At 71.0% G+C, this 56,610-nt stretch carries 50 protein-coding genes and 3 pseudogenes (2 of these 53 cut by a window edge); 14 read left to right on the forward strand and 39 right to left on the reverse strand.

Annotation, left to right across the window (positions count from 1 at the left end):
- On the reverse strand, window positions 1-104 hold the 5' end (the start) of the coding sequence (locus ACZ9QC_RS11000) for an anthrone oxygenase family protein (RefSeq protein WP_472919998.1). 343 nt of this gene lie to the left of the window's left edge; 104 of the gene's 447 nt are visible here — the first part of the coding sequence; it begins with the start codon at window positions 102-104; the stop codon falls past the left edge of the window.
- Window positions 105-194: 90 nt separating this feature from the next.
- Between ACZ9QC_RS11000 and ACZ9QC_RS11005 the strand changes: the two genes are divergently transcribed.
- A complete protein-coding gene (locus ACZ9QC_RS11005) occupies window positions 195-779 on the forward strand; it encodes a TetR/AcrR family transcriptional regulator (RefSeq protein ID WP_472919999.1) in 585 nt (194 codons plus the stop codon).
- Between the two features lie 74 nt (window positions 780-853).
- Here ACZ9QC_RS11005 and ACZ9QC_RS11010 read toward each other — a convergent pair whose 3' ends face one another.
- Complete coding sequence (locus ACZ9QC_RS11010; RefSeq protein WP_472920000.1) at window positions 854-2,716, reverse strand: PucR family transcriptional regulator; 1,863 nt, start codon at window positions 2,714-2,716, stop codon at window positions 854-856.
- A 241-nt stretch (window positions 2,717-2,957) separates the two neighbouring features.
- Window positions 2,958-5,105: an ATP-binding protein gene (locus tag ACZ9QC_RS11015; RefSeq protein WP_472920001.1), complete on the reverse strand. Its 2,148-nt coding sequence runs from the start codon at window positions 5,103-5,105 to the stop codon at window positions 2,958-2,960.
- A gap of 271 nt (window positions 5,106-5,376) precedes the next feature.
- Here ACZ9QC_RS11015 and gabT point away from each other — a divergent pair, with 271 nt between their 5' ends.
- Window positions 5,377-6,711, forward strand: a complete 1,335-nt coding sequence (gene gabT, locus ACZ9QC_RS11020) for a 4-aminobutyrate--2-oxoglutarate transaminase (protein ID WP_472920002.1) — start codon at window positions 5,377-5,379, stop codon at window positions 6,709-6,711.
- A 389-nt stretch (window positions 6,712-7,100) separates the two neighbouring features.
- Window positions 7,101-7,787, forward strand: a complete 687-nt coding sequence (locus tag ACZ9QC_RS11025; RefSeq protein WP_472920003.1) for a phosphatase PAP2 family protein — start codon at window positions 7,101-7,103, stop codon at window positions 7,785-7,787.
- Window positions 7,788-7,939: 152 nt separating this feature from the next.
- Here the strand turns inward: ACZ9QC_RS11025 and ACZ9QC_RS11030 are convergent, their stop codons facing one another.
- From ACZ9QC_RS11030 to ACZ9QC_RS11060, 7 genes are all read right to left on the reverse strand, one after another.
- Window positions 7,940-8,392, reverse strand: a complete 453-nt coding sequence (locus tag ACZ9QC_RS11030) for a hypothetical protein (RefSeq protein ID WP_472920004.1) — start codon at window positions 8,390-8,392, stop codon at window positions 7,940-7,942.
- Window positions 8,393-8,593: 201 nt separating this feature from the next.
- Window positions 8,594-10,012 (reverse strand): NAD(P)/FAD-dependent oxidoreductase, encoded by a 1,419-nt coding sequence (locus ACZ9QC_RS11035; protein WP_472920005.1) that lies wholly within the window; start codon window positions 10,010-10,012, stop codon window positions 8,594-8,596.
- A gap of 38 nt (window positions 10,013-10,050) precedes the next feature.
- On the reverse strand, window positions 10,051-10,851 hold the full coding sequence (locus ACZ9QC_RS11040) for an ABC transporter permease (RefSeq protein WP_184899932.1): 801 nt from the start codon (window positions 10,849-10,851) through the stop codon (window positions 10,051-10,053).
- A complete protein-coding gene (locus ACZ9QC_RS11045; protein WP_472920006.1) occupies window positions 10,852-11,793 on the reverse strand; it encodes an ABC transporter permease in 942 nt (313 codons plus the stop codon). It abuts the gene before it with no gap.
- Window positions 11,793-12,965, reverse strand: a complete 1,173-nt coding sequence (locus ACZ9QC_RS11050) for an ABC transporter ATP-binding protein (RefSeq protein WP_472920007.1) — start codon at window positions 12,963-12,965, stop codon at window positions 11,793-11,795. Before ACZ9QC_RS11050 ends, ACZ9QC_RS11045 begins: the two co-directional genes overlap by 1 nt.
- A gap of 8 nt (window positions 12,966-12,973) precedes the next feature.
- Window positions 12,974-14,218 carry a polyamine ABC transporter substrate-binding protein gene (locus tag ACZ9QC_RS11055; RefSeq protein ID WP_472920008.1) on the reverse strand — a complete coding sequence of 415 codons (1,245 nt, stop codon included), beginning with the start codon at window positions 14,216-14,218 and terminating at the stop codon, window positions 12,974-12,976.
- Window positions 14,219-14,301: 83 nt separating this feature from the next.
- Window positions 14,302-15,837: a gamma-aminobutyraldehyde dehydrogenase gene (locus ACZ9QC_RS11060; RefSeq protein WP_472920009.1), complete on the reverse strand. Its 1,536-nt coding sequence runs from the start codon at window positions 15,835-15,837 to the stop codon at window positions 14,302-14,304.
- A gap of 212 nt (window positions 15,838-16,049) precedes the next feature.
- Between ACZ9QC_RS11060 and ACZ9QC_RS11065 the strand changes: the two genes are divergently transcribed.
- Window positions 16,050-16,643: an NADAR family protein gene (locus ACZ9QC_RS11065; protein WP_472920010.1), complete on the forward strand. Its 594-nt coding sequence runs from the start codon at window positions 16,050-16,052 to the stop codon at window positions 16,641-16,643.
- Between the two features lie 95 nt (window positions 16,644-16,738).
- Here ACZ9QC_RS11065 and ACZ9QC_RS11070 read toward each other — a convergent pair whose 3' ends face one another.
- Window positions 16,739-17,857 carry a DUF4190 domain-containing protein gene (locus ACZ9QC_RS11070; protein WP_472920011.1) on the reverse strand — a complete coding sequence of 373 codons (1,119 nt, stop codon included), beginning with the start codon at window positions 17,855-17,857 and terminating at the stop codon, window positions 16,739-16,741.
- A gap of 234 nt (window positions 17,858-18,091) precedes the next feature.
- Here ACZ9QC_RS11070 and ACZ9QC_RS11075 point away from each other — a divergent pair.
- Both ACZ9QC_RS11075 and ACZ9QC_RS11080 read left to right on the forward strand, forming a co-directional pair.
- A pseudogene (locus ACZ9QC_RS11075) lies at window positions 18,092-19,311 on the forward strand (adenosine deaminase).
- 25 nt (window positions 19,312-19,336) lie between these two features.
- Window positions 19,337-20,044: a glycerophosphodiester phosphodiesterase gene (locus tag ACZ9QC_RS11080; RefSeq protein ID WP_472920012.1), complete on the forward strand. Its 708-nt coding sequence runs from the start codon at window positions 19,337-19,339 to the stop codon at window positions 20,042-20,044.
- On the opposite strand, the gene ACZ9QC_RS11085 is transcribed toward ACZ9QC_RS11080, so the two are convergent.
- The 6 genes from ACZ9QC_RS11085 to ACZ9QC_RS11110 all read right to left on the reverse strand — a co-directional run bounded on the left by ACZ9QC_RS11085 (window position 20,026) and on the right by ACZ9QC_RS11110 (window position 27,088).
- Entirely contained in the window at window positions 20,026-21,729 is a 1,704-nt protein-coding gene (locus tag ACZ9QC_RS11085; RefSeq protein ID WP_472920013.1) for a sigma-70 family RNA polymerase sigma factor, read from the reverse strand. The genes ACZ9QC_RS11080 and ACZ9QC_RS11085 overlap by 19 nt on opposite strands.
- 157 nt (window positions 21,730-21,886) lie before the next feature.
- The gene (locus ACZ9QC_RS11090; protein ID WP_472920014.1) at window positions 21,887-22,432 is read right to left on the reverse strand and encodes a hypothetical protein; all 546 of its coding nucleotides are present in this window, start codon (window positions 22,430-22,432) and stop codon (window positions 21,887-21,889) included.
- A gap of 104 nt (window positions 22,433-22,536) precedes the next feature.
- The gene (locus tag ACZ9QC_RS11095; protein WP_472920015.1) at window positions 22,537-23,196 is read right to left on the reverse strand and encodes a YceI family protein; all 660 of its coding nucleotides are present in this window, start codon (window positions 23,194-23,196) and stop codon (window positions 22,537-22,539) included.
- 244 nt (window positions 23,197-23,440) lie between these two features.
- Window positions 23,441-24,241 carry an MBL fold metallo-hydrolase gene (locus ACZ9QC_RS11100; protein ID WP_472920016.1) on the reverse strand — a complete coding sequence of 267 codons (801 nt, stop codon included), beginning with the start codon at window positions 24,239-24,241 and terminating at the stop codon, window positions 23,441-23,443.
- 141 nt (window positions 24,242-24,382) lie between these two features.
- On the reverse strand, window positions 24,383-25,540 hold the full coding sequence (locus tag ACZ9QC_RS11105) for an ABC transporter substrate-binding protein (protein WP_472920017.1): 1,158 nt from the start codon (window positions 25,538-25,540) through the stop codon (window positions 24,383-24,385).
- A gap of 111 nt (window positions 25,541-25,651) precedes the next feature.
- Window positions 25,652-27,088: a gamma-aminobutyraldehyde dehydrogenase gene (locus ACZ9QC_RS11110; RefSeq protein ID WP_472920018.1), complete on the reverse strand. Its 1,437-nt coding sequence runs from the start codon at window positions 27,086-27,088 to the stop codon at window positions 25,652-25,654.
- Window positions 27,089-27,262: 174 nt separating this feature from the next.
- Here ACZ9QC_RS11110 and ACZ9QC_RS11115 point away from each other — a divergent pair, with 174 nt between their 5' ends.
- From ACZ9QC_RS11115 to ACZ9QC_RS11145, 7 genes and pseudogenes are all read left to right on the forward strand, one after another.
- Window positions 27,263-27,778 carry an Lrp/AsnC family transcriptional regulator gene (locus ACZ9QC_RS11115; RefSeq protein ID WP_215449220.1) on the forward strand — a complete coding sequence of 172 codons (516 nt, stop codon included), beginning with the start codon at window positions 27,263-27,265 and terminating at the stop codon, window positions 27,776-27,778.
- A 19-nt stretch (window positions 27,779-27,797) separates the two neighbouring features.
- Window positions 27,798-29,162 carry an aspartate aminotransferase family protein gene (locus ACZ9QC_RS11120; RefSeq protein ID WP_472920019.1) on the forward strand — a complete coding sequence of 455 codons (1,365 nt, stop codon included), beginning with the start codon at window positions 27,798-27,800 and terminating at the stop codon, window positions 29,160-29,162.
- A gap of 262 nt (window positions 29,163-29,424) precedes the next feature.
- A pseudogene (locus tag ACZ9QC_RS11125) lies at window positions 29,425-30,138 on the forward strand (ABC transporter ATP-binding protein); the annotation flags it as partial.
- A gap of 635 nt (window positions 30,139-30,773) precedes the next feature.
- Window positions 30,774-32,063: a hypothetical protein gene (locus tag ACZ9QC_RS11130; protein ID WP_472920020.1), complete on the forward strand. Its 1,290-nt coding sequence runs from the start codon at window positions 30,774-30,776 to the stop codon at window positions 32,061-32,063.
- 108 nt (window positions 32,064-32,171) lie between these two features.
- Complete coding sequence (locus ACZ9QC_RS11135; RefSeq protein ID WP_472920021.1) at window positions 32,172-32,579, forward strand: VOC family protein; 408 nt, start codon at window positions 32,172-32,174, stop codon at window positions 32,577-32,579.
- Window positions 32,580-32,721: 142 nt separating this feature from the next.
- Window positions 32,722-33,867 carry an LOG family protein gene (locus tag ACZ9QC_RS11140; RefSeq protein WP_472920022.1) on the forward strand — a complete coding sequence of 382 codons (1,146 nt, stop codon included), beginning with the start codon at window positions 32,722-32,724 and terminating at the stop codon, window positions 33,865-33,867.
- Between the two features lie 105 nt (window positions 33,868-33,972).
- Entirely contained in the window at window positions 33,973-34,743 is a 771-nt protein-coding gene (locus ACZ9QC_RS11145; RefSeq protein WP_472920023.1) for an LAETG motif-containing sortase-dependent surface protein, read from the forward strand.
- 72 nt (window positions 34,744-34,815) lie between these two features.
- Here the strand turns inward: ACZ9QC_RS11145 and ACZ9QC_RS11150 are convergent, their stop codons facing one another.
- The 11 genes from ACZ9QC_RS11150 to rpsB all read right to left on the reverse strand — a co-directional run bounded on the left by ACZ9QC_RS11150 (window position 34,816) and on the right by rpsB (window position 45,947).
- A complete protein-coding gene (locus tag ACZ9QC_RS11150; RefSeq protein WP_472920024.1) occupies window positions 34,816-35,676 on the reverse strand; it encodes a maleylpyruvate isomerase family mycothiol-dependent enzyme in 861 nt (286 codons plus the stop codon).
- Between the two features lie 11 nt (window positions 35,677-35,687).
- The gene (locus ACZ9QC_RS11155) at window positions 35,688-36,722 is read right to left on the reverse strand and encodes an ABC transporter ATP-binding protein (RefSeq protein ID WP_472921656.1); all 1,035 of its coding nucleotides are present in this window, start codon (window positions 36,720-36,722) and stop codon (window positions 35,688-35,690) included.
- 2 nt (window positions 36,723-36,724) lie between these two features.
- Entirely contained in the window at window positions 36,725-38,323 is a 1,599-nt protein-coding gene (locus ACZ9QC_RS11160) for an ABC transporter permease (RefSeq protein WP_472920025.1), read from the reverse strand.
- 188 nt (window positions 38,324-38,511) lie between these two features.
- The gene (locus ACZ9QC_RS11165; RefSeq protein ID WP_184899896.1) at window positions 38,512-39,591 is read right to left on the reverse strand and encodes a thiamine ABC transporter substrate-binding protein; all 1,080 of its coding nucleotides are present in this window, start codon (window positions 39,589-39,591) and stop codon (window positions 38,512-38,514) included.
- Window positions 39,592-39,814: 223 nt separating this feature from the next.
- Complete coding sequence (gene rlmN, locus ACZ9QC_RS11170) at window positions 39,815-40,921, reverse strand: dual-specificity RNA methyltransferase RlmN (RefSeq protein ID WP_472920026.1); 1,107 nt, start codon at window positions 40,919-40,921, stop codon at window positions 39,815-39,817.
- A 51-nt stretch (window positions 40,922-40,972) separates the two neighbouring features.
- Complete coding sequence (locus ACZ9QC_RS11175) at window positions 40,973-41,149, reverse strand: hypothetical protein (protein ID WP_472920027.1); 177 nt, start codon at window positions 41,147-41,149, stop codon at window positions 40,973-40,975.
- A 108-nt stretch (window positions 41,150-41,257) separates the two neighbouring features.
- Window positions 41,258-42,376: a phosphatidate cytidylyltransferase gene (locus ACZ9QC_RS11180; protein ID WP_472920028.1), complete on the reverse strand. Its 1,119-nt coding sequence runs from the start codon at window positions 42,374-42,376 to the stop codon at window positions 41,258-41,260.
- Entirely contained in the window at window positions 42,376-42,933 is a 558-nt protein-coding gene (gene frr, locus ACZ9QC_RS11185) for a ribosome recycling factor (RefSeq protein WP_045561444.1), read from the reverse strand. Before frr ends, ACZ9QC_RS11180 begins: the two co-directional genes overlap by 1 nt.
- A 155-nt stretch (window positions 42,934-43,088) precedes the next feature.
- Window positions 43,089-43,847, reverse strand: a complete 759-nt coding sequence (gene pyrH, locus ACZ9QC_RS11190) for a UMP kinase (protein WP_045561445.1) — start codon at window positions 43,845-43,847, stop codon at window positions 43,089-43,091.
- Window positions 43,848-44,042: 195 nt separating this feature from the next.
- Complete coding sequence (gene tsf / locus ACZ9QC_RS11195) at window positions 44,043-44,879, reverse strand: translation elongation factor Ts (protein ID WP_472920029.1); 837 nt, start codon at window positions 44,877-44,879, stop codon at window positions 44,043-44,045.
- A gap of 159 nt (window positions 44,880-45,038) precedes the next feature.
- Window positions 45,039-45,947 carry a 30S ribosomal protein S2 gene (rpsB, locus tag ACZ9QC_RS11200; RefSeq protein WP_472920030.1) on the reverse strand — a complete coding sequence of 303 codons (909 nt, stop codon included), beginning with the start codon at window positions 45,945-45,947 and terminating at the stop codon, window positions 45,039-45,041.
- A gap of 319 nt (window positions 45,948-46,266) precedes the next feature.
- Here rpsB and ACZ9QC_RS11205 point away from each other — a divergent pair, with 319 nt between their 5' ends.
- Window positions 46,267-46,884: a M23 family metallopeptidase gene (locus tag ACZ9QC_RS11205; RefSeq protein ID WP_472921657.1), complete on the forward strand. Its 618-nt coding sequence runs from the start codon at window positions 46,267-46,269 to the stop codon at window positions 46,882-46,884.
- A 56-nt stretch (window positions 46,885-46,940) separates the two neighbouring features.
- Here ACZ9QC_RS11205 and ACZ9QC_RS11210 read toward each other — a convergent pair whose 3' ends face one another.
- The 11 genes and pseudogenes from ACZ9QC_RS11210 to lepB (ACZ9QC_RS11260) all read right to left on the reverse strand — a co-directional run.
- The gene (locus ACZ9QC_RS11210) at window positions 46,941-47,498 is read right to left on the reverse strand and encodes a TetR/AcrR family transcriptional regulator (RefSeq protein WP_472921658.1); all 558 of its coding nucleotides are present in this window, start codon (window positions 47,496-47,498) and stop codon (window positions 46,941-46,943) included.
- A 237-nt stretch (window positions 47,499-47,735) separates the two neighbouring features.
- On the reverse strand, window positions 47,736-48,572 hold the full coding sequence (gene whiG, locus ACZ9QC_RS11215) for an RNA polymerase sigma factor WhiG (RefSeq protein ID WP_472920031.1): 837 nt from the start codon (window positions 48,570-48,572) through the stop codon (window positions 47,736-47,738).
- A 272-nt stretch (window positions 48,573-48,844) separates the two neighbouring features.
- Entirely contained in the window at window positions 48,845-49,990 is a 1,146-nt protein-coding gene (gene dprA / locus ACZ9QC_RS11220) for a DNA-processing protein DprA (protein ID WP_472921659.1), read from the reverse strand.
- A 52-nt stretch (window positions 49,991-50,042) separates the two neighbouring features.
- A complete protein-coding gene (locus ACZ9QC_RS11225; RefSeq protein WP_472920032.1) occupies window positions 50,043-51,665 on the reverse strand; it encodes a YifB family Mg chelatase-like AAA ATPase in 1,623 nt (540 codons plus the stop codon).
- Window positions 51,665-52,120: a YraN family protein gene (locus ACZ9QC_RS11230; RefSeq protein WP_472920033.1), complete on the reverse strand. Its 456-nt coding sequence runs from the start codon at window positions 52,118-52,120 to the stop codon at window positions 51,665-51,667. Before ACZ9QC_RS11230 ends, ACZ9QC_RS11225 begins: the two co-directional genes overlap by 1 nt.
- Before the next feature lie 128 nt (window positions 52,121-52,248).
- Window positions 52,249-52,557, reverse strand: a complete 309-nt coding sequence (locus ACZ9QC_RS11235) for a DUF2469 domain-containing protein (RefSeq protein ID WP_005311352.1) — start codon at window positions 52,555-52,557, stop codon at window positions 52,249-52,251.
- A gap of 56 nt (window positions 52,558-52,613) precedes the next feature.
- Window positions 52,614-53,153 (reverse strand): NUDIX hydrolase, encoded by a 540-nt coding sequence (locus ACZ9QC_RS11240; RefSeq protein ID WP_472920034.1) that lies wholly within the window; start codon window positions 53,151-53,153, stop codon window positions 52,614-52,616.
- Complete coding sequence (gene lepB, locus ACZ9QC_RS11245) at window positions 53,143-53,889, reverse strand: signal peptidase I (protein WP_472920035.1); 747 nt, start codon at window positions 53,887-53,889, stop codon at window positions 53,143-53,145. Before lepB (ACZ9QC_RS11245) ends, ACZ9QC_RS11240 begins: the two co-directional genes overlap by 11 nt.
- An 80-nt stretch (window positions 53,890-53,969) precedes the next feature.
- Window positions 53,970-54,974 carry a signal peptidase I gene (gene lepB / locus ACZ9QC_RS11250; protein ID WP_472920036.1) on the reverse strand — a complete coding sequence of 335 codons (1,005 nt, stop codon included), beginning with the start codon at window positions 54,972-54,974 and terminating at the stop codon, window positions 53,970-53,972.
- Window positions 54,862-55,962 (reverse strand): annotated as a pseudogene (gene lepB / locus ACZ9QC_RS11255) (signal peptidase I); the annotation flags it as partial. The gene lepB (ACZ9QC_RS11250) and the pseudogene lepB (ACZ9QC_RS11255), both read right to left, overlap by 113 nt.
- Window positions 55,955-56,610, reverse strand: the 3' portion of a protein-coding gene (lepB, locus tag ACZ9QC_RS11260) for a signal peptidase I (protein WP_472920037.1). 73 nt of this gene lie beyond the right edge of the window; the window shows 656 of its 729 coding nt (coding positions 74-729); its start codon lies off the right edge, out of view; the stop codon is at window positions 55,955-55,957. The gene lepB (ACZ9QC_RS11260) and the pseudogene lepB (ACZ9QC_RS11255), both read right to left, overlap by 8 nt.

Consider the following 56,610-nt stretch of genomic DNA (forward strand, 5'->3'; position numbering starts at 1 on the left):
GGTAGTCCGTCGAGGATCGGGTTGATGACGAAGGCGACGGAGAACTCCACCCCCACCATCAGGCCGATGACCACCGTGGTGAACACCTCAAGTGCGTCGAGCATGATGACCCTCCGGGAATCTAGCGCCGCTAGCTGATGAGGCAACGCTAGACCTTCCATCGCTCGATTGTCTAGCGATGCTAGGATCGAGGCATGTCGGTTCAGGAACGCAAGGAGCGCGAACGGGCGGTCCGCGAGCGCCTCATCGTGGCCACGGCCCGCGAACTCGCCGAGGATCAGGGCTGGGACGCGGTCACCACCCGTCGGCTCGCGGAGCGCATCGAGTACAGCCAGCCCGTCCTCTACAGCCATTTCCGCGGCAAGCGCGAGATCATCGGAGCCGTCGCCCTGGAGGGGGCCACCGAGATGGCGGCGGCGCTACGAGCCGCGGCCTCGGCGTCGGCCGCAGGGGGCGCCCGCTCCCGGGTCACCGCCCTGGCCCGCGCCTACCTCGACTTCGCCGAACGCCACCCGGCGGTCTACGACGCCATGTTCCGGCTCGACGGCGGCCTGGCGTTCGCCCACGAGGACACTCCCGGACCACTGAAGGACGCCTTCGCCGCCCTGCTGGAGAACCTCGACGAGGTCGCCGGGGACGGCGTCCACCCGGGACTGTTCACCGAGGTGTTCTGGGCGGCCCTGCACGGACTCGCCAGCCTCACCCGCGCGCGACGACTCCCGCCCGAGGACACCGGACGCAGGGTGGAGCTGCTGGTGGACCGGCTCGCCATCGTCTGAGGGGCCCCGGCGGGCCCGCAGCCGCACGGGCAGGGAAGGGGATGGGTAGGCGGGTACGGGTACGGAAGTGCGCCCTACTCCCCGGCCGCCGCCGTGGCCTTCAGCGCCAGCCACAGCTCCATCCGCACGTCCGGGTCGTCCAGGGACCGGCCGAGGATCTCCTCCACCCGGCGCATCCGGTACCGCAGCGTGTGCCGGTGCACTCCCAGGTCCGCGGCAGCCGCGTCCCACTGGCCATGGCGCGACAACCAGGCCCGCAGGGAGGCGACCAGGTCCCCCCGCCCCGTCGCGTCGTGCTCACGCAGCGGGCGGAGCAGGCTGTCGGCGAAGGCCCGCACGGCGTCGTCCCCGAGCAGCGGCAGCACGGACCCCGCCGCCAGCTCCTCGTGCTCGACCAGACAACGCCCCCGGCGCCGGGCCACGGACAGCGCCTGCTCGGCCTGTTTGTACGCCGCCGCGGCGGCGATCGGCCCGGCCGGCGCGGACAGCCCGACCACGAGTTCCTCCTCCTCCGCGCCCCCACCGACTGCGGCGGAGCCGGGCGCGCCGACGGACACCGGGTCCCGCCCCGCCGCCCGAGCCGTCTCCAACGCCACCGCGAACTCCCCGCACGCGGCCACCGCCGCGCCCCCGTCGACGGCGAGCACGACGAGCCGCTCCCCGTCGGGCACCACCAGCACCGCCTCCCCGGCGCGCGCCGCGGCCCCCTCCACCACCTCGACGAGTTGCCCGAGCAGTTCCCCACCCGAGTCGCCACCGACCGCGCCCGCCGGGGCCCGTACGACTTCGGCGGTCACGCCCCCGGCCGCACCCCCTGACCCGACGCCCCCCTGCGCGCCCCCGAGCCCGGACCGAGCCCCGTCCCCGACCCCGCGCGCCCCTACGGAGGCACGCGCGCCCCCGGCCGAACTCACCGACCCGGCCCCGACCGCCTCCTCCACGGCGCCCACCGTCCCCACCGCACCGACCGCCCCCTCCATCCGCGCCCGCGCGGCCGAAGCCGACGCCGCCTCCGCGAGGATCAGCCGGAACGGGGCGTCCAGGAGGCCCCCGTACAGATCCCCGGCGACGGCGCGCGCGTGGTCGCACTCCCCCGCCAGCAGCATGCGCAGCACCGCCGCGCCGATCCGCTGCTCGGCGGCGTGCAACGAGCCGGACCGTTCCGTGGTGAGGGTGAGGAGGGCGATCGCGGAGTGCACGGCGTACCGCTCGGCCGTACCGAGAGCCGCCGCCGTGCCGACGGCGAGGGCGGCGCGGGCCCGGCGGCCGGTGCCGAGGGAGTGCAGTTCGACGCGGTCCTCGCCGCCGACGACCGCGCTGGCCGGAGCGGGCCGGTCCCGCAGCCGTTCGACGTCGGCGACGAGCCGCCCGGCCCGCCGCTCCGCCCACTCGGGCGCCACCGCGACGACCGCGCCGGAGGCGTCGTACAGGGCCGCCCACCCGTCGACCTGCCCGGCGAGCGCGCCCAGCAGCCCCTCGGGTCCGGCGGCCAGGGCCTGCCGGGTGAGTTCGCGCTGCGCGGCGAACCCCGCCGTCACCGCCCGGTACTGCTCGGCGGCGATCGCGGCGGACACCGCCTTGCTGATGGCGAGGAAGGGCGTACGCCGGGGGACTTCCAGCAGGGGCAGCCCCTCCCCCTCGGCCGCGTCGACGAGCGCCTGGGGGATGTCCTCGTAGTGCACCCCGACGGCGAACCCGAGCCCGACCACCCCGGCCCCCACCAGCCTCCGGACATAGCGCCGCATCGCCTCCGGATCCTCCACGTCCAGCTTCAGCGCGGTGATCAACAGCAGCTCCCCGCCCTCCATGTACGGCACGGGGTCGGCGAGCTCACTGGCGTGCGCCCAGCGCACCGGCACGTCGAGGCGGTCCTCGCCCGCCCGCACGGTCAGCTTGAGCGCGGAGTGGTGGACGAGCGAGGCGAGCGTCGGGGGCATGGGACCTTCAGGTCGACGTCGGAGGCGAAAAGAGGACGGGGCGGGGAAGACGGGGCGGGGGACAGACAATGCCTTTTGGCCGCCGCGTATGAACGGCCTGTCCCGATTCTGCCTCACCGTACGATCACAAGTCCCACGCACCGCACACCGAATGGCTCAAATCGAACGCACCCGAAGACCCGACGAACGGCCCTCCGGCGACCCCACGAGGCCCCCGACGGCACCCCTCGGCCCGCGCCGCTCAGCCCCGCAGGTCCACCAGCAACGGCGGCGCGTGCTCGCCCCGCACGTTCGTCAGGGACAGCACCGCGTGCCCCGGCGGCACCCCGTGCGCCAGTTCGGACGCGGACCAGCGTTCCCGCTCCACCTGCCGCACGGTCACGGCCCGGGCGGTGGGCGCGTGGCCGGTCATGACGCGGCGCAGCGCGTGCCAGGCCTTGCCCGCCGGGGAGTCGGCGATGATCTGCCGGTCGGTGACGTCCCTGGCCTCCGTCCACTCCTTGCCCCACACTTCGGCGAAGTCCTGCCCGTCCCACGGGGTGAGGCCGGACAGCGCCATCCGGCAGCCGGTGGCGCCGAGGAGCGGACCGCGCAACGGCCGGGGTACGTCGTCGAGGGTGCGCAGGGTGAGGACGGCCCCCGCGTTGGTGGACCGCAGCCGCTGGATGCCGCGTACGGCCTCCGGCGTGACCACGCCCGTGGCGTCGTCCAGCACGAGGCAGGCGAACAGCGACCGGTCCTCCCGAACCGCGACGCTCGCGGTGAACTGCGCGAGCACCAGCCGCGCCAGGATGCGCGAGGCGTCGGCGTGACCGCGTTCGGGGAGGTCGATCCGGACCCGTACGGGGTGGTCGAGGGCCCGCAGCGAGAAGGGCCGGGACTGGCCGGAGGTGTCGAAGAACGCGGCGAAGGCGGGCCGGTCGAGCAGGGCGACCCGGTCCGCCAGGACGCTCCCGAGGTCCCCGGGGTGTCCGAGCTGGCGTTCCCGCGCGTCCAGCTCCCGCAGCAGCGACTCCTGCCCCGCGTCCTGGAGGGCCGCGCGCAGCTCGCCCAGCGGGCCGGGGGCGCCGTCCAGCAGCTGCCGCAGCTGCGGCACCGACGGGAACCGGCCGTGCACCGCCCGGAACGGGCCGAGCAACTGGGCGAGGACCGTGGTCGAGCGCCGGCTGCCACCGCCGGGGTGCGGGTCGGCGAGATCACCGACGAGCGCCTCCGCGAGGACGGCGGCGGCCTCGTCGGGATCGGTGGTCCCGCCGTAGAGGTCGAGGTCGTACACGGACTCCGGGTTCCCGATCCGCACGACGACGTCGTAGGCGTCGGCCGGGCCGAGCCCCGCCCCCGCCGCGCCCACGACCACCACGGCGGCCCGCCCGGCGAGCGCGTGCAGACACAGCGACTCGGCGACGGGCCAGACGACGCTGCCGGTCTTCCCCGACCCGGCGGGCCCGACGGCCAGCAGGGACGTGCCGAGCAGTTCGGGGCCGAGGGCGAGGCCCGTGCCGCGGTAGGCGTACGGGTTGCGCGGGTCGTCGACGGTGCCGCCGAGGCGGACCTGCCCGGTGACCAGGTCGTGCCTGGCGAGCCGGGTGGGCAGGTCCCGCTCCCCGGAGGGGTGCAGGCACGCTGCCGCCCCGTCCTTCAGCACGGCGCCGGTGAACGTCGCCAGGCTGTGCCGGCCGCTGCGCACGCCCTGCCACGCCCGCATGATCCGCGCGTGGTCCACGTCCCGCATCAGCCCGGCGCCCGCCTCGGCCACGAGCCGCTCGGCAGCCTCCCCGGCCCCGGCCTCCCGCAGCTGGTTCCACTGGGCGGGGTCGTCCTGGGGCGGTGGTACGACCTGCCGTTCCCGCGGCTGCCGCAGACGCGAGGCACCGTAACGGCGCCAGACCTCGCCCCAGCGGCCGAGCCGTCCCACGCCGACCATGATCGCCAGGGCGACGACCGCGTACCAGACGTAGCTGAGGACCACGGCGGAGTAGGAGTGGGCCGGCGCCCAGGAGTCCGGGATCATGGCATAGAGCGGCACCAGCCACCAGCCGCCGAGGTAGCCGTTCCAGAGCAGGGACCAGATCAGCCAGCCGACGAGGAAGGCGATCAGGGCGCCGCCCAGCAATTGCCGGGCGGGGACGGTCTCCGGCTCCTCCTCCGGCCGCGGCCGGTGGCCGAACCGCCACACTCCGGGGGCCGCGTCGGGCCGGGGCGTCCGCAGCCAGGACAGGAAGGCGTTCCCGTCCGGCCGGGGCGGCACGCCCGGCATTCCCGGTGCGCCCGGCGCCCCCGCGGGCATCGGTGGCACGGGAGGTGCGGCCGGCATCTCCGGCGACCCCGCCGGACGCGGCACAGGATTCGCATGTGTGCCCCGCGCGTCCCGCGTCCCGTCGCTGTTCATCGCGCTTGCCCCCTGACCAGCCGTTCCGTCCACCATCAGCGAGCCAATCTAACGCTCCCGCATGGGGAGTTCACCGTTTACGCGGCCGGGCGGACCCGAGTGCTCACCGTATTACGCGGCAGGGCGCACACCCGTGCCCCCGTTCCTCCATGTCCAACCCGGACAAGACGAACACCCGACAACGCCCACATGGAGCATGCCCACCCACCGGCCGTCGCCCTAGCCTGCGAGAAAAGAAGCCAAGACGTCCGTACCACCCCAGGAGCCCCACATGAGCGCACTTCCCCAGGAGCGCCGCGTCGTCACCGCCATCCCCGGACCGAAGTCCCAGGAACTGCAGGCTCGCCGTGTCGCCGCCGTCGCGGCGGGCGTGGGGTCGGTGCTGCCCGTGTTCACCGCGCGCGCGGGCGGCGGCATCATCGAGGACGTCGACGGCAACCGGCTGATCGACTTCGGCTCGGGCATCGCCGTCACGAGCGTCGGCGCCAGCGCGGAGGCCGTGGTCCGCCGGGCGACCGCCCAGCTCCAGGACTTCACGCACACCTGTTTCATGGTCACGCCGTACGAGGGCTACGTCGCGGTCGCCGAGGCCCTCGCCGAGCTCACCCCGGGCGACCACGCCAAGAAGTCCGCGCTGTTCAACAGCGGCGCCGAGGCCGTCGAGAACGCCGTGAAGATCGCCCGGTCGTACACCAAGCGCCAGGCCGTGGTCGTGTTCGACCACGGCTACCACGGCCGCACCAATCTCACGATGGCGCTGACCGCGAAGAACATGCCGTACAAGCACGGCTTCGGCCCGTTCGCGCCCGAGGTGTACCGAGTGCCCGTCGCCTACGGCTACCGCTGGCCCACCGGCCCGGAGAACGCCGGCCCGGAGGCCGCCGCGCAGGCGATCGACCAGATCGCCAAGCAGGTCGGCGCGGAGAACGTGGCCGCGATCATCATCGAGCCGGTGCTCGGCGAGGGCGGCTTCATCGAGCCGGCCAAGGGCTTCCTGCCCGCGATCAGCAAGTTCGCCTCCGACAACGGCATCGTCTTCGTGGCCGACGAGATCCAGTCCGGCTTCTGCCGCACCGGCCAGTGGTTCGCGTGCGAGGACGAGGGCATCGTGCCGGACCTGATCACCACCGCCAAGGGCATCGCCGGCGGTCTCCCGCTCGCCGCCGTCACCGGCCGCGCGGAGATCATGGACGCGGCGCACGCGGGCGGCCTCGGCGGCACCTACGGCGGCAACCCCGTCGCCTGCGCGGGCGCCCTCGGCTCGATCGAGACGATGAAGGAGCTCGACCTCAACACCCGGGCGAAGAACATCGAGGCGACGATGAAGGCGCGCCTGACCGCCATGGCCGAGAAGTTCGACGTCATCGGTGACATCCGCGGCCGCGGCGCCATGATCGCCATCGAGCTGGTCAAGGACCGTACGACGAAGGAGCCGAACCCGGAGGCGACCGGCGCGCTCGCCAGGGCCTGCCACCAGGAAGGGCTGCTGGTCCTGACCTGTGGCACCTACGGCAACGTGCTGCGCTTCCTGCCGCCGCTCGTCATCGGCGACGACCTCCTGAACGAGGGCCTCGACATCATCGAGCAGGCGTTCGCCCGCATCTGACACACGTCCGAGCGGGCCGGACACCTGCGCGGGAGCCCGTTCTCCGCACGGCGCTCGCATACGGAATCCCCCATCCGTCCCCGACGTCCCACGCTTCCCGGAACCGGAATCCGAGCCCGGATTCCGGTCCCCGTGGACAAGCGTCAGAGGGCGTGAAGAAGGTGTGCAAGGTGCATGTCGGGTCGCGATTCCGCCTGTCCTCGCCGCGCTCGCTGCCGTAGGTTCAGATGCAGATGAGAGATACACCCCGCCCACAGGGGACTGTGGGTGACACCGGGTCGGGGCCTCCCCAGCTTCGCCCTGGTCGTGCCCTCGCGCACACACTCGGAGCTTCCGGCTCCGGATCTCCTCACCGATCGGATGGCCGCCCGCCCCAAACCCCCCGGGGCGTGCGGCACACCGGTCCGGACGGCCGTCCTCGAACCACCCCCCCTGTTCGAGGACGGCCGACCACCCCCTCGGGCCGCAGCGCCGCTCTCCTCCTTCTCGGCGGCGCCCCGGCCCTTCTCTTCGCCCTGATCACCTGGCAGGTCCTCGCGCGCGGCCCACTGGCCCGCCTGGACGAACGCCTCAGCGACTCGCTCGTCCACCGGGGCGCCCCCACGCAGTTCCTCGCCGACCTCGGCAACATCACGGTCGCCGTCCCGGTCCTCGCCCTCGTGCTCCTGTTCGTCGCGTGGCGTGCGCGTGCCACCGGTCGGGACCACTGGTGGCGGCCGTCCGCCGCCGCGGCCCTCCTGATGGCCGCCGTCCCCCTGTGGGTCGTCCCGCTGAAGGAACTCATCGCCCGGTCCGGCCCGCCGATCATGGGCCCGGGCACGGGTTTCTACCCCTCCGGCCACACCGCGACCGCCTCGGTCGCGTACGGCGCCGCCGTCCTGCTGCTGTGGCCCTGGCTGCGCGGCACCCTCGCGCGCCGCGCGGCCGTCGCCGTCGCGGTCGTCGTGAACGTCGGGGTCGGCTTCGGGCTGGTCCGGCAGGGCTACCACTGGCCGCTCGACGTGGTGGCGAGCTGGTGCGTGTGCGCGCTGCTGCTCTCCTCGCTGTGGTTCGGGGTGCGGCGCCGTCCCGGATGACGTGCGCGCTCCGTGCGACGCCCGTGGTTCAGTTCGACGCCCGTTCGACATCTGTTCGGTGTCCGCCTTCGCGTCGGCCGCACGGGCGGCCGACGAGAGCGGGTGCGGCCGGGGGACGGCCGCTCGTCACGACGCGGGGCGGTCGGCCCCGGCTACCGGTCCTCGTCCCTCGCCAGACTCGCCGCCGCCTCGTGCATGGCCAGTTCGAGGAGGGCCGGGTCGGTGAGGGTGCCGCTGCCGTCCGGCGGGACCAGCCAGCGGACGCCGCCGGTCTGCCGGCCCGGGTACGGCACCACGATCCAGGTGCCGCCGCCCGCGCTGCGCACCCCTGTGCCCAGCCACCGGGAGGCCGTGCCCGGCGGTACGAAGAACCCCATGCGGTCGTCGCCGAAGTCGGCGAGCACGGGCCCGGGTTGATCGATGATGCGGGTGAGGACATCGAGCGTGGGATAGCCGAGTTCACCCGGCAGGATCAGCACGTCCCAGGCCCTGCCGGCCGGAAGCAGGGCGACCCCCAGGGGGTTGCGCTCCCACTCCCAGCGGCAGGCCTCGGGATCCGGTGACACGGATGCCAGCCACTCGACCGCCGTCTTGGCCCCAGTCATGACAGGGACCTTCCTCTCTCTAGAGCTCCTGCGGACGCGGTTTCGCGTCAGGAGCACAGACAGAGGTTCCGGCCGCGCATTACGCGGGTTCTGGCGATTTCTTGGTGGTGAATGGCGTAAGGCGGTCGGACAGGGCGCACGCCTGTCGATCACGAGTGCGCCCGCACGCCCTCTCGACCACGGGTTGCGGTGCCCGCTGCCTCAGCTGTCGAAGCCCAGCCCGAGCCGGTCCATGGCCTTCAGCCACAGGTTGCGGCGGCCCGCGTGGGAGTCGGCTCGGGCCAGCGACCACTTGGTGAGGGCGATGCCGGTCCAGGCGAACGGCTCCGGCGGGAACGGCAGCGGCTTCTTGCGCACCATCTCCAGCTGGGTGCGCTCCGTGCGCTCCCCCGCGAGGAGGTCCAGCATGACGTCCGCGCCGAACCGGGTGGCGCCCACGCCGAGCCCCGTGTAGCCGGCCGCGTAGGCGACTCTGCCCTGGTGGGCGGTGCCGTAGAACGCGGAGAAGCGGGAGCAGGTGTCGATGGCGCCGCCCCAGGCGTTGGTGAAGCGGACGCCCTCCAGCTGCGGGAAGCAGGCGAAGAAGTGCCCGGCCAGCTTGGCGTACGTCTCCGGCCGGTCGTCGTACTCGGCGCGCACCCGGCCGCCGTACTGGTAGACCGCGTCGTAGCCGCCCCAGAGGATCCGGTTGTCGGCGCTGAGCCGGAAGTAGTGGAACTGGTTGGCCGAGTCCCCGAGCCCCTGTCTGTTCTTCCAGCCGATCGACGCCAGCTGGTCGGCGGTGAGCGGCTCGGTCATCAGGGCGTAGTCGTAGACGGGGACGATGTACGCGCGGACGCGCTTGACCAGGCTGGGGAAGATGTTGGTGCCGAGCGCCACCTGCCGGGTACGGACCTGGCCGTAGGGGGTGCGGACGGCCATGCCGGCGCCGTACGCCTTCAGGTTCAGCGCGGGCGTGTGCTCGTAGACCCGGACGCCGAGGTTCAGGCAGGCCCGCTTGAGGCCCCAGGCGAGTTTGGCGGGGTGCAGCATGGCCACGCCCCGGCGGTCGTACAGGCCCGCCTCGAAGGTGGGTGAGGCGACCTGGTCGCGCACGGCGTCGGCATCCAGGAACTCGATGCCGTCCGCGAGGCCCTTGCGGGCGATCTCGTCGTACCAGTCGCGCAGCTCCCAGGCCTGGTACGTCTCGGTGGCGACGTCGATCTCGCCGGTGCGTTCGAAGTCGCAGTCCAGGCCGTGGCGGGCGACCGCCGCCTCGATCTCGTCGAGGTTGCGGGCGCCCAGTTCCTCCAGCTTGTGGATCTCGTCGGGCCAGCGGGCGAGGCCGTTGGCCAGGCCGTGGGTGAGGGAGGCGGCGCAGAAGCCGCCGTTGCGGCCGGAGGCGGCCCAGCCCACCTCGCGGCCTTCCAGCAGGACGACGTCCCGTCCGGGGTCGCGCTCCTTGGCGTTCAGCGCGGTCCACAGTCCGCTGTAGCCGCCGCCGACGACCAGCAGGTCGCAGGTCTCGGCGCCGGTGAGCGCGGGCTCGGGGTGGGTCTTGCCGGGGTCTTCGAGCCAGAACGGGACCGGCTGTGCGTCGGAGAGAGACCTTGTCCAACGGTTCATGGCGCTCGGGGCCATGATTTCAACTCCCTACAGAGTCATCGAAACGAGCGGCGTCATGCCTTCTGCCGCTTTCTGCGATTTCCGATGGCCATTCCGGCCACCACGAACAGTACGGCGACCAGGAACATGGCCGTACCGACGACATTGATCTGGACGGGTGTGCCGCGCTGTGCCGAACCCCAGACGAACATGGGGAAGGTGACGGTCGAGCCCGCGTTGAAATTGGTGATGATGAAATCGTCGAAGGAGAGCGCGAAGGCGAGCAGCGCGCCCGCCGCGATACCGGGTGCGGCGATCGGCAGGGTGACCCGGACGAAGGTCTGGACGGGCCCGGCGTAGAGGTCGCGCGCGGCCTCCTCCAGCCTCGGGTCCATCGACATCACCCGTGCCTTGACGGCGACCACGACGAAGCTGAGGCAGAACATGATGTGCGCGATGAGGATCGTCCAGAAGCCCAACTGAGCACCCAGATTGAGGAACAGGGTGAGCAGCGAGGCGGCCATCACGACCTCGGGCATCGCCATCGGAAGGAAGATCAGCGAGTTGACGGCGCCGCGCGCGCGGAAGCGGTACCGCACCAGCGCGAAGGCGATCATCGTGCCCAGGGCGGTCGCTCCGAGCGTCGCCCAGGCGGCGATCTGGAGACTGAGCGAGAGCGAGCCGCACAGGTCGGCGACACCGCACGGGTCGGTCCAGGCGGCGGTGGAGAATTCCTGCCACTCGTAGTTGAAGCGGCCTTTCGGCTGGTTGAAGGAGAAGACCGTGACGACGATGTTCGGCAGCAGGAGATATCCGAGCGTCAGCAGTCCCGCGATGACGACGAGTCGGCGCTTGAGCCAATTGACGAAGGCCATTTAAACCAGGTCCTCCGTCCCGGACTTTCGGATGTAGGCCGTGACCATGAGGAGGATCGCGGCCATGAGAAGGAAGGAGAGCGCCGCCGCCGTCGGATAGTCGAGGATCCGCAGGAACTGGCTCTGGATGACGTTGCCGATCATCTGGGTGTTGGTGGAGCCGAGGAGTTCGGCGTTCACGTAGTCGCCGCTGGCCGGGATGAAGGTCAGCAGGGTGCCGGAGACGACGCCCGGCATGGAGAGCGGGAAGGTGACCTTGCGGAACGTGGTGAACGGTCGGGCGTACAGGTCGCCGGCCGCCTCGTGCAGCCGTCCGTCGATGCGTTCGAGGGAGGTGTAGAGCGGCAGGATCATGAACGGCAGGAAGTTGTACGTGAGGCCGCAGACCACGGCGAGCGGGGTGGCCAGCACCCGGTCCCCGGCGGTGAGGCCGAGCCAGCTGGTGACGTCCAGGACGTGCAGCGTGTTGAGGGCGCCGACGACCGGGCCGCCGTCCGAGAGGATCGTCTTCCAGGCGAGGGTGCGGATCAGGAAGCTGGTGAAGAAGGGGGCGATCACCAGGATCAGGATCAGATTGCGCCAGCGGCCGGCCCGGAAGGCGATCAGATACGCCAGCGGATAGCCGAGGAGCAGACACAGGACCGTCGCCGAGCCCGCGTAGAGCACCGAGCGCAGGAACTGCGGGTAGTACTCGCTCAGCGCGTCCCAGTAGGTCGCGAAGTGCCAGGTGACCTGGTAGCCCTCCTCCAGCGAGCCCGTCTGCACGGACGTGGAGGCCTGGTAGACCATCGGCATCGCGAAGAAGACCAGCAGCCAGATCAGACCGGGCGCGAGCAGCAGGTACGGCGTCCAGCGGCCTCGTCTGCGGGGCGGTTTCCCAGTGGCCGGGACCGGGACGAGGGGTGGAGGTGCCTCGGCTTCGGTGAGGGTTCCGGTCGACATCAGACGGCCGCCCCTTCGTCCACACCCGCGTCGATGTCCTGGGCGGCGTCCAGGCCGAACGTGTGCGCGGGGCTCCAGTGCAGGACGACCTCGGCACCGGGGACGAGCCGGGTGTCGCGGTCGATGTTCTGGACGTAGACCTCGAACTCGGGGCAGACCGAGCTGTCGATCACGTACTGTGTGGAGACGCCGATGAAGCTGGTCGCGGCGATCGTCCCGGTGATGCGGTTGCGGCCGACCGGGATCTCCCCCGCGTCGTCCGCGTGGGTGAGGGTGATCTTCTCGGGCCGTACGCCGACGAGGACCTTGCCGCCGGTGGTGGCGGGCGCCGCATACCGGGCCTCGGGCAGGATCAGCTTGCCGTCACCCGCCTTCAGCACTATGTCGCCGCCGCTGCGGGAGTCGACCTCGGCCTCGATGAGGTTGGAGGTGCCGAGGAAGTTGGCGACGAAGGTGGTCCGCGGGTTCTCGTACAGGTCGGAGGGCGAGCCGAGCTGCTCGACCCGGCCGCCGTTCATCACGGCGACCGTGTCGGCCATGGTCATGGCCTCCTCCTGGTCGTGCGTGACATGGATGAACGTGATGCCGACCTCGGTCTGGATACGCTTCAGCTCCAGCTGCATCTGGCGGCGCAGTTTGAGGTCGAGGGCGCCGAGGGGCTCGTCGAGGAGGAGCACCTTGGGGTGGTTGATGAGGGCGCGGGCGACGGCGACGCGCTGCTGCTGGCCGCCCGAGAGCTGGTGCGGCTTCTTGCGCGCCTGCTCGCCGAGCTGGACCAGGTCCAGCATCTCCTCGACCTGCTTCTTCACGCTCTTGATGCCGCGTCGGCGCAGGCCGAAGGCGACGTTCTCGAAGATGTCGAGGTGCGGGAAGAGGGCGTACGACTGGAAGACCGTGTTCACCGGCCGCTTGTACGGGGGCAGGTGCGTCACGTCCTGATCGCCGAGCCGGACGCTTCCGCAGGAAGGTTCCTCCAGGCCCGCGATCATGCGCAGGGTGGTGGTCTTGCCGCAGCCGGAGGCGCCGAGCAGGGCGAAGAAGGATCCTTCCGGCACGGTCAGGTCGAGCGGGTGCACGGCGGTGAAGGAGCCGTAGGTCTTGCCGATGCCGGAGAGGCGGACGTCGCCGCTGCCGTCGTCCGCGGCGTTCTTGCTGCTCTTCTTGCTGGTCATCGTCCTCGTCACGCCCCTGTCAGCTTCGCGAACTTCTCTTCGTACGCCGTCTCTTCCTTCTGGCTGAGGGAGCGGAAGGCGCGGGACTTGGCTGCCATGGCCGCGTCGGGAATGATCAGCGGGTTCTTCGCCGCGTCCGGGTCGATCTTGGCCAGCTCCGCCTGCACACCGTCGACGGGGCACACGTAGTTGATGTACGCGGCGAGTTCGGCGGCCGGCTTCGGCTCGTAGTAGTAGTCGATGAGCCGTTCGGCGTTGGTCTTGTGCCGGGCCCTGTTCGGGATCAGCAGGTTGTCGGTCGAGGTCATGTAGCCGCTGTCGGGGATGACGAAGTCGACGTCCGGGGTGTCGGCCTTGAGCTGGACTACGTCACCGGCCCACGCGATACAGGCCGCGAGGTCGCCCTTGGTCAGGTCCGAGGTGTAGTCGTTGCCGGTGAAGCGGCGTATCTGGCCCTGGTCGACGGCCTTCTGCAGGCGGGCGATCGCCGCGTCGTAGTCGTCGTCGTTGAACTTCGCCGGGTCCTTGCCCATGTCGAGCAGGGTCATCCCGATGCTGTCGCGCATCTCGGAGAGGAAGCCGATACGTCCCTTCAGCTTGGGATTGTCGAGCATGTCGGAGACGGACCTCACCTCCTCGCCGTCCAAGGCCTTCCTGTTGAAGGCGATGACGGTCGAGATCCCCTGCCAGGGGTAGGAGTAGGCCCGCCCCGGGTCCCAGTCCGGGCTGCGGAACTGCTGGGACAGGTTCATGAAGGCGTTCGGCAGGTTGGACGCGTCCAGCTTCTGGACCCAGCCGAAGCGGATCAGCCGGGCGGCGAGCCAGTCGGTGACGCAGATGAGGTCGCGTCCGGTGTCCTGGCCCGCGGCGAGCTGCGGCTTGATCTTGCCGAAGAACTCGACGTTGTCGTTGATGTCCTCGGTGTACTTGACCTTGATGCCGGTGCGCCGGGTGAACTGGTCCAGGCTGGGGTGGCGCTTGCCGCTGTCGTCGACGTCCATGTACTCGGTCCAGTTGGAGAAGTTGACCTCCTTCTCCTTGGCCGAGTGGTCCTCGGACGAGCCGCCCGAGGTGCTCTTCGCCGCGGGGATGCCGCAGGCGCTCAGCGCCCCGAGCCCGCCGACCGCGAGTGCGCCGCCCGTTCCGGCGCGCAGCAGTGAACGGCGGCTGAGCGCGGCGCGGCCGCCGGTGAGGCTGCGCCGTACGGCGGCCACCTGGGCCGGTGAGAGGCGGTCGGGCTCGTACTGCTCCATGCGCGTGGTGCCCTTTCGGAGGTGCCCTTTCGGGAGGGTGGGCGGGGGCCGGCCGGGGGTCGGGCGGCCGGCCCCCGGGCTGGCTAGCGGTCCCCGAAGATCGTGCGGTGCCAGTCCTTCCTGGCGATCGCCGTATTGTCGAACATGACGTGCTTGATCTGGGTGTACTCCTCGAACGAGTACGCGGACATGTCCTTGCCGAAGCCGGACGCCTTGTAGCCGCCGTGCGGCATCTCGCTGATGATCGGGATGTGGTCGTTGACCCACACGCACCCGGCCTTGATCTCGCGGGTGGCGCGGCCCGTGCGGTACACGTCCCGGCTCCAGGCGGAGGCGGCGAGTCCGTACGGGGTGTCGTTGGCGAGCCGGATGCCCTCGTCGTCGCTGTCGAACGGCAGGACCACGAGCACCGGGCCGAAGATCTCCGCCTGGACGATCTCGCTGTCCTGGGGGGCGTCCGCGATCAGTGTGGGCCGGTAGTACGCGCCGTTCTCCAGCTCGCCCCGGGGCGCCTCACCGCCGGTGACCACGCGCGCGTACGCGCGTGCCCGCTCGACGAACGCGGCCACCCGGTCGCGCTGGACGTGCGAGATCAGCGGGCCGAGGTCGGTGCCCGGGGCGAAGGGGTCGCCGAGCCGGACGGTCTCCATCAGGGCGGCCGTCCGTGCGACGAACTCCTCGTAGAGGGGCCGCTGCACGTACGCGCGCGTGGCGGCCGTGCAGTCCTGGCCGGTGTTGATGAGGGAACCCGCGACCGCGCCGTGGACGGCGGCCTCCAGGTCGGCGTCGTCGAAGACCACGAACGGGGCCTTGCCGCCGAGCTCCAGGTGGATGCGCTTGACGGTGGCGGTGGCGATCTCGGCGACGCGCCTGCCGACGGCCGTGGACCCGGTGAAGGAGGTCATGACCACATCGGGGTGGCCGACGAGGTGCTCGCCGGCCTCCTTGCCGGTGCCGGTGACGATGTTGATCACGCCGTCGGGGAGACCGGCGTCCGTGGCGGCCTGCGCGAAGAGCAACGAGGTGAGCGGGGTGAGCTCGGCGGGCTTCAGGACGATCGTGTTGCCCGCGGCGATCGCCGGGAGGATCTTCCAGGCGGCCATCTGCAGGGGGTAGTTCCAGGGCGCGACGGAACCGACGACACCGATGGGTTCACGACGTACGTACGAGGTGTGGTCCCCCGAGTACTCGCCCGCCGACTGGCCCTGGAGGTGGCGGGCGGCACCCGCGAAGAACGCCGTGTTGTCGATGGTGCCGGGCACGTCGAACTCGCGCGTCAGTTTGAGCGGCTTGCCGCACTGCAGGGACTCGGCCCGCGCGAACTCCTCCGCCCGGTCGGCCAGGACCGCGGCGAGGCGGTGCAGCGCGTCCGATCGTTCGCCGGGCGTGGTGGCGGCCCAGCCGGGGAACGCCGCGCGGGCGGCGGCGACGGCCGCGTCCACGTCGTCGGGTCCGGCCAGCTCGTAGGTGAGGACCTCGTCGCCGGTCGCGGGGTCGACGACCGCGTGGGTGCGGCCCGACGTGCCCTTCGTCGGGCGGCCGGCGACGAACTGCGCGCCGACCGCGAAGCGGTCCTGTGCGGGGAATCGTTCCGGGGTGGCGGTGCCCGGGTTCTGCATGTCGCTCTCCTCCGCCGGTGCCCCTCTGTCCCTCGGGGGCGGGTGGCGTAGCTCCAGCTCGATTTGAGTGCCGATCCTGACAGAGCTGGGCGGCACCAACAAGTGATTCCGTTGTTGCCTTTTGGTTACGCGACGGAATCTGTCGACCAGGTGTCCAGTCGACCCAGGAAAACGAGGACGGTTTGTCAGTGGTTCCTGCCAGACTCGTCGGCATGGAGAAGATCGATTCTTGGGACACGCTGACGGAGGCGGTCCGCACGGGGGCAAGGGTCAAGTACCTGCACTTCTGGGGGCACCGGCCGCTGCCGGACGGCCGGATCGGCGCGAGCTGTCTGAGCCAGTGGTGGCCGTCGCCGTTCACGGTGGACGGCGTGGAGTACGCGACGGCCGAGCACTGGATGATGGCCTCGAAGGCCCGTCTGTTCGGGGACCCGGAGGCGGAGCGCAAGGCCGTGGCCGCGTCGAGCCCCGCGCAGGCCAAGAAGGTCGGGCGGCTGGTGCGCGGCTTCGACGAGGCGCTGTGGGAGCGGGAGCGCTTCGGCATCGTCGTCGAGGGCAGCTTCCACAAGTTCGCCGCCCACGCCGACCTGCGGGCCTTCCTCCTGGGCACGGGCCACCGTGTGCTCGTCGAGGCCAGCCCCGTCGACCGGGTCTGGGGCATCGGGCTCGCGGCGGACGACGAGCGCGCCATGGACCCCGCGCGCTGGCGGGGCCCCAATCTGCTGGGCTTCGCGCTGATGGCGGCCCGGGAGAGACTGGCGAGCGGGGACGCTCCGCTGGAGGCGGGGGGCGCGGTCCGGGGGTGACCGGGGGCGTCGTCCGGGGACGACACGGCGGGGGGCGGGCGGCTGCGGGCGCGTCGTGGCTGGTCGCGCAGTTCCCCGCGCCCCTGACGGGGCGCCTACACGCCGCCTTCCCTCACCGGCAGCACCAGGGACAGCGACGTGGAATAGCTGTCGTCGAAGGGGTCGGTGTCCGAGTCGTAGCCGTCGTTCTCGGACGCCAGGACGAGGAGGACGATGAAGCCGATGCCGAGCAGGATGCCGGCGGCTCCGCAGATGATCCCGGCCAGGGCGTGCCCCGGGTTCGTCGCCTCGCCCCGGCGTGCCTTGGCCCGGCCGACGAAGCCGAAGATCACGGCCATGATCCCGAGCAGGATCGCGAACGGCCACAGACAGAACAGCACGGCGGCGCAGATGCCGAGCACCATCGCCGCGATCCCGATCCCGTTGCTCGGCGGCGGCGCCAGGACGGGCCAGGCGTAGCCCGCTCCCGGGCCGGGGTAACCGGCGCCGGGGTGGGCCTGCGCACCCGGATACCCCGGGTACTGGGGGTAGCCGTACGGAACCTGTCCCGGCCCTTCGGGGCCGATGGGCGGAGGAGGTACGGCGGCGCCGGGGGCGCCGTAGGGCGCGGAGGCCACGGGCGGCGGGTAGGACGCGTGGGGCGCTGGGTGTGGTTGATGTGCTTGGGCCGCGCCGGGCGCGGGCGGGGCGAACGGATTGGGGGCAGGGGCGGGCGATGGCGTGGGCTGCCGGTCACCCGGGGGTGCGAACGCGCCGGGAGCGGACAGAACCGTCATCTGGTCGTGCGGCGAGGGCGCGGAAGGGGTGGGAGGAGCGGCAGGGGCGGCGGGGTTGCCCTGAGCCGGGGTGTCGGCCGGCGCGGCCCAGGGATCGTACGGAGCCTGGGGTGCGGGTGCGGTGGACGCGCCCGGAGCCGACCACGCCGGCGGAACCGGGGCCGCGGTCTCGGCGGATCCGGCGGGCCCCACCGGCCGCTCGCCCTCGGCGAAGCCCGCCGCGTCGACGGAGTCGGCGGAGTTGCTGGCGTTGGTGGAGCCGGTGGACCCTGTCGGCGTGCTCGGCTTGTCGAGGGCGACCGTCGGAGTCGGTACCGCGTCCTCCGTCACCGTGGGGAGCGTGGCGCCGTCGACCACCGTCAGCGGGACGGCGTCGTCGGTCACCGTCGGCAGCGTCGCACCGTCGACCACGGTCAGCGGGGCGGCGTCGTCGGTCACCGTGGGGAGCGTGGTGCCGTCGACCACCGTCGGCGATAGCGCGGCGTCGCCCCGTGGGGGCGCCCACGGGGCCGGCTGTGGAGCGGCCGGTATGTCCGGAATCGGTGCCTCGTCGGCTGACATGCGCGGGTCCCCCTGTGACGTTCCGTGCCGTTCCGCGTCGCATTTGCGTCGGACGCGTTCATCGGACACGTTCAGCTGTACGTTCGGTCATGCTAAGGCCCGGGGTTCGATGTGTGGACGGGCGCCTACGATGATCCTCGAGTCACCGATCAGCCGATCACCCGCGTCCCCCGCGGCAGACCACGGTCCGGGGCGGACGCCGTTCCCGGGGAGGAACCTTGACCGACCACCGCACCGCGCAGGGCGTGCCCCTGAGCCCCGCCGTCGCCGACACCGCCGCCACCCCCGGCGCTCCCGGCACCCGCGACCTGCACGCCTTCATCGCCGGTCTGCCGAAGGCCGAACTGCATGTGCACCACGTCGGCTCGGCCTCCCCCCGCATCGTCTCGGAACTGGCCGCCCGCCACCCCGACTCCCAGGTGCCCACGGACCCCGAGGCTCTCGCGGACTACTTCTCCTTCACGGACTTCGCCCACTTCATCCAGGTGTATCTGTCCGTCGTCGACCTCATCCGCACCCCGGAGGACGTCCGTCTGCTGACGTTCGAGGTGGCCCGGGACCTCGCCCGGCAGCAGGTGCGGTACGCCGAGCTGACCATCACCCCCTACTCCTCCACCCGTCGCGGGATCGAGGAGCGGGCGTTCATGGACGCGATCGAGGACGCCCGGAGGGCGGCGGAGGCCGAGTTCGGGACCGTCCTGCGGTGGTGCTTCGACATTCCCGGCGAGGCGGGACCGGCCGCGGCCGAGGAGACCGTGCGACTCGCCACCGATGACCGGCTGCGCCCCGAGGGACTGGTGTCGTTCGGCCTCGGCGGACCCGAGATCGGCGTGCCGAGGCCGCAGTTCAAGCCGTACTTCGACCGGGCGATCGCGGCTGGGCTGCACTCCGTGCCGCACGCCGGCGAGACCACGGGGCCCGAGACGATCTGGGACGCGCTGAACGAGCTGCGCGCGGAGCGCATCGGCCACGGCACCAGCGCGGCCCGCGACCCGAAGCTGCTGGCCCATCTCGCCGAGCGGCGGATCGCCCTGGAGGTCTGCCCGACCTCGAACATAGCGACCCGAGCGGTCCGCACCCTCGACGAGCACCCCATCAAGGAGTTCGTGGAGGCCGGTGTGCTGGTCACCGTCAACTCCGACGACCCGCCGATGTTCGGCACGGACCTGAACACCGAGTACGCGGTGGCCGCCCGCCTCCTCGGCCTCGACGAGCAGGGGGTGGCCGCGCTCGCGAAGAACGCCGTGGAGGCGTCCTTCCTCGACGAGCCCGGCAAGGCCAGGGTGACCGCCGAGATCGACACCTACACCTCGGCCTGGCTGACCCTCTGATCCGATCGGCACCGGAACCACCACCATGCGCACCGTGACAGCCGTCGCCCATCGCGGCGCCCCCTACCGCCACCGCGAGAACACGCTCGCCTCCCTGCGGGCCGGGCTCGAACTGGGCGCGGACGTCGTCGAGTTCGATGTACGGACGACCCGTGACGGGGTGCCGGTCCTGCTCCACGACTCGACGCTGCACCGGCTCTGGGAGGTGGACCGGCCGCTGGCCGCGCTGTCCGCCGCCGAGCTGCGCGGGCTGACGGCCGACGGGGTGCCGACACTGGCCGACGCGCTGCACGCCACCGAGGGCAGCCGCGTCATGGTGGATCTGCCGGGTGCGGTGAACACGCGGGCGGTGCGACAGATCCTCGGCGTCGTGCGGGAGTGCGACGCCGAGGACCGTGTCTACTACAGCGCCGACCCGCGGACCGTGCTCGCGGTCCGCGCCGCCGCTCCCACGGCCGAGCTCGCCCTGACCTGGAAGACCTCCGCACCGCCGCGTCCCGCCCTGCTCGACGCCATCCGTCCGCGCTGGCTGAACTACCGCTTCGGTCTCCTCACCCGCCCCCTGGCGGCCCGTGTCCACCGGGACGGCTATCTCCTCTCCGCCTGGACCCCGGACACCCGACGCTCCATGCGCCGCCTGCTGTCCTGGGGTGTCGACTCGATCACCACCAACCGCGTCGACGCCCTGTGCGCGCTCAGAGCGAGCGGTGAGGGCTACACCTCGGACCGTTGAGGCACGGTCGCCGCGTCCGCCGGCCTCTCCCGTGTGACGTACTGCGGCACCGGCGCCGAGTCCTTGCCGTCGTCGCGGACGAGGCCGTAGCGGATGGCCCCCCGGTCGGGGCCGACGGTGATGTCCTCGGTCACGGCGTCCCAGGTGGAGAGGGCGACGGTGATGTTGTAGTCGGCGCCGCGTTCGTTCTGGGTGAGCGTGACCCTGCCGTCGAGGTAGAAGTACTCGTTCTGCCACATCTGCTGGGTGCCCTCGGGCAGGACGGTGTAGCCGGTGTCGGGGCCGCCCATGCTCGAGGTCCTGCCGTCGGCGGAGGTCGGGTCGTCCATGCGGCGGCCGCCGCCCGAGGCGACGTGGAAGAGCTTGCCCTCCAGGCCGGTCCAGGCCGGCATGACCAGTCCGCCCGGCCGGTACTGGGGCAGGATCTGCCAGCGGACCAGGACGTACCCCCGGCCCGTGAACGTCACGTTGTCGCCCCGGTGGTTCATCGCGGTCCGCGGGCCACCGCTGCTGGTGACGCCGGACTCGGGCCGGCGCGGGAGGGCGGCGGGCGGGGTGTCCGGGTCCGGTGCCCGGTCCGTCACGTCGACGACCGTGCCGTACAGGTTCTTCGGCTCCTTCTCCTTCTCCTTCTTCGGTGACGGGGAAGGAGAGGGGGACGGTGAGGACGACGGCGACGGGGTGCGCGGCGGGGTGCGGGGCGCCGGGGACGCGGGCCCACGGGCCGTGCTCAGCGCGGTCGGCGCGGCCTGCGCGGGCCGGTCCTCGGGGGCTTGCGTCACCACGTACGCGCCCCCGGCGACCACCGTCGCACTCGCCGTCACCGCGACGGCGGGCTTGGCGAGGGCACCGATCACCTTGGCGGACCAGCTCACGGAGGCGGTCGCGGTCGTCGCCGCCACGGCCGTCTTGCCGCCGAACGCCAGGGACAGGGTGAAGCCGACGGGGACGGGAACCAGGGCGAGCCCGACGAGGAGCCGTTCGGCGGGGACGACGGCCTCACCGGGGCGGCCGTGGCCGTCGCAGCGGGCGCAGCCGCGGATGTGCCGGGCAATACGCTTGCGCCACACCGAGTCGGGCTGCCCGCTCCAGCGTGCGGTGACCCGGCCCAGGTCGGTGCAGGAGGAGTCGAGGGCACGGACGATGCCGCGCGCGGTCTCCAGCCGGGCCTTCATCCGCTGGACGCGGACGGCGGCGTGCTGCCGGCTGATACCGACGGCGGCGGCGAGTTCGCGCCGGGTCAGTTCGCCCGCGACCTCCAGCCACCACAGCGACAGCAGTTGCCGGTCCTCGTCGTCGAGCCAGCGGACCGCTTCCGCGACCTCCTTGCGTTGCCCTTCCAGCTGCAACCGCAGCACGGTCAGTTCGGCGAAGTCGGCGGCGCCGTGGGCGTCGTGGTCGTCGAGGTGGTCGGCGGTGCGGCGCCGCGCCCGGTCCCGTATCTGCCGCATCGCGATCGCGACCAGCCAGGAACGGAAGCTGTCCGGATCGCGCAGCGTGTCGAGGTTGTCGACGGCGCGCAGCATGGTCTCCTGCACGACGTCGTCGACGTCGGCGTGGCCGTTGAGTGCCCGGCCGACGATGTTGTAGACGAGCGGCAACCAGCCCTCGACCAGTTCGTCGAGGGCGCGCCGGTCCCCCGCCTGCGCGGCCGCGATGGTGGACCGCCACTGCCGCCCGTCCACGTACGTCCCCTTCGATCCCGGTGGGCTCACCCTGTTCACTCGGCTGTGTTCCGTACCTTCTCAGCCGTCGTTCCGGCTTGGGGAACCTCCGAGGCGGAGATCACACCGCTCACACTGCTCATACGGCTCGCTCCTGCATATGGGGAGACAGGGGTGCCTACGGAGACGGTGTGGAGGCGGCCGGGATAACACTTTTTCGGTCCCATCCGCCGGTGAGGGCCTCCAGCCGCTTGATCCGCCGTCGTACGACGTGGAGCGGGATGATCCCGAAGACCCCGAACGACATGTCGATCACGGTCCACCAGAAGGGGATGTCGCGGATCGGCCCGCAGATCAGGGCCAGCGGGATGATGCCCGCGCAGGCGATCATGCCGAACTCGATGACCCAGATGTTGCGGACCGGGTCACGGTAGGGGCCGTAGAAGGCCACCGCGATCACCAGGTGCGCAAAGGCCAGCCAGTCCGTGCCGTACAGGAGGAACGGGTAGGTGGCGTCGGCCTCGTCGAGTCCCGCCCGCACCCGCTCGATCCACTCCACGAGCGCCGGCAGGTACTCACCGACGGACAGCGACCGCAGCAACTCCTCGGTCCAGCGCAGCTCGTGGACCAGCGGGAAGGCCGTGGCGCCGCTCAGCACCAGACAGACGACGAAGAAGACCAGCCACGCACGGATGCCCTTCAACAGGGCGGCTCTGTCGCTCATGCCGTGAGCGTACGCCCCTACTTGAACGCGTTCAAAAGTGGGGGCCCGACAGGTGTCGGACCCCCACGGGAACACGGATTCGCGGCGATCAGCGCGACGGACCGTCAGCCGCCGGGGGCCGAGCGGATCGCGGCGATGTCGAACTGCAGGCGCACCTTCTCGCTCACCATGGCGCCGCCCTCCGCGAGGCGCTGGTTGTAGGTGAGGCCCCATTCGGAGCGATTGATGGTGGTGGTCCCGTCGAAACCGACCCGCTCGTATCCGAACGGGTCCATGACGTGCCCGATGTAGGTGAGTTCCAGGTCGACGGGACGGGTGACGCCCTTGATCGTGAGTTCACCGGCCATGCGGTAGACATCGTTGCCCACGAGACGCACCGCCGTACTGACGAAGCGCATACGTGGATAAGTCGCGGCATCCAGGAAATCGCGCCCCATCAAATGGGCATCACGTTGTTCCACGCCGGTGTCGACCGACGTGGTGGACAGCACTATCTCGGCCCGTGAACGCGAGGGATCACGGCCGTCGAAATAGAGTCGACTCTGATACTCGGTGAACGCACCTCGCACGGTCGTGACCAGGGCGTGCCGGACGGAGAAACCGATACGGCTGTGCGCCGCGTCGATCATCCATTCGCCGGTCAGCATCGTGAGGGCGGGGTCGGACGTGCCGTCGGGAGCGAATTCCCCGGACCCGTGGGGGAGTCGCGAGGCTGTGGGGGCTGCCGGGCGGCGCAGGGACGCAGCACGGGTGAACAGGTTCATGATTCACGTAACTACGGCACGACGAGATGCGCCGCAACCCTTGGTCGACGGATTCGTCCGGTCCGAATCAACCGCGAAAGGCTGATAAAACGCCACCGTACGTCAGGCCATTACAGCATCTCCACAGGGTCGCCACGAATACGCTCGCCCCAATTCCCCCCGGAACGGCCTGAAGAGAAAGGGAGTCAGACGTATTCACCCAAGGCCGTACAGAGTCGTACGGGGCCATTGCGGAGTCATTGCGTCATGTGGTGCTCTTCGGCAGCAGTCCACGGGCGAGGGTGTCACGGGCCGCCGCCAGGTGGCGCCCGGCCCGCGCGAGCGAGATCTCGTGATGGCCGGGGAACAGCGCGTCCACGTCCAGCGCGGCCAGCCGGGTCAGACTGGCGGCGTACTCGGGGACCCGGCAGTCGTGCAGGTTCTGCAGGGAGACGCGTCCCCCGGTGAAGACACAGTCCCCGGAGAAGAGTGCCTGGTGGTCGGGGGTGCGCAGGTGGTAGCAGAGGTGGCCGTCCGCATGCCCGGGCGTCGCGACGGCCCGCAGGGCCACACCGCCGCCGAGGTCGATCTCGTCGCCGTCGGTCAACGCCTCGACCTGGGGGCAGGGGGCGAAGGCATAGTCGGCCGGGTAGTACCCGGAGGCCTTTCCCCGGTCCAGGCTGACGCCCGCTTCGTCTCCCGTCGCGATCCAGCCCGTGGCCTCGGCGCCGGCCAGCACGCGCAGTCCGGGCAGCCGTTCGGCGAGCGCGGCGGCTCCGCCCGCGTGGTCGGCGTGGCCGTGGGTGAGAAGGAGATGACCGGGGTCGGCGCCGGTGGCACGCACCGCGCGCACGATCGCCTCGGCGGACCGACCCGCTCCGGCGTCCACGAGCACGCTGTGCCGGGCGCCCCGCACCAGGTAGACGTGACAGTCCAACGCGTCGCTCAGATCGAATCCGTACGCTCCGCTGGCGACGAGCGTGACATGGTCGGTCAGCCGCATGACGGCCCTCCTGCTCTCGATACCGACGAGGTCGGAGAGGACCGCCCGACAGTTCGGCCGCACGACGACCCTCCCCCGCCTTCCCCAACTCCGGTACCGCCCTGGAGGTGACCCCTCAGCGGCACACCACCGGTCCCTCCACCCGGCCCCGCCCCCGGCCCTCGTAGCCGTCGCGCGTGGCGTGCGAGGCGCGCGTGGCGCTCCCTAGAGCCCCACGATCCCGTTCCACCGCCGGGCGAACTCGCGCCGTTCCCCGGAGGTGATGTCCCGGGCGACGGCGAGCCGGGCGCGCATGGTGTCGTCGGGGAAGATCAGGGGGTCCTCGGCGAGGGCGGCGGTCTCCTGGTCCTTGGCCGAGGCCAGGACGTCGCGGGCCGCCGGGACGGGGCAGACGTAGTTGACCCAGGCCGCGAGCTCGGCGGCCACCTCGGGGTCGTAGTAGTGGTCGACGAGGCGCTCGGCGCTCGCCTTGTGGCGTGCGAGGTTGGGGATCATCAGGGACTCGGACCAGAGTTCGGCGCCCTCCTCGGGCACGACGAACCGGATGTCCGGGTCGTCGGCCTGGAGCTGGATGACGTCCCCCGAGTACGCCTGGCAGGCGAGGACGTCCCCGCTGGAGAGGTCCTTGATGTAGTCGTTGCCCGTGAAGCGACGGATGTGGCCGCCGCGGACGCGGGAGGCGACCTGGTCGCAGACGGCGTGGAAGTCGTCCGCGGTCCAGCGCGTCACATCGACACCGTCGGCCTGCATCAGCAACGCGAACGCCTCGTCCAGACCGGAGAGCAGGGTGACCCGCCCCTTGAGGTCGTCCGCCCACAGGTCGGCGACCCGGCGAATCTCTCGGCCCACCTTCCGCCGGTTGTACGCGATACCGGTGATCCCCGACTGCCACGGCACCGTGAAGGCCCGGCCCGGATCGAAAGCGGGCGACCGGAGTTGCGGATCGAGATGGCGGCTGACGTTGGGCTGCCGGGCCCGGTCCATCTCCTGCACCCAGCCGAGCCGTACGAACCGGGCGCACATCCAGTCACTGACGACGACGAGGTCACGGCCGGTCTGCTGATGGTTCATCAGAGCCGGGCCGATCTTGCCGAAGAACTCGTCGTTGTCGTTGATCTCCTCGACGTAGTCGACGGCGATCCCGGTGCGCTCCTCGAACGCCTCCAGGGTCGGCCGCCGTGAGTCGTCCTCGTCGTCCGTGTCGATGTAGAGCGGCCAGTTCGACCAGCTCAACCGCCGTTCCCGGGCCGAGAGGTCGACCCCGGCCCGGTCACCGGGCGCCACGTAGGCGGCGGGCACACCGCACCCGGCGAGTGCGCCGAAAGCCGCCCCCACACCCAGCAGGGAGCGACGCGTGAACATACGGGCCCCCGCGCCCCGACGGGCCGAAGGCCCTACAGGGGCGCGGGGAACTGCGCGATCGACCACGACGAACCTTCAGCCGAAAACCGAACCCCCGGAACCCTCGGAACCTCAGTCCAACGACGTCATCACGTGCTTGATCCGCGTGTAGTCGTCGAACCCGTAACCCGAGAGGTCCTTGCCGTAACCGGACTTCTTGAACCCGCCGTGCGGCATCTCCGCGACCAGCGGGATGTGCGTGTTGATCCACACACACCCGAAGTCCAGCGCCTTGGACATCCGCATGGCCCGCCCGTGGTCCTTCGTCCACACCGACGAGGCCAGCGCGTACTCCACGCCGTTCGCCCACTCGACGGCCTGTCCCTCGTCGGTGAAGGACTGCACGGTGATGACCGGCCCGAAGACCTCCCGCTGGATGATCTCGTCGTCCTGCTTCAGCCCGGAGACGACGGTCGGCGCGTAGAAGTACCCCTTCTCGCCGACCTGGTGGCCACCGGCCTCGACCTTGGCGTGGGCCGGCAGCCGCTCGATGAACCCGGCGACCTGCTTGAGCTGGTTGGGGTTGTTGAGCGGGCCGTACAGCACGTCCTCGTCGTCCGGCTGCCCGGTCTTCGTCTCGGCCGCAGCCTTCGCGAGCGCGGCCACGAACTCGTCGTGGATGCCCTCCTGGACGAGGACACGGGTCGCGGCCGTACAGTCCTGCCCGGCGTTGAAGAAGCCCGCCACCGAGATGTCCTCGACGGCCTTGGCGATGTCGGTGTCGGCGAAGACGACGACCGGCGCCTTGCCGCCCAGCTCCAGGTGGACCCGCTTGAGGTCCCTGGAGGCGGACTCGGCGACGGACATGCCGGCCCGCACGGACCCGGTGATGGACGCCATGGCCGGGACCGGGTGCTCGACCATCAGCCGGCCGGTGTCACGGTCGCCGGTGATGACGTTGAAGACGCCCTTGGGCAGGATCGCCCCGATGATCTCGGCGATCAGGACGGTCGACGCGGGCGTCGTGTCCGAGGGCTTCAGCACGACCGTGTTGCCCGCGGCGATCGCCGGCGCGAACTTCCACACGGCCATCATCATCGGGTAGTTCCACGGCGCGACCTGGGCGCAGACACCGACCGGCTCACGGCGGACGATCGAGGTCATGCCCTCCATGTACTCGCCGGCCGAGCGGCCCTCCAGCATCCGCGCGGCGCCCGCGAAGAAGCGGATCTGGTCCACCATCGGCGGGATCTCCTCGGAGCGGGTCAGCCCGATCGGCTTGCCCGTGTTCTCCACCTCCGCCGCGATGAGTTCCTCGGCCCGCTCCTCGAACGCGTCGGCGATCTTCAGCAGGGCCTTCTGACGCTCGGCCGGGGTGGTGTCCCGCCAGCCCGGGAACGCGGCCTCGGCGGCGGCCATCGCCGCGTCGACGTCGGCCTGACCGGACAGGGGCGCGGTCGCGTAGGCCTCGCCCGTCGCGGGGTTGACCACCTCGGTGGTCCGTCCGTCGACGGCGTCACGGAATTCGCCGTCGATGTAGTTGCGCAGACGACGCAGCTCGGTGCTCACTGCCGGCCCTCCAGATGGGTCCAGATCGGGGTGTCCATTCCTTGAGACACCACCCTAATCCGCCGCCCGACGTTTTCAACACCCCTGACACCTCACTGACTGCGAAATCCGCAAGCTACGTGCTCGTAAACAACGAATTTCATCGGTTCAGCCTTGCGGAACTGTCGAGACGTCGTGCACAGTGTGGCCGTGGCAAGTCGAAGCGCAGACCAGAAGGACTCCAGGGAGCCCAAGAACGGCACTCCCCAGTTGGACGCCGTCTCCCTCGCCATCGTCGAGCAGTTGCAGGAGGACGGCCGCCGGCCGTACGCCGCGATCGGCAAGGCCGTGGGCCTGTCCGAGGCGGCCGTGCGCCAGCGCGTCCAGAAGCTGCTCGACCAGGGCGTGATGCAGATCGTCGCCGTCACGGACCCGCTCACCGTGGGCTTCCGGCGTCAGGCGATGCTCGGCATCAACGTCGACGGCGACCTGGATCCCGTGGCGGACGCCCTGACGGCCATGCCGGAGGTCGAGTACATCGTGATCACCGCCGGCTCCTTCGACCTGATGGTGGAGGTCGTCTGCGAGGACGACGACCACCTCCTGGAGGTCATCAACAAGCGCATCCGGACCCTGCCCGGGGTGCGGTCGACCGAGAGCTTCGTCTATCTGAAGCTCAAGAAGCAGACCTACATGTGGGGAACCCGATAACCGTGAGGACGCGATAACCGTGAGCCCCAAGGACCTCAGCCAGACCGCGTACGACCACCTGTGGATGCACTTCACCCGCATGTCCTCGTACGAGAACTCCCCGGTCCCCACCATCGTCCGGGGCGAGGGCACGTACATCTACGACGACAAGGGCAAGCGGTACCTCGACGGTCTCGCCGGTCTCTTCGTGGTCCAGGCCGGCCACGGCCGCACCGAGCTGGCGGAGACCGCGTTCAAGCAGGCGCAGGAGCTGGCCTTCTTCCCGGTGTGGTCGTACGCCCACCCGAAGGCCGTCGAGCTGGCGGAACGTATCGCCTCCCATGCGCCCGGCGACCTGAACAAGGTCTTCTTCACCACCGGCGGCGGCGAGGCGGTCGAGACGGCCTGGAAGCTCGCCAAGCAGTACTTCAAGCTCATGGGCAAGCCGACCAAGTACAAGGTCATCTCCCGCGCCGTCGCCTACCACGGCACCCCGCAGGGCGCCCTGTCCATCACCGGCCTGCCGGCCCTCAAGGCCCCCTTCGAGCCGCTGGTGCCGGGCGCGCACAAGGTCCCGAACACCAACATCTACCGCGCCCCGATCCACGGCGACGACCCGGAGGCCTTCGGCCGCTGGGCCGCCGACCAGATCGAGCAGCAGATCCTCTTCGAGGGCCCGGAGACCGTCGCGGCCGTCTTCCTGGAGCCGGTGCAGAACGCCGGCGGCTGCTTCCCGCCGCCGCCCGGCTACTTCCGGCGGGTCCGCGAGATCTGCGACCAGTACGACGTCCTGCTGGTGTCGGACGAGGTCATCTGCGCCTTCGGCAGGCTCGGCACGATGTTCGCCTGCGACAAGTTCGGCTACGTCCCGGACATGATCACCTGCGCCAAGGGCATGACCTCGGGCTACTCCCCGATCGGCGCCTGTGTCGTCTCGGACCGCATAGCCGAGCCCTTCTACAAGGGCGACAACACCTTCCTGCACGGCTACACCTTCGGCGGCCACCCGGTCTCCGCGGCCGTCGGCATCGCCAACCTCGACCTGTTCGAGCGCGAGAAGCTCAACCAGCACGTCCTCGACAACGAGGCGGCCTTCCGCTCCACGCTGGAGAAGCTCCACGACCTGCCGATCGTCGGCGACGTCCGCGGCAACGGCTACTTCTACGGAATCGAGCTGGTCAAGGACAAGGCGACGAAGGAGAGCTTCGACGACGACGAGACCGAGCGGATCCTCTACGGCTTCCTGTCGAAGAAGCTGTTCGAGAACGGCCTCTACTGCCGGGCCGACGACCGCGGCGACCCGGTCGTCCAGCTCGCCCCGCCGCTGATCTCCGACCAGTCGACCTTCGACGAGATCGAACAGATCCTGCGCGCGACGCTGACGGAGGCGTGGACCCTGCTGTAGGCACCCTGTTACGGGCACCGCACCTGCCACGCCCCACCGCCGGTCCCCGGGCTCGCCGCCCTCCGGCGGCGGGGCGTGAACCGCCCTTCTCGCGGCCCGGGGCGCCCCCATCCGAGTGAGATGGGGGCGCCCCGGGCCGTGTGCTGTCCGCCCCCCGCCGCCCCGACTCCCTAGCGTGCCTCTGTAACCGATCGGCCCTGCCTTCGTTCCCCCGGACGGGGGGCTCCCCCGGCAATCCTGATCCGAACCGAGGTGTACGCCCATGGTGGCCCCGCCGGACAACGACGTGCTCTGGGCACGTGGTCTGACCTACGCGCACGACGGCACACCCGCCCTGCACGGTGTGTCGATGGGGGTCCGGGAGGGCGAGATCCTCGCCGTCACCGGCCCGCGCGGCAGCGGCAAGACCACGCTCCTGCGGTGCCTGTCCGGGCAGTTGCGGGCCCAGCGGGGAGAGGTGTGGTTCAACAGCGTCCCCGTGCACACGATGGGGGCGCTCGCCCGGGAACGGCTGCGGCTCGACCGCTTCGGGTGGATCGACCCCGAGCCGGTCCTCGTCCCCGAGCTGAACGCCTGGGAGAACACCGCCCTGCCACTGATGCTGCGCGGCACCGGGCGCCGGGCCGCCAAGGCCGCCGCCCTGGAGTGGCTGGAGCGCCTCGACATCCGCGACGTGGCCCGCAAGCGCCCGCACGCCCTCCTCCAGTCGGAGCGCCAGCGCGTGGTGGTGGCCCGCGCCCTCGTCTGCGCCCCCACAGTCCTCTTCGCCGACGAACCGACCGCCCCGCTGCACCGCGCCGAACACACCCACGTCCTGCGCACGCTCACCACGGCGGCCCGCTCCCACCGGATCACGGTCGTCCTCGCCACCCACGACCCCGACACGGCGGCCCTGGCGGACCGCACGGTGTCCCTCCTGGACGGCCGCCAAGTGAAGACGGTCCACCTGCCCGCCACCACGGCCCCCGAGACCCGCGCCGACCGCCGCACCCCCACCGACCACACTCCCGCGCCGACCGCACCGCACCGCACCGCACCGGCCGGAAACCCCGCCTCCACAACAGCGAACAACCCCACCCCCGAAACGACGAAGCCCCCCACCACGGCGACCCCGCCCGAGGCCACGGCCTCGCAGCCTCCCCCCTCCCCCACGCCGGAGGTGGCCCCGCCCGCAGCCGAGGGGGACACCCGGCCCTCAGCCGAAGGGGAAGCCCGGCCCCCGTCTCAAGCTGCCGACGGACATCGGGCCCCCACCGCAGAGATCGTGCGACCCGCCGCCGAAGGGGAAGCCCGGCAGCCCGGCGGAGCCGACAGTCACCCGACCCCCGCCATCGATGTCGCCCGCCCCACCACCGAAGTGGTCCGCCCCGCAGCCGAAGAAGAGGCCCGGCCCCCCGCCCAAGGACAAACCCAGCCACCCGCCGAAAGCGCCACCCGGCAGCCCACCCAGACCGACGAACAACCGGCCCCCACCGCAGAAGTCGTCCGCCCCGCCACCGAAGGAGAAGCCCGGCCCCCCGCCGAAGGGGAAGCCCGGCAACCCGGCGGAGCCGACGGTCAGCCGGCCGGGGCGGCGCGGCCCTCCGCGGCCGACGGGGAAGGCCGGGCAGCGTGCTCGCTCTCCGTCTAGCCCGCCGGGCCCACCCCGTGGTCCAGCTCCGCCGGCTCCTGGTGGCCGCGGCCGCCGGCGGCACCGGCTTCCTGCTGCTCTGCGCCCTCGGCCACGCCATGTCCCACCCGCACGCCCCGGACGGCTCGGTGCTCCGCCTGGCCTGGTGCGTGGCACCCGCCGCCGCCACCGTGTACTTCGCCGTGACGGTGGCCCGCACCGACCCCGGCACCCGGCCCCGCCCCGGCCTCTCCGCGATCGGCCTCGGCCCCGGCCGGCTCATGGCCATCTCCGCGGTCACCACGGCCCTGTCCACCGTCCTCGGCTCCCTCCTCGCGCTCCTCTTCTTCCTCCACCTGCGCGGCGACCTCACCGGTCTCCCCTTCGACGGCGCGGCCATGGACGTCCTCGCCGCCGGACGGCCCCTGCCCCTCCCGGCCGCCCTCACCCTCCTCGCCGTCGTCCCGGCCGCCGCCTCCGTCACCACCGCACTCGTCCTGCGCCCGAAGGACACCAGGACCCGGCCCACCGGCCCCCGCACCCGCTTCATGGCGTACGACACCTTCGCCATCGGCCGGCGCACCGCGCCCCCGGCGGGCGCCACGAGGTACGAGGAGGAGCCGTACGACGAGGGAGGGACCATCTCCGAGAGCGCCCAGGAGCCGGCGGAACCACCGGCTCCGCGCCCGGCCCCCGGCGGCCTCCCCTGGGGCATCACCGTGCTGGCCGTCGGCCTCGCCCTGGAGACCTACGCCGGCCGGTCCGGCGACCGCTCCGGCCTCACCCTCCCCGGCGGCTTCGCCGACAGCCCCGCGGGCGTCCTCGGCGGCTGGCTGCTCACCGCGCTGGGGCTGGTCCTCACCGGGCCGGGCCTCACCCACCTCACCGGACGCCTGCTCCAGTCCGTACGCCCCGGCGCACGGCGTCTCCTCGCCGGGCGCGTGCTCCAGGAGGAGGCCCGGCGCATCGGTCGCCCGCTCGGCGTGGTCTGCGCGGTGGCCTCCGGCGCGTACGCCATGGTGACGCTGGCCTCAGGCGTGCGCCCCGCGGTCGGCCCGCTCACCCTGCTGGGCGCGCTCGTGGTCGCCGGCTGCGCCGTGCTCACCCTCGCGACAGCCGCCGTCGAGGCCCGGCGGGCCCGCGCGGACACCATGGCCGCGCTGGTGAGGCTGGGGGCGCCCCGCGCACTGCCCCGGCAGGCGGCCCTGCTCCGCGCGGGCGCCCTGCTCGCCGTGTTCGGCACCCTGACCTGGACGGTCGCGCAGCTGGCGGCGCTACCGCTGGCTGCCTGAGAACTCGTACGAAAAAGGTTCGCGCGCGGCGATGAGTTTCTCGGGGGCCCTCGGTCTACCCCTCCGAACAGACCGAAACGGCTACCACGGATACGGGAGCGACCCGCCATGTACCAGCAGATGATCTTCGTGAACCTGCCCGTGAACGACCTCGACGCCTCGAAGAAGTTCTTCACGGAGCTCGGCTACTCACTCAACCCCCAGTTCAGCGACGAGAACGCGGCCTCCGTCGTGATCAGCGACACCATCGTGGCGATGCTGCTCACCAAGCCGTTCTACGCGACCTTCACCAAGAAGGAGATCGCGGACGCCACCAAGACCAGCGAGGTGCTGCTCTGTCTGAGCGCCGAGAGCCGCGCGAAGGTCGACGAGCTGGTCGAGAAGGCGGTCGCCGCCGGCGGCACCGCGTCGGAGAAGGTCCAGGAGATGGACTTCATGTACGGCCGCTCCTTCGACGACCTCGACGGCCACACCTGGGAGGTCGTGTGGATGGACCCGTCCGCGATCGAGGGCTGAACGCTCACCTCGTCCACCGCCGCGCCCCGCAAGGGGCGCGGGGAACGGCGCGAGCAACCACCCACCCGCAGCCGCCCATGCGCGGTCGCCCCCCACCCCGTAGGCACCCGGCCAACCCGGCGGAGCGACCTAGCATGGACGGGTGCAGACGATGCCCGCCCACGCGGCCCACCACGACGACCACGAGATCGAGACGATCGAGGAGTTCGACGCGACCGTCTCGGCACGGGGCACCCTCGCCGGATTCCGCGTCCAGGCCGTCGATCTGACGGACCGTACGCGTGAACTGCTCGCCACCGACACGGCGGAAGCCGTCTTCCTCGGCTGCCCGATGCGCCCGGAGGCGGCGGCGAAGATACGCACGGACGGCGCCCTGGTCTTCCCGCCCGTCCCCGGTCTGCCCTTCGACCCGTACCGGGGCCTGCTCTACTCCCCCGACGAACTCTTCGCGTCCCTGTCCGACGGCGGCTACGAGGCCACGCCCGACGCCCTCACGTACACCTGGTTCCAGCGCACCAAGGCCGATCGGGACGTCTACGCCTCCATGCTGCGCGCCGTCCACGACGACTCCGTCTCGGACGCCCTCGACGAACTCCTCTCCCATGCCCAGGTGGTGGGCGTGATGGGCGGCCACGCGATGGCACGCGGCACCGAGGCGTACGAGGGCGCCGCCCGCCTCGGCCGCACCCTGGCCCGCTCGGGTCTCACGGTCGCCACCGGCGGCGGTCCGGGCGCGATGGAGGCGGCGAACCTGGGCGCCTACGCGGCCCCGTACCGCGACGAGATGCTCACCGAGGCGCTGCGACTGCTCGCGAAGGCACCGAAGTTCACGCCGTCGATCACCGACTGGGCGAGCGCCGCCTTCGAGGTGCGCACCCGCTGGCCGAGGGGAGGCGTCTCCGTCGGCATCCCCACCTGGTTCTACGGCCACGAACCGCCGAACCCGTTCGCCTCGCACATCGCCAAGTACTTCGCCAACGCCACCCGCGAGGACGGCCTTCTCGCCCGCTCCGGCGCCGGCGTCGTCTTCCTGCCCGGAGCCGCCGGAACCGTCCAGGAGATCTTCGACAACGCGACCCCCAACTACTACGAGTCGCGCGGCGAACCGACCCCCATGGTGCTCGTCGACCGGGCCCACTGGACGGAGAGGCTGCCGACCTGGCCACTGCTGCGATCGCTGGCGCGGGGCCGTTCGATGGAGGCCCGGATCGCGTTGGTCGACCGGATCGAGGAGGCACCGGCGGCCCTGGCGCGTCTCGGGGACCGTCCAAACACGTCTTCGGATTGACATCGCTTATGGCGCGCTTATAAACCTGAGAGGCACATGGGGAAGCCGCTCCCTCAGCGGCCCTCCGTCACCCCCACTCCCCTGTGCTTCCCTTGAAGGGCAAACGTGTCCATATCACCCCGTAGCGCGCGGACTTCGCGCTCCATCGGTGTTGCTTTCGCCGCCGCCGCACTCGTGCTCGGTGTCGCGGGCAACGCCATGGCATGCACCATCAAGGACTTCTCCGCCGTCGCCGAGTGCGAGGGCGACACGGGCGTCATCCGGGTGACCGACGTGGACCCGCTGGGCGTCAAGGCCGAGATCAGCGTCTACCTGGAGAACAACGGGGCCGATCTGCGCATGGTCGGCAGCCGGACGATCGTCGACTCCACCGCCAAGGGCGTCACCGTCACCTTCGACGAGGACTGGGAGCCGAACGCCGAGTACCGCATCCACGTCGAGGCGGAGGACTACGTCGACGAGGACCTGCCGATCCTGGTGGCCCCCGGGGAGGCCTGCACGGCCGAGGCCATCACCCCGCCGGCCGCCGCGAAGGCCCCGAAGAAGCCCTCGACCGACGAGAAGACGGACAAGAACAAGGAAAAGAACAAGGACAAGGGCAAGGACGGAGACAAGGAGACGGGCACGGGGACGGGCGAGGACGAGGACGAGCCGTCCCGGACCAAGACGTCCCCCACCGCGTCGGAGTCCGAGGGCACCGCGACCGCGGGTTCGGACGGCGACAACTCCCCCTCCCCCGAAGGCGACTCCAACCTCGCCGAGACCGGCGCCGACTCCAACACCGGCACGATCGCCGGTGCCGCGGCCGCCCTGGTCGCCCTGGGCGCCGGTGCCGTGTACTACAGCATGCGGCGGCGCGGGGCCTCCACACGCTGATCCCTGTTCCACAGGGCCGTGGCCCGTACCCTTCACCACGGGGTACGGGCCACCGGCCGTTCCGGGGCGCGCTCACCCGAACGTGGCCCGCTCCAGCCAGAAGTCCAGCAACTCCCGGTCACCCAGCACCTGCAACTGCCCACCGTCCGGCGGCAGTCGACGGTAGAAGGCGAGCAGCACCTCGGTGAGCGGGCCGCGCAGCGCGACCGTCGCCTTCTCATGGCCGCGTCGCCAGCGCACCACGTCCTCGGTCAGCTCGACCACCCTCCCCCACCCTTCGGGCGGGAGGACCCCCATCTCGCTTCGCTCGGCGTCGTTCTCGGCGTCGGTGGCGGTGTCGGTGGCGTGCAGGTGGATGCTGCGCCCCGGACCGCGCAGTTCGGCCGCCTCGTCGTGCGGCATGGTCCGCTGCACGAACGCCACGATCTCCAGCCACTCGTCGATCGCGTCGGCGGCGATCTCCGGCGCCACCTCGACCGTCCGTCCGACGGTGAGCGCGGCATCGGCTCCGTGGACGACCTGCTCGTGGGCCATCCTGCGGGCCCAGAACCCCGCACTGTGCTCCCACCCCCACGACCACACGGGCGCCTCGGGGCCCGCCTCGCGCAGCGTGGCCACGGTCATCTCACCGGTCTCGGCCAGCCAGGCGTCCAGCGCGGCCGGGTCCCCCTGCCGCTCCGGTCCGTCGTACAGCGGGACGTCCGCCTCGGGGACCTCCTCCTTCGCCCGGGTCCGTACGTTCAGTTCGACCCAGCGCAGGGCGCCGCCGGTGTGCCGCAGCAGCTGTTCCAGCGACCAGTCGGGGCAGGTCGGCACGGTCGCCGACAGATCCGCGCCGGAGGTCACCAGGTCCCGCAACTTCCTTACCTGCAGCTCGATCTCGGCACAGTAGCGCTCATGCCGCGCCCGGGGTTCTTGCGTACGCATCGCCATGGTGCCGCACCTTATGCGGCGGGACCGGCCCCCAGCACGACGATTTCGGCCGCGTCGAAGCGCACGCCGACCTCGTCCCCGGGCTCCGGCGCGTCCCGCAGCGCGCACGCCGCCTCCAGCCGTGGTGCGCCCTCCGGCTGGAGGTGCAGGGCGACATGCGTGCCCCGGAACGTGCGCGCGGCCACCGTGCAGCGCAGCCCGTCCGCCACGTCCACCAGTCGTACGCCGGCGGGCCGCACGAGCAGCGCACACGCCCCCTGCGGTGAGCCCTCGGGCACCGGCACCTTGCCCCACGCCGTGTCCGCCGCCTGCCCGGTCACCGTCGCGTCGACCACGTTGTCGAAGCCGAGGAAACGGGCCACGAACTCGTCGGCCGGTCGCCGCCACACCTCAAGGGGCGTACCGGACTGGGCGATCCGCCCGTCCCGCATCACCACGACCCGGTCGGCCAGCGCGAACGCCTCACCCTGGTCGTGCGTGACCGCCAGCACGGTGGTCCCCAACTCACCGAAAAGCTCCCGGAGTTCGACGACCAGACGCTCCCGCAGCGATCGGTCCAGCTGGCCGAGAGGCTCGTCGAGCATCAGCAGCCGGGGGCGCGGCGCGAGGGCCCGGGCCAGCGCCACTCGCTGCTGCTCACCGCCGGACAGCTCCCCGACGCGCCGACGCGCGGCCCCAGGCAGTCCGACCAGCTCCAGCAACTCCCGTACCCGTACGGCGCGTTCGCCCTTCGCCGCGCCGTGCATTCGGGGCCCGAAGGCGACGTTGCCCGCCACGTCCCGCTGCGGGAAGAGCTGGTGGTCCTGGAACATCAGGCCGACACCGCGCTTGTGGGCGGGCACACCCCGTTGGTCCAGCCCGTCGAGCGAGACCCGTCCGCCCTCGAGGGGCTGGAGCCCGGCGACCACCCGCAGCAGCGTCGACTTGCCGCTGCCGCTGGGCCCCAGCACGCACACGATCTCGTGCTCGGCGACCTCCAGGTCGACCGCGTCGAGCACTGCCCGGCCGTCGAACCGTACGGTCGCGTCCTCAAGCCTGAGCAGCACCATCAGAACTCCCCCGTCCGATCGGTACGGAGGCGTTCCAGCACCAGCAGGGCCACCGCGCACACCACCATCAGAATCGTCGAAAGGGCCATCGCCTGGCCGTAGTTGAGCTCGCCGGGCCGTCCGAGCAGCCGTGCCACGGCGACCGGCAGCGTCGGATTGTCGGCGCGCGCGATGAAGACGGTCGCCCCGAACTCCCCGAGCGACACGGCGAAGGCGAACCCGGCCGCGACCAGCGCCGCCCGCCGCACCATGGGCAGATCGACCTCGCGCCACACCCGCCACGGCGACGCCCCGAGCACGGCCGCCGCCTCCCGCAGCCGTTCGTCCACCGCGCGGAGGACGGGCAGCATGGTCCGCACCACGAAGGGGACTCCGACCAGGGCCTGGGCGAGCGGTACCAGGATCCAGGACGACCGCAGATCCAGCGGCGGCTCGTCCAGCGCGATCAGAAATCCGAAGCCGACGGTCACCGCGGACACCCCGAGCGGCAGCATCAGCAGCGCGTCGAAGCCTCTCACGAGCCGGCCCGCCCGCCGGGTGAGCGCGGCGGCGGCGAGTCCGCCGACGAGCAGGGCGATGGCGGTCGCGGCGGCCGCGTAGCGGAGCGAGTTCCCGACCGCCTCGATCGGCGGGACCAGGAAGATTCCGCTCTCGTCACTGGTCAGCGCCTTGTAGTAGCCGAAGCCAGGTGCGTCGAGCGACCGCTCGACCAGCACGCCCAACGGCAGCACGATCAGCACGACGACGGTCACGAGGACCGCGCCCAGCAGTGCCCACTGCCCGGCCCCGCGCGGTCGCCGGGCGGTGAGCGAGGCGTCCACCAGGCGCAGGGCCGTCTCCCGCCGCCGTACGGTCCAGGCGTGCACGGCGAGGATCAGCCCGACCGCGGCGAACTGCACCAGCGTCAGTACGGCGGCGGTGGACAGGTCGAAGATCTCCGAGGTCTGCCGGTAGATCTCCACTTCGAGTGTGGAGAACGTCGGCCCGCCGAGGATCTGCACCACCCCGAACGAGGTGAAGGTGAAGAGGAAGACCATCAGCGCTGCGGCGGCCACGGCGGGCGCGAGCGCCGGGAGAGTCACCTTGCGCCAGGCCGCGAACGGGGAGGCGCCGAGCATCCGCGCGGCCTCCTCCTGCCGCGGGTCGAGCTGCGACCAGAGCCCGCCGACGGTCCGTACGACGACCGCGTAGTTGAAGAACACATGGGCGAGGAGGATCGCCCAGACCGTCGTGTCCAGCCGTACGCCCCACAGCTCGTCGAAGAGCCCGCCGCGCCCGACCAGCGCGAGGAACGCGGTCCCGACGACCACGGTCGGCAGGACGAACGGCACGGTCACGACCGCCCGCAGGAGCTCCTTGCCCCTGAAATCGAAGCGCGCGAACACATACGCGCCGGGGATCGCGATCACCAGCGTGAGCGCGGTCGAGACGAGCGCCTGCCAGGTGGTGAACCAGAGCACGTGCCGGATCCCGGCGTCCCCCAGCACCTCCCCGATCCGCCCGAGGTGCCAGGTGCCGTCCGCCTTGAGCCCCCGGACGACGATCGCGGCGACGGGGTAGGCGAAGAAGACCCCGAAGAAGACGACGGGCACCGCCATGAGACCGACCCGAGCCGCCCCGCCCGACCGACCGGGACGGGGTGGACGGGGTCGATGGAGTGAACGGGGTCGAAGGGACGGACCAGATCGACGCGCTGCGGCTTGGACCGACCCGGCGCCCCCACCCGCCCCGGCGCCCTCGGCCGTCTTGGCCGCCTCAGCCGCCTTGGCCGCCTCAGCCGCCTTGACTACTTCAGTACGAGGGAGGTCCACGACTTGACCCATTGGTCACGGTTCTCGGCGATCTTCTCCGGCGCCATGGTCTCGGGGTCCTTCGCCGCGGGCCCGTACTCGGTGAACTCGGCCGGCACGGACGCTCCCTCGACCACCGGGTACACGAACATGTTGAGCGGCATGTCCTCCTGGAAGCGCTTCGAGATCAGGAAGTCGATCAGCGCCTTGCCGCCCTCGGCGTTCTTCGCGTTGCTCAGCAGCCCCGCGAACTCGATCTGCCGGAAGCAGGTGCCCTCGGCGACCCCGGTCGGCGCGGTCTTCGGGCGCGGGTCCGCGTAGACGACCTCGGCGGGCGGCGAAGAGGCGTACGAGACAACGAGCGGCCGGTCGCCCCCGGCCTTCTTGCCGTCCGTCGACCCGGAGAACTCCTGGTAGTACGCCTGCTCCCAGCCGTCGACGACCTTCACACCATTGGCCTTGAGCTTCTCCCAGTAGCCCTCCCAGCCTCCGTCGCCGTACTTCGCGGCCGTACCGAGGACGAAGCCGAGTCCCGGCGAGGAGGTGGAGGCGTTCTCGGTGACGAGGAGGTCCTTGTACTCGGGCTTGATCAGATCGTCGAAGGTCTTCGGCGGCTCGATCTTGTTCTTCTCGAAGTACGCCTTGTCGTAGTTGACGCAGATGTCACCGGAGTCGATGGGCGTGACCCGGTGCTCGTCCTTGTCCAACTGGTACTCGGCCCCGACCTTGTCGAGCCCCTTCGCCTCGTACGACTGGAAGAGGCCGTTGTCGAGCGCGCGCGACAGCAGCGTGTTGTCGACGCCGAAGAAGACGTCGCCCTGCGGGTTGTCCTTGGTCAGGATGGCCTGGTTGACGGCCTGCCCGGCGTCGCCGCTCTTCAGCACCTTGACCTTGTACCCGGACTCCTTCTCGAACGCCTTCAGCACGTCCTTGGAGTAGGCGAAGGAGCCGTGGCTGACGAGAGTGACGGTCTTGGAGCCGCCGGCGCCGGTGTCGTCCGAGGACGAGCCGCACGCGGACAGCGTGACGAGCCCGAGGCCGACGACGAGAACCGTTGCTCTCCTGGTGATGCCCACTGAATTCAATCCTCCTGGAGGTGACCAGGAAGAGACGCGGCCCCGCCCGGGACCCTCGGCGCTTCGAGGGCTCCCGGGCAGGGCGCAACAGCTTGAGTGATGACCGAACTTCCTACCCAGAATGACCTGGGCGAGGTTCAGAGGGTCTGCGGCCCGTATGCCGCACTCTCAGCGCTGTGGCGCTCCCCTGTCGGAATATGAATATGTACGTACGGGTCTCAGACTACCTCTCGGTCGCCGCGAGCTGACCGCACGCCCCGTCGATCTCCTGGCCCCGGGTGTCCCGGATGGTCACCGGCACGCCGTGGGCGGCGATGGCCTCGACGAACGCCTTCTCGTCCTCGGGCCGGGAGGCGGTCCACTTGGAGCCCGGGGTCGGGTTCAGCGGGATCAGGTTCACGTGCACCGGCTTGCCCCTGAGCAGCCGGCCCAGCCGGTCACCGCGCCATGCCTGGTCGTTGATGTCCCGGATCAGCGCGTACTCGATGGACAGCCGACGCCCGGACCTGGCCGCGTACTCCCACCCGGCGTCCAGCACCTCGCGCACCTTCCACCGGGTGTTCACGGGGACGAGGGTGTCGCGCAGTTCGTCGTCCGGGGCGTGCAGGGAGATGGCGAGCCGGCACTTGAAGCCCTCGTCGGAGAACCGGTGGATGGCGGGCACCAGGCCGACCGTGGACACGGTGATCCCACGCTGCGACAGCCCCAGCCCGTCCGGCTCCGGATCGGTGAGCCGGCGAATGGCCCCGACGACCCGGTTGTAGTTGGCGAGCGGCTCGCCCATCCCCATGAAGACGATGTTGGACAGCCGTGCGGGCCCGCCGGGAATCTCACCGTCCCTGAGCGCCCTCATCCCGTCCACGATCTGATGGACGATCTCGGCGGTGGACAGATTCCGGTCCAGCCCGGCCTGTCCGGTCGCGCAGAACGGACAGTTCATCCCGCACCCGGCCTGCGAGCTGATGCACATGGTGACCCGGTCCGGGTACCGCATCAGCACCGACTCCACGAGCGTCCCGTCGAAGAGCCGCCACAGCGTCTTGCGCGTGGTCTCCTGGTCCGTCGACAGATGCCGCACGACCGTCATCAGCTCCGGGAGCAGCGCCTCCTGGAGCTTCGTCCGCGCACCCGCGGGGATGTCGGTCCACTGCTCCGGGTCGTGCGCGTACCGCGCGAAGTAGTGCTGCGACAGCTGCTTGGCGCGAAACGGCTTCTCCCCGATCGCGGCAACAGCCTCCTTCCGCTCCACAGGCGAAAGATCAGCAAGATGCCGCGGCGGCTTCTTGGCTCCGCGGGGGGCGACGAATGTGAGTTCTCCGGGCTTCGGCATAACTCACCCAGTGTCGCAGATCAATTTGTATGGCCCCGACCAGTCATCGGTTCAGAAGACTCCGCCCACCACGCCCACGACCCACGCGCCGTAGGTCTTCCAGCGATGGGACATACGGCAGTACAGCCGCGGCTTGCGTCGGCCCGCCTGGTCGATGAGTGCCTCGCACCAGCGGCACGGCAGATCGCCGTGATACCTGCCGTCGTCCCCCACCCGCGCTCTCCCCATGGACACGGACTCTATCTACGTCCGCCGCTCTCGCGAGGGGGTACGGCAATGGGCCCCGCCCTGGAACCAGGACGGGGCCCACTCGGCTCGGCAAGCGCAACCCGCGAATCAGCCCGAGCCCACGAACAGCACCAGCAGCAGCCAGACCACCGGGGCCGTCGGGAGCAGCGAGTCCAGGCGGTCCATGATGCCGCCGTGGCCCGGCAGGAGCGTGCCCATGTCCTTGATGCCGAGGTCTCGCTTGATCATGGACTCGCCGAGGTCGCCCAGCGTGGCGCTGGCCGCGACGGCGAGGCCGAGCAGCAGTCCCTGCCACCAGGCACCGCCGTCGATGACGAACTCCATGAGCAGCGCGCCCGCGACCATGGCGAAGGCGACCGCGCCGAGCAGCCCCTCGCGGGTCTTGCCGGGACTGATGCGCGGCGCCAGCTTGTGCGTGCCGAAGCGCCAGCCGACGGCGTACGCGCCCGTGTCGCTGACGACGGTGAGCAGCAGGAAGAGCAGAACCCGCTGCGGCCCGTCGTCGGCGGCGAGCATGAGCGCGACGAACGTGGCCAGGAACGGCACGTAGAAGGCCGCGAAGACCCCCGCCGTGACGTCCTTCAGATAGTTCTCCGGCGGTTCCGTCATCCGCCAGACGAGGACGGCGAGCGCGGTGAGCGCCATGGCCACCCAGGCCCCCTCGGGCCCGCGGACGTACCCGGCGACGACCATGGCCGCCCCGCCGACCGCGAGCGGCACGAGGGGCGCCTTGATGCCCTTGCGTTCCGCCAGGCGCGAAGTGAGTTCCCACAGCCCCACCACCACGGCGACCGCTATCACCCCGACGAAGACCGCCTTGACGATGAACAGCGAGGCGACGATGACCACACCGAGTCCGACGCCGACCCCTATGGCGGCGCCCAGGTCACGGCCCGCGCTCTTCTTCTGCGGGGCGGGCTGCGGGGCGTCGGGCATGGGCTCCGGCTTCTGCGACGCCGCCCCGTGGGGCTGCGCCGACGGCGTCTCGTCGCGGAACGGGGGACCGGCCTGCCGAGCGGCCCCCCGGTCGTCGTCCTGGTTCCCGCCATGCGCGGGTACATCGGGCACGATGGGCATGGGGCGAGTCTGCTGGGCCTCAGGCGCATCGTACGTGGGACCCGCCGGGGCATGCCCCTGGACAGGTCCCCGGTCGGTCGGCGCCCAGTACCCGGCTTGTTGCGGCGCTCCCCAGGAAGAGTCGTTCATCAGACCTCGAGGAGCTCCGCTTCCTTGTGCTTGAGCAGCTCGTCCACCTGAGCGACGTACTTCGCGGTGGTGTCGTCGAGCTCCTTCTCCGCACGGCGGCCCTCGTCCTCGCCGACCTCGCCGTCCTTGACGAGCTTGTCGATCGCGTCCTTGGCCTTGCGGCGGACCGAGCGGATGGACACCTTGGAGTCCTCCGCCTTGCTCTTGGCGACCTTGATGTAGTCGCGGCGGCGCTCCTCGGTCAGCTCGGGGAACACCACCCGGATGATGTTGCCGTCGTTGCTCGGGTTGACGCCGAGGTCGGAGTCGCGGATCGCCTGCTCGATGTTGCGCAGGGCCGTCTTGTCGAACGGGGTCACCACGGCCATGCGCGGTTCCGGCACCGAGAACGAGGCGAGCTGGTTGATCGGCGTCAGCGCACCGTAGTAGTCAGCCACGATCTTGTTGAACATCGCCGGGTGCGCACGACCGGTGCGGATCGCGGCGAAGTCGTCCTTGGCGACCACGACGGCCTTCTCCATCTTCTCCTCGGCCTCGAGGAGGGTCTCTTCGATCACCACTTGCTCCTGCGTGTCTTGAGTAGGCCCGGCAGCTGTACTTGGTCTGGTCGGCGGCCGGCTGCGTCGCGTCTTGTTCCTGCACGGTTCCCGACCGGCAGGACATTGTCCATCCCCCGGTCAGGCTCCGTCCCCCGGGCAGGGGAAGGACCCGGTCAGGCCCGGCTTCCCTGATCACCCACGAGAGTGCCGATCTTCTCACCCTTGACGGCCCGCGCGATATTGCCCTCCTTGAGAAGCTCGAACACGAGGATCGGGAGCTTGTTGTCACGGCAGAGCGTGATCGCGGTGGCGTCGGCGACCTTCAACTCGCGGGTGATGACCTCGCCGTAGCCGAGGGAGTCGAACTTGACCGCGTCCGGGTTGGTCTTGGGGTCGGAGTCGTAGACCCCGTCCACGCCGTTCTTGCCCATGAGCAGCGCCTCGGCGTCGATCTCCAGGGCGCGCTGCGCGGCGGTGGTGTCGGTGGAGAAGTAGGGCATGCCCATACCGGCACCGAAGATGACCACGCGGCCCTTCTCCAGGTGACGCACGGCGCGCAACGGGATGTACGGCTCGGCGACCTGGCCCATGGTGATGGCGGTCTGGACGCGGCTGTCGATGCCCTCCTTCTCCAGGAAGTCCTGGAGGGCGAGGCAGTTCATGACCGTGCCGAGCATGCCCATGTAGTCGGAGCGGGCCCGGTCCATGCCGCGCTGCTGGAGTTCGGCGCCGCGGAAGAAGTTGCCGCCGCCGATGACGACGGCGATCTCCGCGCCGTCGCGTACGACGGCCGCGATCTCCCGGGCGATCGCGTGCACCACGTCGGGGTCGACGCCGAGGCCACCGCCCCCGGAGAACGCCTCTCCGGACAGCTTCAGCAGAAACCGGCCGCTCAATTTGCCGTCGTCGCTCTTCTGGGGCTTGGTGGTCATGGAGATCTCGCCTCTTTACGTGTCGCACATACGAAGAAGGCCATTGCCGGTGGGTTGGTGTTCGCATCCCATGCGCGGCAATGGCCTCCTCGTCAGATCTGCTGTCGTCCGTATCGCGTCACGCGCGCACGGGGCGGCGTACGCGAACGACTGCACTCGACCCTATCGGGGCCGGGCGCTGGTCGCGTAACGGACTCAGATGCCGACCTTGATGCGCGTGAAGCGCTTCAGGGTGACACCGGCCTCGTCCAGGACCTTCTGGACGGACTTCTTGTTGTCCAGCGCGTAGGGCTGGCCGAGCAGCGTGGCGTCCTTGAAGAAGCCGTTGAGGCGACCCTCGACGATCTTCGGCAGGGCGGCCTCGGGCTTGCCCTCGGCGCGGGTGGTCTCCTCGGCGACGCGGCGCTCGGACTCGACGACCTCGGCCGGCACGTCCTCCTTGGAGAGGTACTTCGGCGCGAAGGCGGCGATGTGCTGGGCGACACCCTTGGCGACGTCGGCGTCGGCCTTGTCCAGCTCGACCAGGACACCGATCTGCGGGGGCAGGTCGGGCATGGTGCGGTGCATGTAGGCGAAGACGAAGCCGTCCGCGAACTGCGCGAAACGGTCGAGGACGATCTTCTCGCCGAGGTTGGCGTTGGCCTCGTCGACGTACGCCTGGACGGTCTTGCCGGCCTCGATCTCGGAGGCGAGCAGGGCGTCGAGGTCGGCCGGGGAGGTCGCGGCGACGTGCGCGGCGATGGCGTTCGCGGCGGCCTGGAACTTCTCGCCCTTGGCGACGAAGTCCGTCTCGCACTTCAGCTCGACGAGGACACCGGAGGTGTTGTCGTCGGCGATGAGGGAGACCACGGCGCCGTTCTCGGCGGAGCGGCCCTCGCGCTTGGCGACGCCCTTCTGGCCCTTGATGCGCAGGGCCTCGACGGCCTTGTCGACGTTGCCCTCGGCCTCGTCCAGCGCCTTCTTGCAGTCCATCATGCCGGCGCCGGTGAGCTCGCGGAGCTTCTTGACGTCGGCGGCGGTGTAGTTCGCCATGATCTGTGAATCTCTTCCCGGAGTTCGAAGTCTCGAAGTCGGCGTCCGCCGCCGCTCGTAGGGCGGGCGCCCGCCGAAGATCTACGGGCTGCGGGTGAACGGCGGGTGGCGCGCTCGGCGCCACCCGCCGTCATGTCGACAGCCCTACGACCGTGAAGGTCAGGCCTGCTCGGCGTCCGCGGCCGGAGCCTCGGCGGCGGGGGCCTCGGCAGCGGCGGGGGCCTCGGCAGCGGCCTCGGCCGGAGCCTCGGCGGCAGCCGGAGCCTCAGCGGCGGCCGGAGCCTCGTCGCCCTTCTTCTCGCCCTCGAGCAGGTCGCGCTCCCAGGCGGCCAGCGGCTCGCCCGCGGCCTTGTCGCCCTTGCCCTCGGTGGCGACACGGGAGCGGGAGATCAGACCCTCGGCGACCGCGTCGGCGATCACACGGGTGAGCAGCGTGACGGAGCGGATCGCGTCGTCGTTGCCGGGGATCTTGTAGTCGACCTCGTCGGGGTCGCAGTTGGTGTCGAGGATGGCGACGACCGGGATGTTGAGCTTCCGGGCCTCGCCGACCGCGATGTGCTCCTTCTTGGTGTCCACGATCCAGACGGCGCTGGGCACCTTCTGCATCTCGCGGATACCGCCGAGGGTCTTCTCCAGCTTGGCCTTCTCGCGCGAGAGCACGAGAAGCTCCTTCTTGGTGAGACCCGACGCGGCGACGTCCTCGAAGTCGATCTGCTCGAGCTCCTTGAGGCGCTGCAGACGCTTGTAGACGGTCGAGAAGTTGGTGAGCATGCCGCCCAGCCAGCGCTGGTTGACGTAGGGCATGCCGACGCGGGTGGCCTGCTCGGCGATGGCCTCCTGCGCCTGCTTCTTCGTGCCGACGAACATGACCGTGCCGCCGTGGGCGACGGTCTCCTTGACGAACTCGTAGGCGCGGTCGATGTACGACAGCGACTGGAGCAGGTCGATGATGTAGATGCCGTTGCGCTCGGTGAAGATGAAGCGCTTCATCTTCGGGTTCCAGCGACGGGTCTGGTGACCGAAGTGGACGCCGCTCTCCAGCAGCTCCCGCATCGTGACGACGGCCATGGCCGTTCTCCTTGAATTTCTCGGTTGTGCCGCGAGAACCGGACGGCTCCCGCGCCTGACGCCCGCGATGCGCCGTTGCCACTGAGGACCGAGGGGCGCTGATACGGACCGTCCGACGGATCTGACGGACCCCGTACCGGGGCGTGCGAAGTCGACCCGGTGACCCGGATCGCCACCAGAAGTGTACGGGACCCGCGAGGTCCCGGGTGACGCCGATATCCACAACCGACGAGTACTCCACAGATCCCGGCCATGATCACGCCACTCGCGGGACGCTTCCCCCATGTCCGACGAGATGCCTGACGAGATGCCGCACCAGATGCCTCACGGGGGCACATCCCCGCGACGTGTCCGCCCGTGGCGGGCCCTGCTGCTGTGCCTGCTGCCGGCGCTCCTGCTCACGGCCTGGACGACCGCGCCCCGCGCGGCCCCGGGACAGGACGCCGCCCCTGCACCACCGGGCACCGTGGAGCCCGCCCCCGCCGTGGAGCCCGTCCCCGCCGTGGCGCGCGCCTGGCCCGTCGGTCTGCGCCCCCTGGTGGCTCGGGCCTGGGAGCCTCCGCCCACCCCCTACGCACGAGGCCACCGGGGCGTCGACCTCTCCGCACCGGCCGGTTCCCCGGTCCGCGCGGTGGCCGCGGGACGCGTCGCGTTCGCCGGCCGGGTGGCGGGCCGGGGAGTCGTCTCGATCGAACTGACCGGCACCGGCGACCCGCCCCTGCGCACGACCTACGAACCGGTGCGGACCTCGGTGAAGAAGGGCGACGCGGTGACGGCGGGCACCCCCGTGGGCACCCTGGAGGCCACCCCTTCGCACTGCCCGACGGCATGCCTCCACTGGGGCCTGCGCAGCGGCGACAGCTACCTGGACCCGCTCTCGCTGCTCCCGCCGTGGCTGCTCCGTCGGGGCCCTTCACGCCTGCTACCCCTGGCGTAGCCGCGGGCGCCCAGCGGCCCGCCGCTCCGACGGCCCGACGGCCCGACCGAGAGGGCTCAGCCCCGCACACCCCTCAGAGCCATCCCCACGGCAGCCTCGGTGATCGCTGCCGGATCCTCCGCGGCCCCCAGCTCGATCCGCCGCACAGCCGCGTCCACGACTCCCTGGAGCAACATCGCGCCCAACCGGGGCTCAGCCTGCCCGAGCTCCGCCAGCGCCTCCACGATCATCGCGACGAGCCCTCCGTGCGCGGCCCGGATCTTCTCCCGCGCGCCGGCGTCCAGCTCACTCGCCGAGATCGCCACCACGGCCCGGTGCCGCCGGTCCCCGACCAGCTCCAGTTGCTTGCGGACGTACGCCTCGACCTTGTCCTCGGGCCGCCCGGCCGCGGCCATCGCGGCCTCGACCTCCGCCGCCCAGACGGGAAAGTCGACCTGGCACAGCTCCTCGACGACGGCGGCCCGCGAGCGGAAGTACTCGTACACGGACGACCGCGCCAGCCCCGTACGTTCGGCGAGCGCGGGGAACGTCAACGCCTCCGTCCCACCCTCGGACAACAGCGATCGAGCCGCGTCCAGCAGGGCGGCTCGCTGCATCGACCGGTGCTCGGCCACGGAGGCCGCTCGAATCCTTGGCACGACATCCACTTTACGGACGGACCGCCACCCACGGGAGTGCCTCTCCCGACGCGCCCTCGCCGACAGCCGCCGGACGGTTGTCAGACGACCTTCGGACGGCCATGGACGGCCCTACGCCACCCACCGGGACCCGCAACCACCCACACCCACCCGCATCACCAGCCCACCCCTCTGCCCCGGACCGCACTGCGACATTCGGCCGGATCGAGAGGGTCAACGGCCGAAACTCGCCAGCTTCGCCCGCAGCTGCAGCACGGACTTCGTGTGGATCTGGCTCACCCGGCTCTCGGTGACCCCCAGCACGTTCCCGATCTCCGCGAGGGTGAGCCCCTCGTAGTAGTAGAGCGTGACGACGGTCTTCTCGCGCTCGGGCAGCGTGTTGATGGCCCGTGCCAGGAAACGGCGCAGCTCCCGGTCCTCCGCGACCTCGACGGGGTTGTCCGCGGCGGTGTCCTCCAGCGTGTCCATCAGACTCAGCCGGTCGCCGCCCTCACCCCCGACGTGCAGCAGCTCCTCCAGGGCCACCACGTTGGCCAGTGACAACTGGCTGAAGACGGCGTGGAGTTCGTCGACCGCGATTCCCATCTCGGCGGCGACCTCGCCCTCGCTCGGAGTGCGTCTGAGCCGCGACTCCAGCGTGGCGTAGGCCCGCTCGACGTTGCGGGCCTTCTGCCGCACCGACCGGGGGATCCAGTCCAGCGCGCGCAGTTCGTCGATCATGGCGCCCCGGATCCGGGTGATGGCGTAGGTCTCGAACTTGATCTCGCGGTCGATGTCGAACTTCTCGATCGCGTCGATGAGCCCGAAGACACCGGAGGAGACGAAGTCCGCCTGCTCGACGTTGGTCGGCAGGCCGACGCTCACCCGGCCCGCCACGTACTTCACCAGCGGTGAGTAGTGCAGGATCAGCTGCTCGCGCAGCCGGTCGTCGCCCGTCGTCTTGTACGTCCGCCACAGCTCGTCGAGTGTCGAGGGGGCGGGTGGGCGCACGGTGCCGCGAGCGGCGGAGGGTACCGCCGCCCGGTCAGACCCGGAGGTGTGCTGGGGCATTCGTCGCCTTGTGCCGTTCTGCCGTGAACTGGGGATGCCTGGGTGAGCTGTCGGTCTGATGTCGAGTTGCCTGTCCTGAGTCGGAATCCTCGTGAGCGTAGCGTGACTGGGGAGTCGCAGTGCGCGAAGGCCGGGGCATCGCCGGTGCGCAGATACGTTCCGCTGGACGCCCCACCAGGGCGCGACGATCGCGGGGCGCGAGCGCTTCGGCGCGCCAACTGCCGGAAACGGCAAGGCCGTCGGCGTTCCCCCGGACGGCCGAACACGCTCCGTCAACCCGACCTCCGATCGGGCGAGACGGAGATCATCGCCTGGCGTGTCAACTTCCAGCCGTCGCCGTGTCGTTCGACGTAACCGAGTGCGCGCAGTTCGTACAGTCTCCCGACCGCGTCGTCCACAGTGGTACCCGCGCCGCGCGCGATCTCCTCGGGGGCCGCGCTCCCCCGTCCCGGCAAGGCGGCCAGCACCTGCCGCGCTCCGGGTTCCAGCAGGTCACGGGGGAGGACGGGACCTCGGCGGTCGGGCGCCAGCTCTCCCATGTCACCCACCAGCTCGACGACTTCGGCGGCGTCGGAGACGAGGACGGCGTCACCCCGCAGCAGGTCGTGCACGCCGGCCGAGAGCGCCGAGGTGGCGGGGCCCGGCACCCCCATGGCGAACCGGCCCAACCGCTGTGCCGCCCGCGCCGTGACCAGCGCACCACTGCGGTAGGCCGCCTCCACGACCACGGTGCCCCTGGTGAGCGCGGCGATGACCCGGTTCCGCTGGATGAACCGGGTGGGCGTCGGGTGCTCCCCGGGCGGCAACTCCCCGACCACGAGCCCCTGTTCCGCGATCCTGCCGATCAGCTGGACATGCCCCCGGGGATACGGCCGGTCCACCCCGCAGGCCAGCACGGCGACGGTCGCCCCGCCGACCCCGAGCACGCCCCGGTGCGCGGCGCCGTCCACGCCGTACGCGCCCCCGGACACCACCACCCACCCCCGCTCGGCGAGATCCGCGGCCAGGGACGCCGCCATGTGTGCGCCGTACTCCGTACAGGCCCGCGCCCCCACGACGGCGACCGACCGCAACGCCCACATCCGCACGTTGGACCTCCCCCGCACCCACAACCCCAAGGGCCGCCCGTCCCCCAGATCATCAAGCTGCCCGGGCCACTCCCCGTCCCCGGGGATGAGGAAACGGACTCCGGCGTCCTGCGCCCGGGCGAGGTCGCCCGCCGGATCCGCGCGTGCGGCCCGGGCGCAGAGACCCGCCCACCGCTTCTCGGAAGCCTCGGGCAGCGGTGGCCCGCCCCGGGAGACTCTCCGCACCACCTCCCGGGCCCCGAACTCCCGCAGCCATCGTCCGCCGACTTCGTCACCGGGTTCGAGCACACGGGCCAGAAAGGCCCGGTAGAGCCGCTCCCCCTCGGGCACTTCCACGCCGCCCGTCATGGCGCGCCCGCCGACGCACCACACGCCTCGGGCCTCACGTCAGCGCGCCGATCGCCATCGGCACCCCACGCGGGACCCCGGTGCGCAGTTGCAGACCCAGGTTGACGTCCGAAGCGTCAGGGCGGTCATGGCCGACGAGGTCGGCGATGGTCCAGGCGACCCGGAGCACCCGGTCCAGTCCGCGCGCGGTCAGCACACCCCGCTCCAGGCAGCGCTCTGCCTCGTCCATCGCACCCGGGGCCGCGTGCCACCGGTTGCGGAGTTCGCGCCCCGGTACGTCGCTGTTCGTCCGCCAGGGTGTTCCCCGCAGACGTTCGGCCGCACGCTCCCTGGCCGAGCGCACGCGCTCGGCCACCGTCGCCGTGGACTCGCCCCGGGCCCCACGCCGTGTGAGCTCGGTCCGGGTGACCCGGTCGACCTCGACCCGCAGGTCGACCCTGTCCAGCAGCGGCCCGGAGAGCCGGGCCTGATAGCGGCGGATCGACCCGGGCGGGCACTCGCAGAGATCGTCCGTCCGCGAGAACCTGCCACAGGGGCAGGGATTCGCGGCAAGGACCATCAAGAACTTCGCCGGGAACCGCACCACTCCCGCGCTGCGCGCGATGACCACATGCCCCGCCTCCAGCGGCTGCCGCAGGGCATCGAGCGCGTGGCTGCTGAACTCGGGGGTCTCGTCGAGGAAGAGCACCCCGCGGTGGGCGAGAGAGACCGCTCCCGGGCGGGCGACCCCCTGACCGCCGCCGACCAGGGACTGCATCGTGGCCGAGTGGTGAGGTGCGCAGTAGGGTGCCTCGTCGACCAGCGGCTTTCCCGCAGGGAGCAGGCCGGCGATCGAGTGGACCGCCGTGACCTCCAGCGACTCCTCCCTGGCCAGCTTCGGCAGGATGGTCGGCAGCCGCTCGGCGAGCATCGTCTTGCCCGCGCCCGGCGGGCCTTCGAGGAAGAGGTGGTGCCCACCCGCCGCGGCGACCTCCACGGCGGTCCGCGCCGCGAGCTGACCGACGACATCGGCGAGGTCATGGCCCAGGTCCTGCTGCGCGGCCCCCGCCGTGCGCATCCCCGTGGCAGCCCCCGTGCCCGGCAGGCGGAGCCCCGCCATGAGTGGGTCGGGACGTCCCTCGTCGGGCTCCTCGTCCGGCACGGGTTCGTCCGCGAGCACGGCGATCAGTTGCCGCAGGGTGCGCACGCCCAGGACCGAGACACCGGGCACCAGCGACGCCTCGGCCGCCGCGCACTCCGGCACCACCACCTGCTCGTACCCGGCCTCGGCGGCGGCCAGGACCGCGGGCAGGATGCCCCGGACCGGCCGGACCCGGCCGTCGAGGCCTAGTTCTCCGATCATCACGATGTCGGAGAGCACCCTCGGATCGATCCGCTCGCAGGCTCCCAGCACCGCGCAGGCCACCGCCATGTCGAAGCCACTGCCCGCCTTCGGCACCGACGCTGGGCTCAGCCCCACCGTCAACTTCTTCTGCGGCCATTCGGCGCCCGAATTCACCACGGCCGCCCTGACCCGATCCTTGCTCTCCGTCAGGCTCTTGTCCGGCAGGCCCACCAGCGTGAAGGCCGCCACGCCGGGTTCCAGGTCGGCCTGGACCTCGACCACGACCCCCTCGACGCCGACGAGGGCCACGGAGCACGTGCGGGCGAATCCCATCAGGCCACCCCCCGCACGTGCTCCACGACGGGGGCGCCGCGGTCGGGGAGGACGACGCCGACGACGTCGATGCGGACACCGCCCGGCGGGCTCCCCCCGTGTTCCTGGAGCCAGAGTTCGGCGAGGCGGCGCAGTCGCTCCGCCTTGGTCGGCGTGACCGCGGCCATCGGGTGTTCGAAGGGGCCGGCCCTGCGGGTCTTCACCTCGCAGACGACCAGCGCGTCCCCGTCACGCGCCACGATGTCGATCTCGCCCGACCGCCCGCCGCGCCAGTTGCGCTCCAGGACCGTCATCCCGGTCTCGACCAGCCGCCGCGCGGCCAGGTCCTCGCCGTACTTCCCGAGCGCGCCCCGGGCACTGTTGCCCCGAGCTTCACCGCCTCGGGATCCCCCGGCTCGGGCTTCTCCGCCCCGCGCCCCGCTTCGGCGCGCACTGTCACCTCGTGCCTCGCTCATGTCGGCACCACCTCCGGCGCCAACACTGAGGGCGACTCAGCCCGCCAGTGGATCTTGGTGGACAAACTGCCGATTGTGGATATCTTCATCACCCACACGAATGACGGCACCCCACCCCAGAGCCACTCTCAGCTGCCCGGCAGCTCCAGATCGCTCTTGTTCAGCTCCTCGATGTTCACGTCCTTGAACGTGAGCACTCGCACCTGCTTCACGAAGCGAGCCGGCCGATACATGTCCCACACCCAGGCATCTGCCATCGACACCTCGAAGAACACCTCACCCTGGACCGAGTGCACCTGCATCTCGTAGTCATTGGTGAGATAGAAACGCCGCTCGGTCTCGATCACGTATTTGAACAGACCGACGACATCGCGGTACTCCCGGTAGAGCTTCAGCTCCATCTCGGTCTCGTACTTCTCGAGGTCCTCGGCGCTCATGGCATGTTCCCCTTCAGCCGTGCGATCCCACCATTGTGCGCCAGTCCCGCGAGCCCCTAGACAATTTCGGTGTCAAGGACCACGGGTCTGGCGGGGGGACCCTCGTCGAGCAGTGTGCGAAGCAGTTCGGCGAGTCTGGTCGGGTACACCGTCTCATGCGTCCGGGCCAGTTCCCCGCACGTCCACCAACGCGCTCCGGCCACACTGCGCCGTTCCAGCTCCGTGAGGCCCGCGGCGACGGGCACGACCTCCTCGTGCGCCTCGGGGGTCCGGGCGAGGTAGTACCACTCGTCCTGGTCCCAGCGCCGGCCGGCGAAGGGGAAGGAGCACATCCTCCGCCAGAGGACCGGGCCGAGCTCCACGTCCGTGATCCCGGTCTCCTCCACGAGCTCCCGCAGAGCGGCCTCCTCCCGGGTCTCCGTGCCCTCCACACCGCCGCCCGGCGTGAACCACCAGTCGTCGGCCGGATCGTCCGGCTCGTGCCCGTGCAGCAGCAGGACGCGCTCCCGCGGATCCAGCAGGATCACCCGGGCCACCCTGCGCAGCCCGCCCTCGTACGTGTCCCCCGTGCCCCCGACCGCGCCCTCAGCCGACACCGGCCGGCTCCGGCTGCGTCGTACGGCCGCGTCCGCCGAACCGCTTGGCGACGGGCCCGTAGGCCGCGCCGCCCAGCACGAGCACCATGCCCACGAGCAGCGCGGCGGTGATCAGCCGCAGCGGGCCCGGAGAGGACAGCGCGCCCAGCTTCTCGAAGCCCGTGGGGCGGGCCAGCATGCCGTCCATCGGCCAGACGACGGCGTCCACGCGCGCGTCCACATGGCTGCGCGGCACCGTGCCGTTGCCCGCCTCCGTCAGGTGGGCGGTGGAGTCCAGGGAGCCGCTGCGCTCGTCGCCGAGGAGGAAGAGCCGGCCCTTGGGGACAGTGATCTCGGGGATCCCGGTCAGCTCGGCCCGCTCGCCCTCGGGGAGGTAGCCCTCGTCGATCTGTTTGCCGTTGACGGTCAGCTTGCCGTCGGTGCAGCAGGCGACCGTGTCCCCGCCGACCGCGACGACGCGCTTGACCATGGGGGCGTTGCCCCAGGTCTCCTGCCGGAAGACCACGACGTCACCGCGCCTGATCTCGGACCCGTCCACCCGCTCGGCGAGTATCCGGTCCCCGGAGGTGATGGTGGGCGACATCGAGTCGGTGGGCACGGTGTAGGGCGCGTAGGCGACCGCGCCCCACAGGAAGCCGCCCAGGAAGAGGACACAGCCGAGGGCCACGGCCAGCCCCGACAGCTTGCTGCCGAGCCGTCCGTGGCCCTCGTCCGTACGACTTGTCGTCCCGCTCATCCCGGTGCTCCCCAGGTCGGAGAATCGACCCTCCGGGGCCCTGGGCGGGCCACGGAAGATCGGCGATCTGGGACGGCACCCTACCCGGCGGTACGCGCGCCAGAAACCCTCGGGCTTTCGGTGGCCAGAAGGCGGCGCCGGCGCCACAGCACCAGCGGCACCGCGCCCGCGAGGCCGAGCGCGCCGGGGGCGGCGGCGCTCAGGTTCTGGTCGAAGGTGTCGGGAACCGGCAGCGTGGACCAGCGGGTGGGAGGCCAGGCGACCACGATGGCGCGGCCCACGACCTGGCTCACCGGGACCATGCCCTTGTTGCTGTCGTTCTGGTGGTAGCGGGAGTCCAGCGAGTTCTGCCGGTGGTCACCCATGACCCAGATTTTGCCCTCGGGCACCTTCACCTTGAACTGGCCGCCGGTGTCGTCGACGGTGCAGGGGGTGTTGCCCGGGTACACGTACGGCTCGTTCAGCGCCTTGCCGTTGACCTTGAGCGGGCCGGTGCCCTTGCACTCCACGGTGTCGCCGGCCACGCCGACGACCCGCTTGATGAGGTCCTTCTCCTCGGCGGACGGCATCAGACCGATCCAGCCGAGGACCCGCTGCACGGCGTTGGGCTCCAGCGTCGGCTCGCCGGCCAGCCAGCCGTCCGGGTCGTGGAAGACGACGACCTCGCCGCGCTCGGGTTCCGAGCCGAACCACGGGGTGAGCTTGTCGACCAGGACCCGGTCGCCCTCCTGCAGGGTGTTCTGCATCGAGTCGGAGGGGATGGAGAACGCCTGTACCAGGAACGTCTTGATCAGCAGCGCGAGCACCAGCGCGATGCCGATCAGGATCGGCAGTTCCTTCCAGAAGGAGCGCTGCTTCTTCTTGGGCCGCTCGTCCTGGTCGCCGTCGTCGGCCGAGGTCCGGGCGCCGTTCTCGCCGTTGGTCGCGTCCCCGTCCGGGGAGTCACTCCCGGAGCCGGCGGGCCCCTCGGAATTCACCGCGTTCTCCACGTTCTCTGCGGCCGGGGAAGCCGCCTCGTCGGATCGCTCCGGCCGTTCTTCGGAACCACCGTGTCCGGACCGTGCGCCGACCGCCAAATCCCCCACATCCACTCCTCACTCCGTACCGCCGCCCGCGCCACAGCCGATGCAGGCCCACCACTCCCATAACGAGCGGGAGTTCCGCAGGGGTCGGGAGGGGGATCAATCCGTTTCGATCCGCGAGGGCCACCCTATGCGAAGCGCCGAGGGCCGTGGTCGACCCGCTCGGCACGGCGGAGAACGTGTCAGGCTCCTCCAACTGCCCCCAGTGACCGACCGGCCAGGCGATGACGACCGCCCGGCCGACGACGGAGTCCTCCGGCACCGTACCGCCGAACTGGGCCGTCTTCGAATCGTCGGACTGGTGGGCGCGCGAGTCGGCGGAGTTCTCCCGGTGGTCGCCCATCACCCACAGGCGGCCCTGCGGCACGGTCACCTCGAACCGCTGGGTCGAGGGCTGGTTGCCGGGGTGGATGTAGGCCGTCTCGTCCAGGGGCATGCCGTTGACGGTGACGCGGCCCTGGGTGTCACAGCACTTGACGGTGTCTCCGCCGACCGCGACGACGCGTTTGATCAGGTCCTTCTCGTCGTCGGAGGGGAGCAGGCCGATGAACTGCAGGCCTTCCTTTATCTGCTTGATGACGATCGGGTCCTCGGTGGTGATCGTCGTCTGCTCGTCCTCCAGCCAGCCGCCCGGGTCCTTGAAGACGACGACGTCCCCACGGGTGGGTTTGGAGCCGAACCAGGGCGTGAGCTTGTCGACCAGGACGCGGTCGCCGATCTGGATCGTCTGCTCCATGGAGCCCGACGGGATCACGAACGCCTGGACGAGGAAGGTCTTCAGGACGAGAGCTATCAGGACCGCGACACCGACGAGGAGCGGGATCTCCTTGACCGCCGAACGCCGTCTGCGCCGCTTGATCTTGCGGGCGAGCTTGCGTCGCTCGACGCGGCTCGGCCGGGCGGCGCCGCCGGAGCGGCGCGTACCGGTGGGCAGCAGATTGTCGGCCGGGGTGCTGGGAGCGGCACCGCGGGGTTTGCCGCGGTTACCCATGCGCACCGCCGGCGGCGGGCACGCGCGCGTACGCGTCGGGGCGGTCCAGACGCGTCCAGTGGTCGGCGGGCCAGACGATCCACTCGGCCCGGCCGATCACGGAGTCCAGGGGGACCATGCCGCCGCCGGGGGACCCGAGATGGTCCCGGGAGTCACTGGAGTCACTGCGGTGGTCGCCGAGGAGGAACAGTCTGCCCTCGGGGACGACCACGTCGAAGGGTACGTTCGACGGGCTGTCGCCCGGGTACAGAAACGACGACTCGTCGACCCACCGGCCGTTCACCTCAAGCCTCCCCTCCTGGTCGCAGCAGACCACCCGGTCTCCCCCCACGCCGACAACGCGCTTGACATAGTCGGCGTTCCCGAAATAGCCGGTGCCGTCGAACACGACGACGTCACCGCGCCGCGGCTCAGATCCGAAACGGTACGCCAACTTATTTACGAGAACGCGGTCCCCGATCCTCAATGAGTGGGCCATGGAGCTGCTGGGAATCTGGAACGGCTGCATCACGAAGTTGCTGAAGAGCGCCAGAAAAAGCAGGCAGATCAGCACGGTCAGGGTGTATCCCCCGCCCGGCACCCGCGCGGTGGTCCGGTCCACCCACGCGAAACGCGACCGCTCCTCCGACCCTCCTGTGTCGGAGATCT

It is taken from the genome of Streptomyces sp. HUAS MS02 (genome assembly GCF_055702265.1).

What these genes read in the sequence shown, in the direction of transcription:
- ACZ9QC_RS11005 (WP_472919999.1), top strand. Translation starts at nt 195, where the DNA reads ATGTCGGTTCAGGAACGCAAGGAGCGCGAACGGGCGGTCCGCGAGCGC.
- ACZ9QC_RS11010 (WP_472920000.1), bottom strand. Translation starts at nt 2,716, where the DNA reads ATGCCCCCGACGCTCGCCTCGCTCGTCCACCACTCCGCGCTCAAGCTG.
- ACZ9QC_RS11015 (WP_472920001.1), bottom strand. Translation starts at nt 5,105, where the DNA reads ATGAACAGCGACGGGACGCGGGACGCGCGGGGCACACATGCGAATCCT.
- gabT (WP_472920002.1), top strand. Translation starts at nt 5,377, where the DNA reads ATGAGCGCACTTCCCCAGGAGCGCCGCGTCGTCACCGCCATCCCCGGA.
- ACZ9QC_RS11030 (WP_472920004.1), bottom strand. Translation starts at nt 8,392, where the DNA reads ATGACTGGGGCCAAGACGGCGGTCGAGTGGCTGGCATCCGTGTCACCG.
- ACZ9QC_RS11035 (WP_472920005.1), bottom strand. Translation starts at nt 10,012, where the DNA reads ATGGCCCCGAGCGCCATGAACCGTTGGACAAGGTCTCTCTCCGACGCA.
- ACZ9QC_RS11040 (WP_184899932.1), bottom strand. Translation starts at nt 10,851, where the DNA reads ATGGCCTTCGTCAATTGGCTCAAGCGCCGACTCGTCGTCATCGCGGGA.
- ACZ9QC_RS11045 (WP_472920006.1), bottom strand. Translation starts at nt 11,793, where the DNA reads ATGTCGACCGGAACCCTCACCGAAGCCGAGGCACCTCCACCCCTCGTC.
- ACZ9QC_RS11050 (WP_472920007.1), bottom strand. Translation starts at nt 12,965, where the DNA reads ATGACCAGCAAGAAGAGCAGCAAGAACGCCGCGGACGACGGCAGCGGC.
- ACZ9QC_RS11055 (WP_472920008.1), bottom strand. Translation starts at nt 14,218, where the DNA reads ATGGAGCAGTACGAGCCCGACCGCCTCTCACCGGCCCAGGTGGCCGCC.
- ACZ9QC_RS11060 (WP_472920009.1), bottom strand. Translation starts at nt 15,837, where the DNA reads ATGCAGAACCCGGGCACCGCCACCCCGGAACGATTCCCCGCACAGGAC.
- ACZ9QC_RS11065 (WP_472920010.1), top strand. Translation starts at nt 16,050, where the DNA reads ATGGAGAAGATCGATTCTTGGGACACGCTGACGGAGGCGGTCCGCACG.
- ACZ9QC_RS11080 (WP_472920012.1), top strand. Translation starts at nt 19,337, where the DNA reads ATGCGCACCGTGACAGCCGTCGCCCATCGCGGCGCCCCCTACCGCCAC.
- ACZ9QC_RS11090 (WP_472920014.1), bottom strand. Translation starts at nt 22,432, where the DNA reads ATGAGCGACAGAGCCGCCCTGTTGAAGGGCATCCGTGCGTGGCTGGTC.
- ACZ9QC_RS11095 (WP_472920015.1), bottom strand. Translation starts at nt 23,196, where the DNA reads ATGAACCTGTTCACCCGTGCTGCGTCCCTGCGCCGCCCGGCAGCCCCC.
- ACZ9QC_RS11105 (WP_472920017.1), bottom strand. Translation starts at nt 25,540, where the DNA reads ATGTTCACGCGTCGCTCCCTGCTGGGTGTGGGGGCGGCTTTCGGCGCA.
- ACZ9QC_RS11135 (WP_472920021.1), top strand. Translation starts at nt 32,172, where the DNA reads ATGTACCAGCAGATGATCTTCGTGAACCTGCCCGTGAACGACCTCGAC.
- ACZ9QC_RS11150 (WP_472920024.1), bottom strand. Translation starts at nt 35,676, where the DNA reads ATGGCGATGCGTACGCAAGAACCCCGGGCGCGGCATGAGCGCTACTGT.
- ACZ9QC_RS11160 (WP_472920025.1), bottom strand. Translation starts at nt 38,323, where the DNA reads ATGGCGGTGCCCGTCGTCTTCTTCGGGGTCTTCTTCGCCTACCCCGTC.
- rlmN (WP_472920026.1), bottom strand. Translation starts at nt 40,921, where the DNA reads ATGCCGAAGCCCGGAGAACTCACATTCGTCGCCCCCCGCGGAGCCAAG.
- ACZ9QC_RS11175 (WP_472920027.1), bottom strand. Translation starts at nt 41,149, where the DNA reads ATGGGGAGAGCGCGGGTGGGGGACGACGGCAGGTATCACGGCGATCTG.
- ACZ9QC_RS11180 (WP_472920028.1), bottom strand. Translation starts at nt 42,376, where the DNA reads ATGAACGACTCTTCCTGGGGAGCGCCGCAACAAGCCGGGTACTGGGCG.
- pyrH (WP_045561445.1), bottom strand. Translation starts at nt 43,847, where the DNA reads ATGACCACCAAGCCCCAGAAGAGCGACGACGGCAAATTGAGCGGCCGG.
- tsf (WP_472920029.1), bottom strand. Translation starts at nt 44,879, where the DNA reads ATGGCGAACTACACCGCCGCCGACGTCAAGAAGCTCCGCGAGCTCACC.
- rpsB (WP_472920030.1), bottom strand. Translation starts at nt 45,947, where the DNA reads ATGGCCGTCGTCACGATGCGGGAGCTGCTGGAGAGCGGCGTCCACTTC.
- ACZ9QC_RS11205 (WP_472921657.1), top strand. Translation starts at nt 46,267, where the DNA reads ATGCCTCACGGGGGCACATCCCCGCGACGTGTCCGCCCGTGGCGGGCC.
- whiG (WP_472920031.1), bottom strand. Translation starts at nt 48,572, where the DNA reads ATGCCCCAGCACACCTCCGGGTCTGACCGGGCGGCGGTACCCTCCGCC.
- ACZ9QC_RS11225 (WP_472920032.1), bottom strand. Translation starts at nt 51,665, where the DNA reads ATGGGATTCGCCCGCACGTGCTCCGTGGCCCTCGTCGGCGTCGAGGGG.
- ACZ9QC_RS11230 (WP_472920033.1), bottom strand. Translation starts at nt 52,120, where the DNA reads ATGAGCGAGGCACGAGGTGACAGTGCGCGCCGAAGCGGGGCGCGGGGC.
- ACZ9QC_RS11235 (WP_005311352.1), bottom strand. Translation starts at nt 52,557, where the DNA reads ATGAGCGCCGAGGACCTCGAGAAGTACGAGACCGAGATGGAGCTGAAG.
- lepB (WP_472920035.1), bottom strand. Translation starts at nt 53,889, where the DNA reads ATGAGCGGGACGACAAGTCGTACGGACGAGGGCCACGGACGGCTCGGC.